Genomic DNA, 57,671 nt, shown 5'->3' with positions numbered 1-57,671 from the left:
TCATACTGTCGATGTGGCGTTACCACCGCAACAGTACCGGTTACCGCCGTTTTCTGGCCGAATCAGAAGGTCAGCCGGTCGATGACACTAAGTACTCACTGCTGGACGACGACCCTGTGCTTGAGCATCTGGTTAAAAATGGTTACACCGTCGCCAGCGTTTCGGTTCGCGGCAGCGGCGCCTCTTTTGGTCGTGATGTCGGGATCTTTTCTCGCAAAGAAACCGCTGACACAAACGAGGTCATCAATTGGTTGGCAAAACAACCCTGGAGTACTGGTAATGTAGGGATGTACGGTCTTTCTTACATGGGTATCACCCAGTATATGGCCGCCAGTCTGCATAACCCGGCTTTGAAGGCCATCGTCCCTGATGTTGCTCTGTACGATCTGTACGATATCTTCTACGATGGCGGAATTTACAAAAATGATTATGTTAATCAATGGGGTGAAGCGGTTCAGGCCCTGGATACTATCATTCCGTCCATCCCCGTCGACAGTGATACGGACGGCCAGCTACTGAAGCAGGCAATGGTTGAGCACGAGGCAAACTGGACACCACAGACACCATTTACTAACGGCCCTTTCCGCGACATTGAGCAACATGAATGGAACTGGAAAAACTACGGTCCAATCGATGTCATCGACAAGATCAATCAATCCGGTGTGCCGATTTACCACTACTCAGGTTGGTACGATGCTTTTGTCGCCCAGACCCCACGCATTTTTAACAACTATCCTGGACCAGACGCGCTGCTGATTGGCCCCTGGGGTCACGACAAGTGGAATGAAGCCATCGACCAGGAACGGATAGACGTCAACAGCGTCCAGCATTTACGTTGGTACGACCGCTGGTTGAAAGGCATAGAGAACGGTATCGAAAAAGACGACAAAGTAAATTACGCCGTTATCGATGTGCCGGGAGAGAAGTGGCACTGGGAAAGTTCACCAGCTTGGCCAATCGCGGGCATTCAGGAACAAGTGCTGTATCTAAGCGGTGACAAAGCCAATTCGGTCGAATCACTCAACGACGGTAGCCTGGCGTTCAATCCGATTCCGTCTGTCGGCAATAATGGCTTCAAAGTCGACATCACCACTACCACTGGTACTGCATCACGCTGGGATAACTGTACCGGTGTCGGCCCACTGCTCTACCCGGATATGACCGCGAACGATAAAAAGTCACTGACCTACACGACCTCGGCATTGTCAGAAGACATGACGGTGGTTGGCTATCCGATGATCAAACTGCAGGCCAGCAGCGACAAACCGGACGGCGATTTCCATGTGCTATTAGAAGAAGTGGAAGCTGATGGTACCACCCATCTGGTGACTGAGGGGCAATTACGCCTGTCAATGCGTAAAAAGGATGCAGAGCAAAAAGCCAGCTGGCACGACGGCCTCTGGCGCCGACAAAACCAGCAAGATGTGCTGCCGGTAGAGCCTGGTCAGTGGTATGACGTAGAAATTGAACTGATGCCGACCGCTTACCTGTTCAACCAAGGTAACCGGATTCGCATTACAGTAATGGGCGCGGATAAAGATAATGCTGTGTTACCCAAGTACCAAGATGCCAAACTGGCAGTACAATTCGGTGGTGAGCAGGGTTCACAGCTAGTATTGCCGGTAAAGCAGAGCTAACGTAACACCCTGATGAATGCGGCCAGCCTAGCTGGCCGCATGTTCTGTTACCTCAGCCAGAAATTCGAATTCCAGGTACGGTCCGTAAATATCCCTTTTCTCACTAACCAATTCAAATCCCAGCTTTTGCAAGATAGCGATCGACGCCACATGATGACGATTGGCGGTAGCAGTTACCCGGCTTAGCCCCAGTTCACGTACCGCTTTCGGGAAGAAGGCGCAGAGTGCTTCACTGCCATACCCCTGCCCCCAGAAAGTCTTATCGAAAATAAACCCCAGCTCCGGAGTACTGTCCAGATCTGCGATAAACACATGGCCCATGTATTCCCGGCTGTTGTTGTCCAGCACCGCCATGCAGTGTAGCTGTTCATCATGCAGTACTTTTGAAAACAGCTGCTTGGCCGACGCCACACTATGCGGACCATTCATCTCTGCACGGTTTTTGGCGCAGATATTCAGCAACATAAAATCGCTGAGCAGCGATTCGTCATAGGGCCTTAGCAGAGTCCGCCTGGTTACAATAGTCACTTGTCGTCCTTGAACTGGTCGTCTGCCAGACGATCAACTCGCCTCCAGACTAGAAAATAGTGTTTTAATTCGTTAATGAAATAGCAGCAACGCAGCGGCATTAACAGAGAGCAAATACACGAGAAAAGCCCCGACACCTGAGTATCGGGGCTATAGTCTCACTCGCAGCAGTCCGGCTACAAAATAATGCTCCCTGCATCATCCGTAATAGTGGCTGATTCCATCAGCTCAATCCTTTCTTCGCCTTCCTAGCGGTGTCCTGATCGTCCTGACAGCTAACTTTCCCGTTAGCACACATCACTTGATCCCTGAGCGGTGTCCTTCCATCGTCCTGATGGTGTCCTGGTCTCTGTCCTAGAGATGTCCGTTGTCGTCCGTGTCGCTGCTATCCTGTCAGCGTGTCGTATCCTTACAACGTCCTTTGGCTCCTTGCTAGATTCCCCATCCGGGTAACCTACTCTTCGTCCTGAAGATGACCAAATCCCTGGTGCTTTCCTGTTCCCTGTCGACCTCCTGCCGACAGAGATAACTATACGTTATTCCGGTTCTGACACAACGCAGCGGAAAAATATTTTTGCGCCCCAGTGACGAACAAAACCAACCGCGCTATTTGATTTCAATACGTTAGCTCACCATTGTTCCTATTTTCCGGTACAAATTTCTCTTTTTCGCACACGCCGTGTGAGAGATCTCTTACACGCGAAAGCCAATATTGATATTCGCCTTAAGTCTGTTTGCGCGTATCATGGAGTAAAACCGCAACAAGGACTGCCATGATGCTTACAAAAGACGTCACTGACGAGCTGCATGCCGTAATGGAGCAACTCGAACAGCAAGGTAAACAGCCTACTGTAGCCTTAGTCAAAGCCAGATTAACCACCCCAATCCCAATGCCCGCTCTGGTCACGGCGATCAAGAGCTGGAAAAGTGCCCACCGGGTTCCGAAAGTCGAGGTTGCCGCCCAGCCGGCTGAGCCAGAGACTATCGCCCAGCTACAGCAACAGGTGAATGAGCTGACCGAACGTGTCAACCAACTTGAAATTAAACTGAGCGAAAAGTTGGCAGATCAATGAAGATATGGGTTGATGGTGATGCCTGCCCTAAGGTGATTCGGGATACGCTGGTACGCGCGGCAGAAAGGACCGGGCTTACACTCACATTTGTGGCCAACCATGCCTTGCCGCTGCCAAGCCGCAGCAATATCCACATGCGCCAGGTGGAAAGTGGTTTTGATGTGGCCGACAATCAGATTGTCGCTTGGGCAGAAAAAGGCGATCTGGTGATCACATCCGATATTCCTCTGGCCGATGAGGTGATCACCAAAGGAGCGATGGCACTGAGCAGCCGCGGGGAACTGTTTACTCCGGATACGATCAAGGCCAAGCTCAACGTGCGCGATTTTATGGATACCATGCGTTCGAGCGGCATTCAGACCGGCGGTCCAGCGCCTTTATCCCAGACGGAGCGACGCGAGTTTGCCAACCACCTGGACCGAATCCTGGCCAGAGCAAAAAGATAACCCAAGTTTGAGTAAAACAATTAAGGCCTGCATCACTGCAGGCCTTATTTTTAAGCCAATCTCTGGCATCTTATTTAACTTACGCTGAAGTTATGGCGTGTAATAAGTCGCCGCACCCGGACCGACCGGCAGCCCCAGTACGAATACCCAAACGTAGAACAGCAAGCTCCAGCCTACGATAAACACCATTGAGTATGGCAACATAGTGGCGATCAGGGTACCGATACCCAGATTCTTCACATAGCGGGTCGCCACAGCCAGGATCAGACCAAAGTAGCTCATCATCGGCGTAATGATGTTGGTGGTCGAATCACCGATACGGTAAGCCGCCTGAATCGTTTCCGGCGCATAACCGACCAGCATCAGCATAGGAACAAAGATGGGGGCCGTTACCGCCCACTGCGCTGACGCCGAACCTATCATCAGGTTGATAAAGCCACACATCAGGATGAAAGCGAAGAACAGCATTGGGCCAGTCAGGCCGATGCTTTGCAGAAAATCTGCGCCGGCTACTGCAAATACCTGGCCAAAGTTAGTCCATTTGAAGAAAGCGACAAACTGGGCAGCGAAGAACACCAGCACGATGTACATGCCCATTGACGACATCGACTTCGACATGGCATCGATAACATCCCGATCGGTTTTCATCGTGCCGACTATGCGGCCGAAGACAAAACCCGGAATGGCAAAGAAGACAAAAATAAACGCGACGATACTCTTCAAAAATGGTGAACCTGCTACGGTACCAGTCGCCGAGCGCAGCACACCGTCTTCAGGCACAATGGTCCAGGCCAACAGCGCGCTGACAATCAGCACGGCGATACCGGCCATTTTCAGACCTTTCTTCTCAAGAGCAGTTAGAGCCCCCATCTGATCCTTGGACAGGTCTTCAGCCGCCTGTTCCACGTTGTATTTGCCCAGTTTCGGCTCAACGATTTTTTCCGTCACCAGTGCGCCCATACCCGCGATGAAGAAGGTAGAAACAAACATGAAGTACCAGTTCACCTCAGGACCAACGGTGTAATTCGGATCGATCATCTGAGCGGCAGTTTCGGTAATCCCGGACAACAACGGGTCAACGGTACCGATCAACAGGTTGGCCGAGTAACCACCCGAAACACCGGCAAATGCCGCTGCCAGACCAGCCAGCGGGTGACGTCCTAAAGAGTGGAACAGCATCGCTGCCAAAGGAATAAGAACGACATAACCCAGCTCAGAGGCGGTATTGGAGATAATACCGGCAAAGACGACCGTCACCGTTACCATACGCTTAGACGCGCCCATCACCAGGCCACGCATGGCGGCGGACAGCAGGCCGGAGTATTCGGCAATCGCCACCCCCAGCATCGCAACTAATACAGTGCCAAGCGGGGCAAAGCCAACGAAGTTACTGACCAATTTGGTCACGATCAGTTGCAAACCTTCTGCGTTTAGCAGGCTGACCACTCGGATCATGCCATCAGCCGCACGACCAGCAGCGCCTTCTGGGCGCGGGTCAGCAACAGCGACGTCAAAATAGCCGGCGATTCCGGATGCCACCAGAATGGCAAGACAGAAGAGAGCAAAAAGAGTGATTGGGTGAGGCAACAGGTTGCCCAAATATTCCACCGCATCTAAGAAACGGGTAAATAACGGTTTCTTGGCGGCAGGTTGTTTTATCGAAGCAGACGAACTCATCTGTTTCCCTCCATGTAGTGATTCCTGTTGACAGTCAGAGCACTGTCAAAAACGCCGCGCAGATTACTTTAGGAAATGGTGAAATAGAAATCCAAAATGTTACAAATCATTTCATTTATCAGGTTAATAATTTACAAAAAGGCAAAATAACTAGTTATATTAACCATATAATCAACCCAAACCAGAATTATCGTTTGTTTAAATATTAATCTGTCGCGCCGTGATGTTAAGACCAAAAAGCGGACAATGGCCCGGAGTCGTTTGAGGCCAGTCGACCTGGAATTGGCTCCGATTTGGCTGCGATTGTGGTATGTTAGCGGCAACTATTTTCGGGAGAGCACAGATGCACGCGATCGCGCCTATCGGCTTGATTCATAGCCCCTATAAAGAAAAATTCGCCGTTCCACGTCAACCCAGGCTGGTGCCCAGTGCGACGGCCAGAATCGCCTTAACCGGCGAGGCCAACTGTCTGGAAGCGGTGCGTGGTCTGGATGCGTTTAGCCATCTGTGGCTGCTGTTTCTGTTTGATCAGAACCTGGAAGCTGGCTGGAAACCTACGGTACGGCCGCCTCGGCTGGGCGGCAACCAGCGAGTGGGCGTGTTAGCGTCGCGTTCGACCTTCAGGCCCAATGGCATCGGCATGTCAGCGGTCGAGATGCGCGGTATTTGTCAGGATAAAGATCAAATCTACATTGATGTCGGCAGTGTCGACCTGGTGGATGGCACACCGATCGTTGACATCAAACCTTACATCCCCTACTCCGATGCCATCCCGGATGCTATTGGTGGCTACGCCGGAAGCGAACCAGAAACTTTGGATGTATGTTTCTCGGCCAGCTGTCTGGCCGAGCTCAATCGGCGCCGCGACGCCGCGCATGTCAAGGCGGTGATTTGCGAAGTATTGGCCCAGGATCCCCGCCCTGCTTATAAAAAACAGAGTCAGGACGACAAGATTTATTCGGTAAAACTGTTCGATCTCGACGTTAAGTTTCACGTCAGCGCGAAACAGGTCGAGGTAATCGCGGTTGAGTACTTTTGACAAACCCAAATGGCTGCTATTATAAGCGGCTTATTTCCGTTCCCTGCCAGGCAGGGAATCACCTTTCAACTCTATTAAACGGATACCATCAATGCGTACCAGTAACTATCTTCTTTCTACATTGAAGGAGACTCCAAACGACGCAGAAATCGTGAGCCACCAGCTCATGTTACGTGCCGGTATGATCCGTAAGCTGGCTTCAGGTCTTTATACCTGGCTGCCTACAGGTCTGCGCGTACTGCGTAAAGTCGAAAACATCGTTCGTCAGGAAATCGATAATGCCGGTGCAATCGAGACCTTGATGCCCGTTGTGCAGCCGTTTGAACTTTGGGAAGAGACAGGTCGTTCTGAGAAGATGGGCCCCGAGTTACTTCGCTTTACTGATCGCCATATGCGTCCGTTTGTACTAAGCCCGACCGCTGAAGAAGTGATCACTAGCCTGGTGCGCAACGAGGTAAGTTCATACAAACAGCTTCCGCTGAACCTTTACCAAATCCAGACTAAATTCCGTGACGAACGCCGCCCTCGCTTTGGTGTGATGCGCTCACGTGAATTCTCAATGATGGACGCCTACAGTTTCGACATCGATAAAGAAGGCCTGCAAAAATCGTACGATGCAATGCACGATGCATACTGTAAAGCCTTTGACCGCATGGGGCTGGATTACCGTCCGGTACTGGCTGACAGCGGTGCAATCGGTGGCAGCGGCTCACAGGAGTTCCACGTTCTGGCAGAAAGTGGCGAAGACCTGATCGCCTTCTCAACTGAGTCTGACTACGCAGCCAACCTCGAAAAAGCAGAAGCGCTGGCTCCGGCAGAGCAAGCCGACGCACCAACTCAGCAAATGGAGCTGGTTGATACGCCAAACGCCAAAACCATCGCTGAGCTGGTTGAGCAGTTCGGCCTGCCAATCGAAAAAACCGTGAAAACGCTGTTCGTCAAAGCCTCTGATGAAGTCGATGCTCCGCTGATCGCGCTGATTATCCGTGGTGACCACGAGCTGAACGAAGTGAAAGCCGAAAACCTGAAAGAAGTTGCCGCGCCACTGGAAATGGCAACTGAAGATGAAATCCGCGCCCTGATCGGTGCAGGTCCAGGTTCACTTGGCCCGGTAGGTCTTAACCTGCCATTTATCGTCGACCGCACTGTGGCAGTCATGAGTGATTTCGGCGCCGGCGCCAACATCGATGACAAACACTATTTCGGTATCAACTGGGGTCGTGACGTCGAGCTCGGCCAGGTAGAAGATCTGCGTAATGTCGTGGAAGGCGATCCTAGCCCATGTGGCCAGGGCACTATCCAGCTTAAACGTGGTATCGAAGTTGGTCACATCTTCCAACTGGGCAAAAACTACTCAGAGAAGATGAATTGTGGCGTACTGGGCCCTGACGGCAAGAACGTAATTCTTGAGATGGGTTGTTACGGTATCGGTGTCACCCGTGTTGTGGCGGCAGCGATTGAACAGAACCACGATAAGTACGGCATCATCTGGCCTGACGCCATCGCGCCTTTCCAGGTTGCGATTGTACCGATGAACATGCACAAGTCTGAACGCGTTCAACAGGCGGCAGAAAAACTGTATGCCGATTTGACGGCGGCGGGTATTGATGTGCTGTTTGACGACCGTAAAGAGCGCCCGGGCGTGATGTTCTCTGATATGGAACTGATCGGCGTTCCGCATACGATTGTGATCGGTGAGCGCAGCATGGATGAAGGTAACTTTGAGTATAAAAACCGTCGTAGCGGAGATAAAACTCCGGTTGCGATGGCCGATATACTGGCCCACCTGCAGCAGCAACTGGCGGGCTAAGGTCAAATTGAGTCACAAAAAAGGGTTGATATGTTTATCAACCCTTTTTTTATTTGCCTGTCGCTTGAAAGCACTATTCCAGTGGAGCCGTCGGGGCCTGACAACCCGGTTTGGCTTCAGCAAACGGCACGTCGCGCAGTTCATCGGCATTGCCGTCAATCAGCTCACCGAAGTGAAAAATACCAAACTCACCCGGCTTCATGCGGTGCCAGTTTTCATTGCCGGTCAAAGGCTGGGTAGCGATCACGGACACGATATCGTTCGGTGTGGTCTCTTCCTGGAAGTTAATTTCCACATCTTCATCCAGCAGTGCCGCTTTACCAAATGGGGCACGGCGGGTGATCCAGTACAGGTGGTTGGTACAGTAAGTCACCACATAGTCGCCGTCCGAGAGCAGCATGTTAAATACGCCCTTGGCCCGCAACTGCTGGCAGCACTCGGCCACGAAGCGAAACACCCCCACCATGTCCTGCGGTGGTTCCGGATAACGCTGCTCCATCTGCTTCAACAACCAGCAAAATGCCAGCTCGCTGTCGGTTTCACCAACCGGGCGATGACGACCCGTATCAAAGTCCTGGTATTCGCTTAGCTGACCATTGTGGGCAAAAGTCCAATAGCGCCCCCACAGCTCCCGGGTGAACGGATGCGTGTTTTCCAGGGTAACGCCGCCTCGGTTGGCCTGGCGGATATGACTGACCACCGCACAACTTTTGATCGGATAGTTCTGCACCAGTTCCGCTATCTTGGACTGGCAACTGGGGTTCGGATCCTTAAAAGTACGGAAGCCTTTACCCTCGTAAAAGGTAATCCCCCAGCCGTCCCGGTGCGGCCCGGTTTTACCGCCGCGCTGCATCAGTCCGGTAAAACTAAAACAGATATCGGTTGGCACATTGGCGCTCATCCCGAGCAACTCACACATGAATCTATCTACTCCTTATTCCGCAAACAGGCGCACAACCCGGTTTATTCCATCTCTTTTTCAATCAATTGAATGATGATATGGATGATCTTGATGTGCACTTCCTGAATACGATCAGCATAGCCGAAATGCGGTACCCGGATCTCAATATCCGCCGTTCCCGCCATTTTACCGCCATCTTTACCGGTCAGGGCGATGGTTTTCATCCCTTTGGCCTGGGCGGCTTCTATTGCTTTGAGGATATTGCCGGAGTTGCCGGAAGTCGACAGACCGAACAGCACATCGCCTTGCGCACCCACCGCTTCGACATAGCGTGAAAATACAAAGTCATAGCCAAAGTCGTTACTGACACAGGACAAATGGCTTGGATCAGAAATAGCAATCCCCGGGTAGCCAGGACGGTTCTCCCGGTAGCGGCCGGTCAGCTCTTCCGCAAAATGCATCGCATCACAGTGCGAGCCACCATTACCACAAGACAACACTTTGCCCCCTTGTTTAAACGACTCGGCAATCAGTTTTGCAGCAGCTTCAATTTGAGCAATGTTGTGCTCATCTGATAGGAATTTGTTGAGGACGTCAGCCGCTTCGGTCAGTTCACGTTTAATCAGTTCCTGGTACATAGGTCGTTCTCGCCTTTATTTTTTAACAACTATTCCTCTGAAAACAGAGGACTGAGGGTATTGGTTGAGTTTACCCAATCTCTCCACGCTGTCGATAGCACAGTGGTAACAATTCGAGGTTTCTGGCAAGGAATTAGCAAACCCAGCACCATAAAAAGCCTTTACGCCACTCATTTTTAGAATTTTTACTCTACAAAGATCACTATTTCTCCTATTTCGGGTTTTACATTTCGTTAATACTTTGATTACACTTTAACTGGTTAGACCACTTTTATAAATCGGACGTATAAAGCAATAACGAGTCTGAATAAGGAACGATTACATGGATATTTTGCTCTCTATCGTGGTATTTGCAGCGGTCCTGTCCGCCTGCCTTTACCACAGGTCATCTCTGCTACTGTCGCTCAGTGCGCTGACACTGACTCTGGTTCTGGTCACTCTGTTCGGACCCGCCGGCTCCATCAGCTGGTTGCTGTACCTGGCGGCGGTAGCAGTGCTGGCAGTACCTGCCATACGCCAGTCACTGATTAGTCACAAAGCGTTGAAACTGTTCAAATCAGTGTTACCCGCGATGTCTCAAACCGAAAAAGAAGCGCTGGACGCAGGTACGGTTTGGTGGGAAGCGGAACTGTTTAAAGGCAAGCCGGAATGGCAGCAACTGCACGCGATCAGCAAACCTCAGTTGTCTGACGAAGAAAAAGCCTTTCTTGACGGCCCGGTAAATGAAGTCTGTGCCATGGTGAATGATTACCAGGTGACCCATGAGCTGGCAGACCTGCCACCGGAAGTCTGGCAGTACCTGAAAGACAAAAAATTCTTTGCCATGATCATCAAGAAAAAATACGGTGGCCTGGAGTTTTCGGCCTACGCCCAGTCGCTGGTATTGCAAAAGCTGACCGGTGTATCCGGGGTACTCTCTTCCACCGTTGGGGTACCGAACTCGCTCGGTCCGGGTGAACTACTGCAGCACTACGGTACTGAAGAGCAGAAAGATTATTACCTGCCCCGTCTTGCCGAAGGTAAAGAGATCCCTTGTTTTGCCCTGACCAGTCCGGAAGCGGGCTCCGACGCCGGATCCATTCCAGACTACGGCGTAGTCTGTAAAGGCAAATGGAAAGGAAAACAAGTCCTGGGCATGCGCCTGACCTGGAACAAACGTTACATTACCCTGGCACCGGTGGCCACCGTGCTCGGTCTGGCTTTCAAACTGCGCGACCCGGACGGCCTGTTGGGTGACAAAGAAGATCTCGGTATTACCTGTGCTCTGATCCCGACCGACATAAAAGGTGTCGAAATCGGTAACCGTCACTTCCCGCTCAATGTGCCGTTCCAGAACGGTCCGACCCGAGGCAAAGACATTTTCGTACCGCTGGACTTTATTATCGGTGGTCAGGAAATGGCGGGCCAGGGTTGGCGTATGCTGGTTGAATGTCTGTCTGTTGGTCGCGGTATTACTCTACCGTCCAACTCTACCGGCGGTATCAAAACAGCCGCTCTGGCAACCGGTGCTTACGCCCGTATTCGTCGCCAGTTCAAACAGCCGATTGGCCAGATGGAAGGTATCGAAGAGCCGTTAGCCCGCTTAGGCGGTAATGCCTACATGATGGATGCGGCGAGCAACCTGACTGTTGCCGCCATTGACGCTGGCGAGAAACCGTCGGTGATCTCGGCCATCGTCAAATATCACTGTACCCATCGTGGACAGCAGAGCATCATCGATGCAATGGATATTGTCGGTGGTAAAGGCATCTGCCTTGGTCCGTCCAACTTCCTCGCTCGCGGCTATCAGGGCGCACCGATTGCCGTAACCGTGGAAGGCGCCAATATTCTCACTCGTTCGATGATCATCTATGGTCAGGGCGCAATTCGCTGTCATCCGTATGTGTTGGCCGAAATGGACGCCGCGTATTCAGAATCGGCAGACGCGGTTGAGAAATTTGACCAGGCACTGGCTGGCCATGTCAGCTTCACCATGAGCAACCTGGTTCGCAGTGTCTGGCTTGGCCTCACTGATGGTCTGGGTTCGGCAACACCGACCAAAGACGCTACCAAACGTTACTACCAGCAACTGAACCGGTACAGTGCCAACTTAGCGCTATTGTCGGATATTTCGATGGCGGTGTTGGGCGGCTCGCTGAAACGTAAAGAGCGCTTGTCTGCCCGTCTGGGGGATATTCTCAGCCAGCTCTATCTGAGTTCTGCGGCGCTGAAGCGGTTTGATAACGATGGTCGACCACAGGAAGATCTGCCACTGGTTCACTGGGGATTGCAGGACAGCCTGTACCAGTGTGAACGAGCCATTGATGACTTCCTGGCCAACTTCCCATCACCGCTGCTGGGTCGCGTGCTACGGGTGCTGATGCTGCCATATGGCAGGGTGCGTAAAGCGCCGAGTGACCGGATTGACAGCCAGGTGGCGCGCATCCTGCAGCAGCCAAGTGCGACCCGTTCACGTCTGGGCCGATTCCAGTACTTGGAACCTACCGCCTTTAACCCGGCAGGGAAACTGGAACTGGCACTGAATGTGATACTGCAGGCTGAACCTGTGTTCGACAAAATCTGCAAGGCGATGAACAAACGTCGGCCATTTACCCAGCTTGACCAGCTGGCGGCGGAAGCACTGGAGCAGAAGCTGATCGATAATGACGAAGCCCAGTTGCTGATTGAGGCTGAACATCATCGCTTATACACCATTAATGTGGATGATTTTGCCCCGGAGCATTTAGCGGCTCTGCACAATGATTCCAACATTGAACAAGTTGCCTAGTATCGGCAACATCGAAAAAGGGCTGCCACTGGCAGCCCTTTTTATTGTCTGGAACATTAACAGAGTCAGGGAGCAACAAAGTTGCTGCTCATCCTATTGCTTCGGCATTTCCAGCTGCATTTCCGGCATCGCCTGTTGCTGAGCCCTCCGTTTACGCAGCACAATCCAGACCGCCGCGCCCAGCAGCAGCGCCAACAGGTTACCAACTGCAATAATGATGATATTACGGGTCCGCTTCTCCTCGCGCATTTGCAGGATCTGCTGCTGCTGACGCACCTTGGCCAGTTGCTGTTCCCGCTCCTGCTGCAAACGGCGGGTTTCGGCGATATCGATGTCTTCCACCACGCTGTAGGTTTGCTGGGAAATAGGAAACGACAATGATCGGCCGGTCGCCACGTCATCGGCGTACATCACTCCCTGCCAGGAGTAATTGCCCAGCACGCCCGAATAAGGAATGCTCATAGTAACCTTGCCGGTGGCTGGATCACTGACGCCCTCAACCAGATTCTGACTGCCGTCCGGGTTATTGTGGGCGACATGGGCAACCACAGAGTCGGGTTTCACCATGCCCTGCTCACCGGATAACACCACCTGATGCGGTTCGCCCTGCTTGCGGGACTGAATAAAGGTATGCTGAATCGGCGTCGGGTAAACCAGTACCGTCTGTTCCTGTGCCCGTAAAAACACGCCATTGCCCGAGGTGATTCGCACCCGGTACTTATCCGGTTTGGCGCTGATCGGCAGCGCAACCGTAAACACCCCATCGCCAGCCTGCTCATCCAGGCCGCGACCATCATCAGCAAATTCACCCAGCACGTTAGCAACCGGACGCGCCTCTTTGATCAGAGCCTTCTCATTTTCAATGTATTTGGTGAAGGTGACTTTCAGTTTCACCCGGTCCAGAAAGTCTCTCAGCACCAGAGGCTTGCCATCCGAGGTTAAGCGCGCGGTGAATTTGAGTTCCTCTCCCTGGTACAGCCGGCTGGGTAAGCTGTCGGTCGATAACTCCAGATGGGAGATGAGCTTGATCTTGTTCTTGGGAGTGACTTTGCCGATTGCCTGCCACGGCCCCGGCATCGGTTTGTCGACCGAAATGATATCCATCGACGGCTCCTGATACCAGCGAACGTTGTCCGGACTGCGGTTGACATAATATTTTTTTCCGTCGGGACGTACCAGCACCACAGGCTGAGAGCGTTCAGCGCGGTAAATCAGGAAAGTGATTTGCGAAATGGATGGATCGACACGAAAGCGGTTGTCCAGCAGAGACAACGCCGACTCCTGACTGGCGAACGTTATCGTTGCCCAGCACAACCCGAGCCAAAGTGCCACGATCCTAGCCATGTTTACTCCTATTGTCGCCAAAGACAGCTGCCGCTTTTTTCCACCAGATCCAAACGCGCCTGATGCGCTTCTACTTCATCGGCGCTGGCCCGCAAAACCTTTAGCGCTTTTCGACCGCTGGCGACTCTTTTTATTGACTCACCTCCCAGTTCGCCGCTGCCGTTGCGGTCACCACTGAACTGCAGCGATGTCTGCCCGCCGGTCATCAGCAGATAAACATCCGCCAGGATTTCAGCATCGAGCAAGGCCCCGTGCAGTGTCCGGTGCGAGTTATCTATGCCGTAACGGTCACATAACACATCCAGGTTGTTACGCTTGCCCGGGAAGATTTTCTTCGCCATCGCCAGCGTATCGGTCACCTTGCACAGTTGCTCCGTAGTACCAAACGCCGGGTCAAGCAGACGAAATTCGAGGTCCATAAAGCCGACGTCGAACGGCGCGTTATGTGCTACCAGCTCAGCGCCGCGAATAAAATCGACGAACTCCTGGTGTACCTCGGCGTATTCAGGCTTGTCGACCAGAAACTCGTCCGTGATACCGTGGACTTCAATCGCATCCGGCTGGATTTGACGGTCGGGCTTGAGGTAGACGTGAAAATGGCGGCCAGTCAGCTTACGGTTGACGATTTCAACCGCACCGATTTCAATGATTCGGTGGCCCTGATAATGCGGCCCGCCTTCAGTGTTCATACCGGTCGTTTCCGTATCGAGAACGACGATTCTGTGGTTGCTGGAATTGTTGCTGGTATTCATAACAATAGGTATGTCAGACTATGCTTATAATTTGCTTGTCCCAATAGTACCAAATCATGACCAAACAGGTGGAAATTTTCACAGACGGATCTTGTTTAGGCAATCCAGGCCCTGGCGGCTACGGGATTGTGCTGCGCTACAAACAGGTGGAGAAGACTTTAGCTAAAGGCTACAAGCTGACTACCAACAACCGGATGGAGATGCTGGCGACCATTGTCGCATTGCAAACGCTGAAAGAGTCCTGCCATGTCATCCTGACCACCGACAGCCAATACGTTCGCCAAGGCATTACTCAGTGGATCCATAACTGGAAAAAACGCGGCTGGAAAACCGCCGATAAAAAGCCGGTCAAAAATGCCGACCTGTGGCAACTCCTGGACAAGGAAACTGCCCGCCACCAAGTAGAGTGGCACTGGGTAAAAGGCCATGCCGGACACCGGGAAAACGAAATGTGCGATGAACTAGCACGCGCCGCGGCAGAAAACCCTACCGAAGAAGACCAGGGTTACCTGGCCAGCCTGTAACCCCCTTACCTGCAAGCTTGTATAAACGCCTAATCCGGCAGGCTGCTACTCTGCCGGATACCGGTGCGATAGTTGACTCCGACCGGTGCCAGGCGCCGTTTGATTTTCCAGTGAGGCTTGATCAGCTTGAGTGGATAGGTCCGTTTTCTGGCGACGATAAAATAGAGACTGCCCATTGGCGCAGCCCAGTCGCCGATAGCGTTTTCCATCCAGGTCCACATGGTACGGTTGCGCTGCATCGGAAACAGCGCATAACGGTCACAGTGAATCACTTCATAATTGAGCACGCTTAACCAGTCTTTGATCCGGTTAGAGGTAAACATTCTGCCACTCCAGGGCAGGCTGTGTTTACGCCATGGCATCAGGCTGGAAATACCGATCAGACTGATGGGGTTAAACCCGGTAATGATCAGATAGCCGTCATCAATCATCACTCTGTCTACTTCGCGCAGTAACCGGTGCGGATCGTTGCAATAATCCAGCTGATGAGACAAGATCACTGTATCGAAACTTTTTTCCAGGAAAGGCAACGCAAAGCCATCGGCGATAACATGGTGCAGTGGGTTGTGGATATCCAGATTGACTTGATGGGGAATGTTACAAAGTGAACTGCCCAACTCGCAGCTTAGTCCGCCCAGTTTCAGCAGATGATAGCCAAACAGCTGCGGGCACCACTCATCAAGCCGGGTTTGGATCGACTCACTGACCCACAAACCGTGTGTCAACTGCGACCAGGAATTGGGCGTTTTTAGCTTTTTTTCGCTGCGCGCTGGCTTCATTGATAACCTGTTTCCCGAGAGCAACCGGAGGCTCGACAATGTTACATATCAAAAGCATACCTGCATTTCGCGATAATTACATCTGGCTGATCGAAAATAGCGATGGTCGTTGTGCCGTGGTGGATCCGGGCGATGCCAAACCGGTGATCGATTACCTGACAAAACACAAGCTAGAGCTGGCCGCAATCCTGATCACCCACCACCATGCTGACCATATCGGCGGCGTCGCTGAACTGAAACAGCTCGCACCGAGTATCGATATTATCGGCCCGGCAAAGGACGGTATTCGCGGCTTAACCCAAACCGTCGCGGAAGGCGATCAAATCGAACTGTTCGGTCAGGCTATGAGCGTGCTTGAGCTGCCGGGGCACACCTCAGGCCACATCGGCTATTATGGCGGCCAGACCCTGTTTTGTGGTGATGTGCTGTTTTCCGCCGGTTGTGGCCGGGTATTTGAAGGCACCATGGAACAGATGTACCGCTCACTGCAAAAGCTGGCGGCACTACCAACCGACACCAAGGTGTACTGTGCACACGAGTATACTTCGGCTAACCTGGCTTTTGCCCTGGCCGTTGAGCCGGATAATCCGCAGTTGCACGATTACCGGGATCAGGTAAACCGTCTACGAGCTCAAGAGCAGGCCACAATACCGACCCAGATTGGCCTGGAGCTTACCATTAACCCGTTTTTACGTTGCGATCAGCCCAGTGTCATTCAGTCGGTGGCGAATCGGATAAATCAACGTGATGAAGTCGCCATATTCAGTGCGTTACGTGAATGGAAAAATGATTTTTAACGATTAGATCCTTGTCAGTGTCCATAACGGGCAAGTATTATCTGCAGCCGAACAAAAAAAGGGCTGTAGCATGCGAGCAAAGTACAGCTGGGTCTTGGCGCTAATATTAGTTGGTTGTCAAACTGCCCAGCCACCAGAAAACACCACTGAAACCTCTTCTCCTGAACCGGAAACCACTCAGGCTGAATCCCAGGCGAATCAGCCGCAACCTGAGCCTGAACCTGAGGTTGAACAACCTGTAGTGCTGACGCCGCAACAGCAGCAAGATGTTTGGCAGCGAATCGCAATGCAGTTACAGCTGACGGTACCGGATAACGACAAAATCGACTATTACCGCCGTTGGTACCTTAAGCATCCCAGCCATTTAAAGACGGTTTCTGAACGCGCGGAACCGTTTCTGTACCTGATCACCGATAAAATCGAACAACGTGGCCTGCCGTTAGAACTGGCGCTGTTGCCGGTGGTCGAAAGTGCCTTTGACGCTTTTGCTTATTCACACGGCAGTGCCGCTGGTTTGTGGCAGTTTGTCTCGGCGACCGGCAAGATGTATGGTCTGGAGCAGAATTTCTGGTATGACGGCCGCCGTGATGTCGCCGCCGCCACCGACGCCGCGCTCGACTATCTTACTTATCTGAACGAACGTTTTGACGGCGACTGGTATCATGCCATTGCCGCCTACAACAGTGGCGGTGGCCGGGTATCAAGCGCAATTCGCAAGAATCAGCAGTCAGGCAAGCCAATTGACTTTTTCTCGCTCGATTTACCGAAAGAGACCAGCAGCTATGTGCCGAAATTATTGGCACTGGCCGATATCGTCGCCAACCAGGAAAGCTACGGTATTGAGTTAACCCCGATAGCCAACCAGGCGGTGGTTCAACTGGTCGACCCCAAAGAGCAGCTCGATCTGGCGATTGCAGCCGGTTATGCCGGTATCAGTGTCAAACAACTGCAGAGCCTTAACCCGGCCTATAACCAGTGGGCTACCGCCCCTAACGGACCACACCAGCTACTGCTGCCAGTGGACTCGGTAGCGCAATTTGAACAGAAAGCGGCCGAGAACCGCGGCAAAGGCGTGAAGCTGATCCGCTATCAAATTCAGTCCGGCGATACGTTGAGTGTGATTGCCAAAAAGCACAATACCACCACCAAGGTGATCCGTACCGCCAATAACCTGAATAACAACACCATTCGGGCCGGTCGCTACCTGATGATCCCGACCTCGACCAAAGATGATGCCAGTTACGCACTGAGCGCGGCCAACCGCCTGGCGAAGACCCAAGCCCGCTCTCGAGGTAAGTACCGCATGAGCCATGAGGTCGCCTCAGGTGACAGCCTATGGAGTATCGCCCGCAAATACAAGGTGTCACACCAGTCGCTGGCTAAATGGAACGGTATGGGACCAAGGGACACGCTACGCATCGGCCAGAAACTGGTGGTGTGGAAAAACAGCAGTGACGGCGCCATCATCCGGCCTGTCTACTACAAGGTACGCAGCGGCGATACTATCAGTGGCATCGCCAGCCGTTTCCGGGTAACCAGCCAGGATATCGTAAAGTGGAACGGTCTGAACAAAAACAACTACCTGCAACCGGGTCAACAGCTCAAGTTGTACGTGGACGTAACTAAGGTGAGTGTATGAGCCCGTCTAGTAACCCGTTAACCATGCTGCTGGACATTTTCCGCGCTCCGGCCCGCAGCTTTCTGGCCCTGTATCACCATGGCATGTGGGGCTGGCAGCCATATCTGTTCCTGATCATCAGCCCGTTTCTGTTCTGGGGTGGCTACTTTGATATCGTCAATTTTGACTGGTTAAAAGCCGGTCTGGAAAGCCAGCTCGCGGCAACCAACCCGGCTCAGCTGGAAATGCTGGATGCCAATACCCTGATGGCCAGTGAGATCATCAGCGATACCGCAGGACGAACCCTGACTCTGCTGATGCTGGCGTTCTGGTTCAACCTGGCGACTAAAGCCAGCCGCCATCAGCATGGTTTCTGGCGTTGGTTTGCCGCCAGTGCGGTGATTACCTTCCCGGCGGTTCTGGGCGATCTGGCCAGCTACGTCAGCCTGCTGCTTAACAATGGCCAGGTGATGACCTATGCCGCGGATCTGAACAGCCTCAATGGTTTGCTGAAACTGCCGCTGACCAGCGAGTGGTCCCAGTTTGCCAGTTCTTTCCCACTGTTGCTGCCCTGGTATATTGTGTTGGGGTATGCGGCCATTGGTGCCTGGACTGAATTTGACCGAGGCCAGGCGCTGGCGATCAGCGCCCTGCCGTGGGTCGGTTACTATCTGATTTGGGCCGCTTTCATTCTGATAAGCTAAAGCTTACCAGCAGCGGATTATGGTCTGAAGCATCGGTTTCCGGTGCTTCAGCCGTCACCAAGTTCAACCCGCGATAATAGATATGATCTAAAGGATTACCGTTCAACACCCGGCTGCGATGATCTGGCTTAAACAGCACCGGGGTTAACCCCAACTGCACCATCTGAAAGTTAAGTTCCGTCATCCTTGCCTCACTCCAACTGTTAAAATCCCCGGCCACCAGGATCGGTCCCCGGTAATACTGCAACTCAGCCAGCGAGTTTGCCAACTGCTCCCGGTACTCCTCCAGCCCCAGAGTAAAGTTAACCGCATGCAGATTCACCACGGCCAGTTGCTGACCGTCGGACAGCGGATAGTAGACCAGCAAAGCAGACTTCGGCAGTTGGAACCAGGGCTCCATTTGGGTTAATACCCGAATGTGGAACGGTAATGATCGGCTGAGATTCAATACTCCCGCCACCTGTTCCGCTACCGAAAAAGCATGAGCCTGAAAGCCGCGCCACTGGCGGGTATCAATCCAGTTGACCAGTGCATCGGATAAGCTGGCTTCCTGCAACAGCAACAGCTGACGACCATCGGCGTATTGATCCAGCTGGGCTTGCCAGTTGGTTCGATTCTGCTTGTAGATATTCCAGACCAGGACATTGATTCGACCAGACTGATCGAGCGGTTGATTCGCATTGGCTTGAAAGCAGGCAGACTGTTTAAGCTGACAGCCTGAGTCCAGGTTGATATAGCCGGCTGACTCAGGGACATAAAACAGCAGTTGATAAAGGCTAACTAAGCCAATGGAGATCACCACCAGTAGTGCCAGTAAACGTTTCGTCTTTCTCATCGGTGGTGATATAGCTCCTGAAAGTAAAAAGGAGCCGGGCGGCTCCTTAGCAGTTATATCGCGTCTTCGTCTTCTTCGCCGGTGCGAATTCGTACCACACGCTCAACATCGGTAATGAATATTTTACCATCGCCGATTTTTCCGGTCTGAGCGGTTTCGATAATGGTATCGACACACTGATCCGCCGATTCCTCAGCAACCACAATTTCCAGCTTCACTTTCGGCAGGAAATCCACCATATATTCAGCACCACGATACAATTCCGTGTGACCTTTCTGACGGCCAAAACCTTTCACTTCAGAGACCGTCATACCGGTAATACCCACTTCAGCCAGCGCTTCTCGCACATCATCCAATTTAAATGGCTTAATAATGGCTTCAATCTTTTTCATGTTCATCCCTTAAACTTCGACGTGTCTGGTTATTATCCGCCAGCAAGCGCTAACAATCAATGAAAAAGCCCGGACTGAATAGTCCGGGCTTCATGAATAGATTCAATTACTTCAGGCTGGAATAATACGCAGCTAGGTTAGCGATATCTTCGTCACTTAGCATGGCTGCCTGCGCTTCCATCACGGCAGACTGACCACCTTTACGCTGCTTGTTTTTATATGCAGTCAGCGCAGAAACCAGGTATTGCTCATTCTGACCACGCAGATTAGGATACATAGGGATAGCCGCTTTACCGTCAACACCATGACATGCTGCACAGATAGCCGCTTTTGCCTGTCCAGCAGCAACATCACCTGCGGCTAGGGCTTGACCACTCATCAGGGCCAGGCCCATTACCATTCCAGTTACAATTTTTTTCATTGCTTTTCCTCATTATAAATAATGGACTCATTTATCAGCTGGCTAACTCGTGAATCCAATGCATTTGCGTCCAGATTTTTACATAAAATTAGCACTTTTGTCCCAGATGAGTTCACAATCTTCACCTGCAAATTTTTTATCGACGAATAATCCCGCAACCGCAACCACCTGTCCTTCAGACAGCAGTATCGGTGTCCGCCGTCTGAGCCAGCTGGGTATGCCGTACTCCTGAAACAGTTTCTTCAGCTTCCTGCGATGACCGCGCCCCACCGGATGCGCTTCCAGTCCTTGGGGTTCAAAACTGACCTCAAGCTGCTGAATTTTACCTAATGCCAGTGACATTGGTCCTTGCGGTGCGGCTAATTGCAGGCTGCCCAGGCCGGCTGGCAGACAATAACGTCGATCGTTTAACTGCCACTGGCCTTGCCAGTGCGCCAGCGAGCTATCATCCGTTACCAAATATAAACGCTGCTGAAATCGCCGTACTTGACAATCGTCAAGTCGTAACCTGGGATTCGCGTCCGGCTGCGACAGCGCCACCTGCTGCCACAAGGTAGATAACTGCTGCTGACTCGGCATCCGTTGGCCTTGCCGGGCGAACCAGTGTCGCAGTAGCTGCGCCCTCAGCGGTTCACTGCTGGCCTGCAGCGTCGCGATGTCCAGGCTGAGATTGTCATCCAGACCAGCATTGAGTTTATCGGCCAGTAATTCATCCAGTAATAGCTCCTGCTGGCCACACAACTCCGCTGAGCGGGCCACTGAGCGGCAAATATGCGGCCAGCGCTCGACCAACACGGGAGCGATCTGATGGCGCAGGAAATTGCGATCAAAACGGGTATCCCGATTGCTTTCGTCTTCCAGCCAGGGTAACTGCTGCTCGTGCGCATAGGCCTCTATCTGCTTGCGAGTGGCGCCAAGCAGTGGCCGGATTAACACGCCTCGTGCTAAAGACTTGGCTTCAGCCATCGAAGCCAGCCCTTTCGGACCGCTGCCCCGTTTCAGAGCTAACAAAAAGGTTTCCAGCTGATCGTCAGCATGCTGCCCGGTCAGTAGCAAATCACCTTCTTCCAGGTGAGCAGACAACGCCTGATAACGCGCTTGCCTGGCCAATTGTTCCACGCTTTCCCCTGAGGCCAAGTCGAGACAAACCCGTTCAACGGCGATCGGCAGCCTAGCCTGCGAGGCCCAGTTCTGACAGCGTTCAGCCCACTGGTCGGCGTTAGCACTTAAGCCATGGTGAACATGGACCAGACTCACGAGGCACTGCTGTTTTAGCCGGTAACGCTGGGCGAGATGGCATAATACCTGCGAGTCGACCCCTCCGCTGTATGCCACTACCAGCTTGCTGTTTGGCTGTCGATATTGGCTAATGCACCGTTCAAATTGTTGGTAGAGATCGCTCATCACTGTCGTTACTCTGAAACGCGGTTACGCTAAAACTTGTGGGTTAGTGTAACGCCGAATGGTCAGATAGACCAAGCAGGCACAAAAAAGGCCGACCTGAAGGTCGACCTGTTCTACTTAGATGCTTGATCAGCAGTAGCCGTAGCTCAACAAACGCTGATAGCGACGCTCCAGCAGGTCCTCTGTTTTGAAGTTTTCCAGATCTTCTAGCTGTTTTAACAGGGTTTGTTTCATGTTCGCCGCAACCTGAACGTAGTTACGGTGTGCACCACCTAACGGCTCTTCGATGATTTCATCGATCAGCTCCAGCTCTTTCAGGCGAGGCGCCACCAGGCCCATCGCTTCTGCGGCTTGCGGTGCTTTGTCAGAATCACGCCACAGGATAGAAGCGCAGCCTTCTGGTGAAATTACCGAGTAAGTAGAGTACTGCAGCATATTGACGTAGTCGCCAACACCGATCGCCAGTGCGCCACCAGAGCCGCCTTCACCGACCACGTTACAGATGACCGGTACTTTCAGACCAGACATAACTTTGAGGTTTTTTGCAATCGCTTCAGACTGACCACGCTCTTCGGCACCGACACCTGGGTAGGCACCTGCAGTGTCGATAAAGGTGATGATTGGCATATTAAAACGCTCAGCCATCTCCATCAGACGCAGCGCTTTACGATAACCTTCCGGCTTTGGCATACCGAAGTTACGTTTCACTTTTTCTTTGGTTTCACGACCTTTCTGATGACCGATCACCATCACCGGACGACCTTCCAGACGTGCGATGCCGCCGACGATGGCTTTATCGTCCGCGTAAGCGCGGTCACCCGCCAGTTCGTCGAATTCGGTAAACACGTGCTCAATGTAGTCCAGAGTGTATGGACGGAGCGGATGGCGTGCCAATTGAGCTGTTTGCCAGGCATCCAGGTCACTGAAAATTTTCTTTTTCAGTTCCAGACTCTTGGATTCCAGCTGTTCGATCTCTTTCGCCAGATCAACCCCTGCGTCGCCGCCGTGACGTGATACGTCGCGAAGTGCTTCTATTTTGGCTTCCAGTTCGGCGATGGGTTTTTCAAATTCCAGAAAATTTAGGCTCATCTATCGATCCTTTTCTACTCGGCTCTTCTGTCGGCCGAATGTTCAGTTAAATTCTAGTTCTACCTGGTTACTACCAAGTAGCTGTTGTAAATCGTCGATTAAAGTATCGTTCGGTGTCACTCGCCATTCGATACCAAGTGACAGGCGCGCGCGGGCATCACGGCGCTGGTAGTATACATTGACAGGTACAGTGCCTGCTCGATGAGGCTCCAGTATTTGACTAAAGCGCTCAAAAAATTGGTCATCGATCTGTGATTCATCTATTGAAACAGAGAGACCCCGGGCATATTTTTCCCGTGCGCTACCCAGGTCCATAACCTCGCGCGCGGACATTTTAAGACCCCCGTTGAAATCATCAAAGCTGACCTGTCCGGAAACCACCAAAATTTTGTCTTTTTCGACCAGTTCGGCGTATCGGTCCAACGCATCAGAAAACAGCATCACTTCGATTCGGCCACTGCGATCATCCAACGTCATGATGCCAATCCGGGTGCCGCGCTTGGTGGTCATAACCCGGGCGGCGATGACTAACCCGGCTAAAGTCACCGACTGGTCACGCCTGGTTGGTGACGCATCTTTTAGTCGACAACGGGTATAGTGGTTCAGTTCCTTTAAATAAGCATTTATCGGGTGACCGGTCAAATAAAGGCCCAGGGTATCACGTTCCCCTTCCAGCCACACTTTTTCTGGCCAGGCCGGTACCTTGGTATATTGGTGCTCCACCTCTTCCGGGGCTGCCGTGAGCACACCAAACATATCCGTCTGACCGAATGCTTCCGCCTGGTGGTGCTGACTGGCCGCTTTCACTGCATCATCCAGTGAGGCCATCATCGCCGCACGGTGCGGCCCTAGCCGATCTAATGCGCCGGCGTAAATCAGCTTTTCGATGACTCTCTTATTAACTTTTTTCAGGTCGATACGGGCGCAGAAATCAAACAGGTCTTTGAAATGGCCCCCTTTGCTGCGCGCTTCTAGTATCGCTTCAATCGGCCCTTCACCAACCCCTTTAATCGCACCGATGCCATAGACAATCGCGCCGCTTTCGTCGACGTTGAACCGATACTGACCAGCGTTAATATCCGGCGGCAGCACCTTCAGTTGCATGCGTAGACATTCGTCAATTAGACCGACCACTTTCTCGGTGTTGTCCATATCGGCGGTCATCACCGCGGCCATAAACTCAGCCGGATAGTGGGTTTTCAGCCACAACGTCTGGTAAGAGACCAGCGCGTATGCCGCAGAGTGAGATTTGTTAAAGCCGTAGCCGGCGAACTTTTCCACCAGGTCGAAGATCTTCATCGCCAGTTCGCCGTCGACGCCGTTATTTTCAGCGCCGTCCTGGAATATCGCGCGCTGCTTGGCCATTTCTTCCGGCTTTTTCTTACCCATTGCCCGGCGCAGCATATCCGCGCCGCCCAGGGTATAACCGGCCAGCACCTGGGCGATCTGCATCACCTGCTCCTGATAGAGGATGATGCCGTAGGTGGGTTCAAGAATTTCTTTCAGCGACTCGTGCTGCCACTTTTCGTCCGGGTAAGAGATCGCTTCCCGGCCGTGCTTCCGGTCGATAAAGTTGTCCACCATGCCCGATTGCAGCGGGCCGGGACGAAACAGTGCCACCAGGGCGATGATGTCTTCGAAACAGTCCGGCTGCAGACGTTTGATCAGTTCTTTCATGCCACGGGATTCAAGCTGGAATACCGCAGTCGTTTCAGAGTTCTGCAGCAGCCGGAACGACTGGCTACAATCGAGCGGAATCGCCTCGATACGCAATGGCGTCTCGCCCTGTTTTTCCAGCCGTGGGTTGATAAGGCCCAATGCCCAGTCGATGATGGTTAGGGTCCGCAGACCCAAGAAGTCAAATTTGACCAGACCGGCGGTTTCGACGTCGTTCTTGTCAAACTGGGTAACCGGGAAATGCCCTTCTGCATCGGCATAAATCGGCGCAAAGTCGGTGATGGTGGTCGGTGAGATCACCACGCCGCCGGCGTGTTTACCGGCGTTACGGGTACAGCCTTCCAGGATGCGGCACATATCGATGAGTTCTTTTACTTCCTCATCGTTGTTATACAGTTCTGGCAGCGCCGGTTCGGCCTTGAAGGCTTTTTCCAGCGTCATACCCGGATCGCCCGGTACCAGTTTGGAGATCCGGTCGACAAAGCCAAACGGATGTCCCAGCACCCGGCCGACGTCGCGGATGACCGCTTTGGCCGCCATGGTACCGAAGGTGATGATCTGGGATACGGCATCCCGGCCGTACATCTCGGCCACGTGGTCGATAACCTGGTCGCGCTTATCCATACAGAAATCGACGTCAAAGTCGGGCATGGAGACCCGTTCCGGGTTCAAAAAACGTTCAAACAGCAGGTCATATTCGAGCGGATCCAGATCGGTGATCTTGAGTGCATACGCCACCAGTGAGCCGGCACCGGAGCCCCGCCCAGGTCCAACCGGAATGTCGTTGTCTTTCGACCACTGGATAAACTCCATCACGATCAGGAAGTAACCCGGGAAGCCCATCTGGTTGATGACCTGCAGCTCGATCTCCAGCCGCTCGTCGTATTCCGGGCGGCGGCGGGCGCGCTCCTCTTCATCAGGGAACAGGAACTCCAGCCGGTCTTCCAGCCCTTCCTGAGACTTTTTCACCAGGAAGTCTTCGATTTTCATTCCCTCAGTGGGGAAATTGGGCAGGAAGTATTCGCCCAGTCGCACGGTGACGTTACAGCGCTTGGCAATTTCCACGCTGTTTTCCAGCGCTTCTGGAATGTCGGCAAACAACTCGCACATTTCCTGCTCGCTGCGCAGGTATTGCTGAGGGCTGTAGAGCTTTGGCCGGCGCGGGTCTTCCAGGGTGTAACCGTCGTGAATTGCGACCCGTATCTCGTGGGCATCAAACAGATCTTCGCTGAGAAAGACCACTTCGTTGGTCGCAACAACCGGTAAATCAGCCTGCTCTGCCAGTTCGAGGGCAAAGTGGAGGTAACTCTCTTCATCCGGCCGACCGGTGCGGGTCAATTCCAGATAAAAGCGGTCGGCAAAATGGTGCTGATAAAACTGCACACACTGCTCAACCTGCTGCTGGTTACCCTTCAGCAGCGCCCTGCCGATTTCACCGGTTTTACCGCCGGACAGGACGATCAGCCCCTCGGCATGCTCCGCCAGCCACTGTTTGTCTATCACCGGTTGGTGCTGCACATGGCCACGCAAATACGCTCTGGAAATCAATAGAGTCAGGTTTTTATAACCGGCATTGTCTGCCGCCAGCAGGGTGATGCGGGTCAGATCGTCGCCAAACTCCGGCGACTGCATAGCAAAATCGGCGCCAATGATGGGTTTGATACCGCAGCCATGGGCGGTGCCATAAAATTTCACCAGTCCGCACAGGTTGGTAAAATCCGTCAACGCCATCGCCGGCATACCCATCTCCGCAACTTTTTTGACCAGCGGCGGCACCTTGGACAAGCCGTCGATCATGGAAAAATCACTATGGACTCGCAGATGGATAAACTTAGGGTCAGACATGTTTGGATCCAGTTGAGGCTATTCCGTATTAAGTGTCCACATTCTACGTGAATCACCGTGATAATAAAGGCTTGAAACTAGTCCAGGCCGAGTACTTTTTTAACGGGTTTGAAACTTTTGCGATGCTGCTCGATCACCCCATATTGCTCAATAGCGGCAAAATGCGCCTTGGTTGGATAACCTTTATGCTGGCCAAATCCATACTGGGGATGCAGTGCATCCAACTGGTTCATTTCCTGGTCACGCACCACCTTGGCGATGATGGAGGCGGCGCTGATTTCCGCCACCCGCAAATCCCCTTTGACTACGGCATGGGCATCCATGGCCAGTTGCGGGGTCCGGTTGCCGTCGATCAGCGCCAGATCGGGCTGAACGGACAAGCCTGCGATCGCACGCTGCATGGCGACCATAGTGGCCTGCAGTATATTCAGTTCATCGATCTCGGCAGGGCTGCAGCGGCCCACCGACCAGGCCAGCGCTTTGGCCTGTATTTCAGGAAACAGTGCCAGACGTTTTTTTTCCGACAGCTTTTTAGAATCAGTTAAACCTTCAATCGGCTGATTAGGATCCAGGATCACTGCGGCAGTCACCACATCACCGACTAGCGGCCCCCGGCCGACTTCATCCACACCGGCGATCAGCTGATAGCCTACCGGATAGTCAAAAGGAGCCAGTTCTGCTTTGTTATTATTCATGCGGTTTTCTCTTCTGCGACCAGATTTAACACGGCATCGGCCGCTTGCTGGTCGGCGTTTTTACGAATCCAGTGATGCATTTCGGTAAACTTGTCGATCATCGCGCTCATATCATCCTCGAGCAGATGACACACTTCCTGATACAGGTTGTCTACCGTGCAGTCATCCTGCAGAAACTCTTTGACCAGTGGCTCATCGGCCAGAATATTGGGCAGCGAAACATACTTGGTTTTCAGCATCCGCTTGGCCAGAAACGCGGTGATGGCGTTGACTTTGTAGCCCACTACCATCGGCCGTTTGAGCAGCATGCACTCCAGCGCCACCGTGCCCGAGGCGAGCATCACCACGCTCGAAGCGCTGATCACGTCGCGGGCGGTATCGTCCACCAGCACAAAGTTAAGCTCCGGAGCCGTCGCCTGCCACACTTGTTCAAACTGCTGCCGCCGTTTCTGATTGACCAGAGCCACCACAAAACCTAAATCCGGGTAGGTCTGCTGCAATTTCTGGCAGGTTCGGATAAAAGGTTCCGCCAGCAGTTTCATTTCTCCCCCCCGGCTACCGGGCAGCACGGCCAGCCAGCGCTTGTTGCCATCCAGCCCTAAGCGGGCTTGCGCTTCAGCCTGGTCAGACTGGAGCGGGATAGCATCGGCCAGGGTATGGCCGACGAATTCGCACGGCACGTTAAACCGGTCATAAAAGGCCTTTTCAAACGGCAGGAAGGCCAGCACCAGGTTAGTAGCGGCGGCAATTTTAAAAATTCGTTTTTGTCGCCAGGCCCAGACTGACGGGCTGACATAATGAACGGTTTTAATCCCCGCCTGTTTAAGGTCGAGCTCCAGGCGCAAATTGAAATCCGGCGCATCAATGCCGATAAACACATCCGGCGGCTGACGGGTAAAGTGGGCCACCAGCTCCGCTTTGACTTTCAACAGCCGCGGCAGCCGACCCAATACTTCGACTAACCCCATCACCGCCAGCTCTTCCATATCGAACAGCGACTGACAGCCCAGCGCCTGCATTTTCGGCCCGCCGATGCCGACGAATTCCGCATCGGGGTAACGCTGACGGATAGCTTTAATCAGCCCTTCCCCGAGTGTATCACCGGACAGCTCTCCGACGACAATGCCAATTCGTAGTGGTTTCTGCATAGCTAGTTCTCTGTGTTGATTGAGCAGTCTGATGATGCTCTCAGGCCGGTGATAAAACAGAAAAAGATCGCCCCGAAAGGAAGCGATCTTTTACACACTCGTTACCGCCAAAAATTAACGGATAATGCCACGCTCGGAGTTCTCCAGCATGTCGACAAAGCGACCAACAGACGGCCACTCTTGCGCCATCTGTTTCAATACCGGCAGCACTTCGGCCATGGTATTCCCGGAGCGGTAGATCTCTTTATAGGCTTTACGCAGCGCGCGTAATTCCGGTTTCTCAAATCCGTTGCGCTGCAGGCCAACCAGGTTGAGACCAAATGGTGTGGCATGGTTACCTTGCGCCAACACGTAAGGCGGTACATCCTGCACAACGGCAGAGCAGCCGCCGATGTAAGCGAACGCGCCTACGGTACAGAATGGATGAATGGCCGACAACGCCATCACACCCGCGTGATCTTCCACCGTCACATGACCGCCCAGAATCGAGTTATTACCGATGTGGGTGTGGTTGCCGACAATAACATCGTGGGCAATATGAGCGTTAACACACAGCAGGTTGTCATCACCAATTACGGTTTGAGCTTTGTCCTGCACGGTGCCGCGATGGATCTGCACGCTCTCGCGAATGACGTTACGATCGCCGATGATCACCTTGGTATCTTCGCCGCCGTATTTCTTGTCCTGGTTCTCTTCACCGACAATGGCAAACGGGAAGATGCGGTTATCGCAGCCGATCACCGTATGTCCTTTGATCACCACGTGCGACATCACTTCCGTTCCGGCACCGATCTCTACGTTGCCGGTAATGTAGCTGAACGGGCCGACGGTGACATTAGCACCAATAACCGCCCCTTCTTCCACCACCGCACTCGGGTGGATTTGAGCCGTTTCATGAATCATATTAAAACTCTCGACGAGCACATTTCAGTTCGGCGGAGCACACCACTTCGCCATCAACTTTTGCAACGCCGTTGAATGCGGCGATACCACGACGCTCTTTGATAAATTCTACTTCAATGATCAGTTGATCGCCTGGTGTCACTGGCTTACGGAATTTCGCGCCGTCTACACTAGCGAAATAGTATAGTTCGTTTTCCGTCGGGGCACCGAAAGACTTAAATGCCAGCAGGCCGGTCGCCTGAGCCATCGCTTCCAGAATCAGCACCCCCGGAAAAACCGGTAGTTGCGGGAAATGACCGGTGAACTGAGGCTCATTGACAGATACGTTTTTGATCGCTTTCAGGTATTTTTCTTCCTGAAAATCAGTCACACGATCGATCAACAGGAACGGGTAGCGATGCGGCAGCAGTTCCTGAATTTCAGTGATATCCATCGTTTTCTTGTCAGTAGTCAAAGTCATATTCCTATCGTCTTTCAAAATTAATATTGCGCGCATTATAGAAGAAAAAGACTCGCACGGCGCGAGTCTTGGCAACAAATCTGGAATTAAGATTCCAGCTTCTTCTCGACCGCTTTCAGGCGTTTGTTCATCTCGTCAATGCGATGAACACGGGTGGCGGTTTTTCGCCACTCTTTGTTGGTCTGGAGTGGGATCCCCGAAGAGTAGACGCCTTTTTCTTCGATGCTGCGCATCACCATTCCCATTCCGGTTATGGTGACACCGTCGGCGATTTCGATGTGACCATTAATTACGGTCGCTCCGCCAATTATGCAGTACTTACCGATCCGGGTACTGCCGGCGATGATTGTACCTCCAGCGAGCGCGCTACCATATCCGATGTGCACGTTATGGGCGATTTGCAACTGGTTGTCGATGATTACATTGTCTTCGATCACCGTATCGTCGAGAGCGCCGCGATCGATAGTGGTACAAGCGCCGATTTCAACCCGGTTACCGATCCGGACGCTGCCGATCTGGGGAATTTTAATCCACTCGCCCTGCTCATTGGCGTAACCGAAACCGTCCGAACCGATCACAGCGTTGGCCTGCACTAAACAGTCGCTGCCAATTTGTACCTGATGATAGACACTGACGTTCGCCCACAGTTTAGTGTTGGCACCAATAGTGGCCTGTTTACCGATAAAACAGCCAGCACCGACGACCACGTTGTCCCCCAGGGTTACCCCTGACTCGATCACCGCATTGGCGCCGATGGCGACGTTTTCCCCCAGCACCGCGTCAGCCGCGATCACCGCCGAAGGGGCGATCTGCTGCGCCGGGCTTGGTGTGGTGTCCAGCGCCTGTGCAACCTTGGCAAAAGCCACATAAGGGTCTTTTACCACCAGGACATTGCCCTGACAAAATTCACGCTGGTCAGCCTTGATCATCACCACGCTGGCGCGGCACTGGTCAAGATGCTTGACGTATTTTGGGTTGGACAAAAAGGTAACATCACCTGTTTGAGCTTTATCCATAGGTGCGACTTGGTTTACGGTCGCTTCAGGATCGCCAAACAGCTCTCCGCCGGTAATGGTAGCCAGTTCGGCTAAGGTCAGTACTGCCATGGTCAATTATTTTAATTCTTTGATTACTAGTTCAGAGATATTGTCTTCTGGTTTGCCGTATTGCATCGCCTGAGTGTCTACGATCATGTCATAGCCTTCGCGCTCAGCAACTTTTTTCACAGCGTCCTGGATAAGCGCAAACAGCTTCTGCTGCTCTTCCGCTTCACGACGAGCACGCGCTTTTTCAAATGCTTGTGCTTTCACTTTGTACTTGCTGTCCAGTTCACCGATTTCAATACGCAGTTTTTCAACTTCTTCAGGGCCCAGTAGCTCGCCGTCACGCTGCAGCTTTTCAATTTTTTGCTGAGCGTTGGCCTGAATTTTCTGAATTTCCGCTGCCTTGTCTTTAAAGTCTTCCTGCATTTTCTGCAGCACGACTTCACGCTGAGGTAAGGTCTGGAATACCTGAGCAGTGTTGATATAGCCGACATTCTGCGCTGCATTGGCCGCAGTCGCCATCATAGAAGAGCTCAGTACAGCCAGGCTAAGACCGGCAGCTTTAAGAAATTTATTCACAAGTTTGTTCCTCATACTAGAAAGTTTGGCCGATGGTGAATGTGAAGAATTCTTCTTCGTCACCTTCAAATTTCTTGATCGGTCTCGACAGTGAGAACACCAAAGGTCCCATCGGTGACATCCACTGCAACGCCACACCGGCCGATGCCCGGAAATTAGTCGGATCCGAGTAATCGTAATAATATTGCTGGCCATAAGCCGCACCAGATTCGCGATAATCAAATTCGGTATCGAACACGCTGGCGGCGTCAACGAACAGACTGGTGCGGATCTGACGACGGAATTCTTCCGCTGCAAATGGCGTTGGAATGATCAGCTCCATGCTGGTCAGCCAGATCGCATTACCACCAACCGAATCTTTGGTCGCAGTATCGACGCCATTGTTTGAACCTGAGTAATCACGATACACCGCTTTAGGACCCGCCGTGTTGGAGCGGAAGCCTCGCAGCGTGGTGAAACCACCGGCATAAAAGTTTTCATAAAACGGCAACAGGTTGTCATTGCCGTCAGTTTTGCCATAGCCGTTACCGTAGCCCAGACGGCCACGTAGCAGCAAGGCAAAGTCATGGCTTTCCGTTACCGGGAAGTACTGACGCACGTCGTACTGCATTTTGAAGTACTGTACATCAGATCCGGGTACCGTCATTTTGTAGTACGCAGACTGGTAATTACCAGCGGTTGGGAAAATACCACGGTTCAGATTGTTACGTGTCCAGGACAGGTTAATATCGAACTCATTGGTTATGACATCACTGGCCCCACAGCGGTTCACACTACAGAGGAATTTTTCAATCTGCTGATACGGTTTCAGGTTACCGATATCGTTGTGTGTATAACCTACGCCGAAATCGAACCGGTTAAGTTCATCGAACGGGAAACCCCAGGTCAGACTGGTACCGTAACTCTCATTGGTATAGTCAACGATACCGGCTTCCTTCGCTTCAAATTCGTTGTAGAACACTTTACCACCCAGACTGACACCATCGATGGTCCAGTAAGGATCACGATAATCCAGACTGATGTTCTTCTGGTATTTGTTGGTCATGGCGCTGATACCGACCCGATTACCAGAACCGACAAAGTTATCCTGCTGCAATCCCACCTGGAAACTCAGACCCGATTCGGTACCATAACCGACACCGAAGTTAACGCTACCTGAGTTGGCTTCTTTAACGTTATAGACCAGATCCACCTGGTCTTCGCTGCCTGGTACTCGCACTGTCTGTACATCAACCGTCTCGAAGAAACCAAGCCTGTCCAGTCGCTCTTTACCGGTATCGATGGATTTGGAGTTCAACCAGCTCCCTTCCATCTGACGCAGTTCACGACGCAGTACTTCATCCCGAGTGCTGTTGTTTCCGGTGAAACGAATATCCCGTACATAGATTCGGTTGCCCGGCTCAACACTCACCACCAGCGAAACCTGTTGGTTTTCATCGTCAAAGTCCGGGAAGGTACGAACTTCTGGGTAGGCGTAGCCCGCTTCTCCCAGGATGCGCTTGATATCTTCTTCCAACTGGGTCACTGACGAACCGTTGTAAGTATCACCGGCTTTAAACGGCACCAGTTCGTTAAATTGCTGCTGCTGACCAATCAAATCACCGCGGAACTTAACGTCCTTGACGGTATAGGGTTCGCCTTCATCTACCCCGAGGGTGATGTAGACGCCTTTCTTATCCGGTGAGATAGATACTTGGGTCGATTGCACCTGAAACTTCAGATAGCCTCGATCCAGATAAAATGATTTCAGCGCTTCAATGTCGCCAGCCAGCACCTGTTTCTGGTACTTGTCATCAGACAGGAAGTTCCACCAGGCAACATCGACATTCAGCTGAAAACGATCCAGCAGCTGCTCGTCGCTGAACACTTCGTTACCGATAAAATTGATCTGCTGGATCTTAGCCGAAACGCCTTCGGTAAAGACAAACTTCAAATCTGAACGGTTACGCGGTAAGGGAGTCACGACAGCTTGCACGGTCGCGTTGTATTTACCGACGCTGTAGTAAAAGTCTTCCAGGCCTTTTTCAATGCCCGACAAACTGGTTCGGTCGAGCGCTTCACCAACCCGAATGCCAGAAGCGTCCAGGTTCTGCTGTAGCTGCTCTTCTTTGATTGCCTTGTTACCTGAAAAAGAGATACTGGCGATGGTTGGGCGCTCTTGCACCTGAACCACCAGTACGTCGCCATCTCGCAACACTTCAATATTTTCAAAGTTACCCGACCCGTACAAGGCGCGAATGATTTCCGCCACGTCCTGGCTGTCGACTGTGTCACCAATGCGAACTGGCATTTTCAGCAAAGCAGCCCCCAGCGCTACTCGCTGCAAGCCTTCGATCTTTATGTCCTGAACGACAAAATTTTCAGCACTATTGGCACTAAAGCTCGAAGCTAGTAGCGTGGCGAGCAGAATTTTTTTCATTGCCATATTTGTTTGAATTATTCCTTACTTCTACCTTGAGCCTTATTATTTAAAGGCGGGCGAAATCGTTAAACAGTGCGACCAACATCAGAGAAAAAATTATCGCGCCACCAATGCGATAGCCTATCTCCTGGATTTTATCAGGCACCGGACGCCTGATGACGGCTTCTATCGCGTAAAACATCAGGTGACCGCCATCTAACATCGGCAGAGGTACCAGGTTGATGATACCCAGATTAACACTGATCAATGCCAGGAAGCCGAGGAAATAGACCAGGCCGTAATCGGCGGTCGTTCCGGCTCCTTTGGCAATCGAAATCGGGCCACTGAGATTATCTAAACCGACATCACCAACAATCAGTTTTTTCAGCATTGTGATGGTCAAACCAATCACCTGGCCGGTCTTATCTATCGCTTTTCCGATTGATTCAAATACACCAAATTGCAGTTCGAATCGATAACTTTGCGGCCATTCTGCGACTTCAGGAGCGATTCCGGCAAATCCTATCACCTTGCCATCCGGCCCATTACGTAAGCCAGGGACCAGGGTCAAGGTTAACACTTCACCATCGCGCTCAACCTGCATGGGTATCGACTGTTCCGGGTGGGTCTGAATTAATTCCACCACCTGCTTCCAGCTGGTAATCTCATCATCGAACGCGCCAATCAACCGGTCTCCGACCTGTAACCCAGCCGCTTCACCGGCAGAGCCATCAGCCACACTGATTAATCGTGTCGAGATTTCCGGTGCAAACGGAGTAAAGCCCAGCGAAGTAAACGCTGACTCTTTTTCCGGGTCGAAACGCCATTGTGACAAGTTCATCACTTTGGTTTGCTCAATCCCGAATTCGTCTACCGGCGCTACCGTGACGCGCATCTGCGGGTCACCTATATGGGCGATTACCCCCATATTGACCGATTCCCAGTCCGGTGTTTTGACGCCGTCGATCGACTTTAGTTCCATCCCGGGCTGTAATCCGGCTTCGGCAGCAATAGAGGCAGGCGCCACTTCGCCAATAACCGGCTTGACTGCCGGCACACCGATCAGAAAAACCAGCCAGTACGCGACGATCGCAAACAGAAAATTAAATACCGGCCCCGCCGCCACTATGGCGGTGCGTTTCCAGAGCGGCTTTTTATCGAACGCAAATTGCTGTTCTTGCGGGGAGACCTCGCCTTCCCGGCCATCAAGCATCTTAACGTAGCCACCAAGCGGGATCACCGACAAACTGTATTCAGTACCGTCTTTACCGGTACGATTCCAGATCGACTTACCAAAGCCGATGGAAAACTTCTCTACTTTGACGCCGCAGCGACGTGCGACCCAGAAATGGCCGAATTCATGTACGGCCACCAACAGGCCTAATGCAATCAAGAATGCGGCGAAATTCCACAAGAAACCGGTCATAGTGAACACTCACTTATCAATGCTTGGGCAATATTCCTAGCCATTTTATCCACCTCAAGCAGGCTTTCCAAGTCATAGACCTGACGTTGACTATGCTCGGCACAAACGCTATTAACAACTTTCTCATTAAGTTTAGCAATCTCTGTAAAACCCAGCTGTCGGTTGAGAAATGCCGCAACGGCGACTTCATTCGCCGCATTGAGGGACGTCGTGGCGTGCTGGCCTTCATAACAGGCATCCATAGCCAGTCTGAGGCAAGGGTAACGGGCAAAGTCCACATCGAGGAAAGTCAGCTGAGCCAGTTTGGTAAAGTCCAACGCTGCCACACCGGACTGAATACGTTCAGGATAAGACATGGTCAGCGCGATCGGCGTCGCCATATCCGGTTCCCCCAACTGGGCAATCACAGAACCGTCCTGGTACTGGACCATGGAGTGGATCACTGACTGGGGGTGGATCAACACCTTGAGCTGGGTTTTGCTGGTATTAAACAACCAGCGGGCTTCGATGTATTCCAGCCCTTTGTTCATCATGGTGGCCGAGTCGACGGATATCTTGGGCCCCATCGACCAGTTAGGATGGGCGATCGCCTGCTCGGGGGTGACACTGTCGAGCTGGGCGATATCGCTGTAACGAAATGGACCGCCGGAACCGGTCAGTAGAATATGTTCTATACCATGGCCGGCTAAATCACAGTGACCCAGGCGGGTCTGAATGGTTTCCGGCAGACACTGGAAGATCGCATTGTGTTCACTGTCGACCGGCATCAGCTCTGCGCCATGCTGCTGCACTGCGTCCATAAACAGCTGACCGGACATCACCAGTGCTTCCTTATTTGCCAGCAGCACTCGCTTACCGGCTTTCACCGCCGCCATGGTTGGCAACAAGCCTGCAGCACCAACCACTGCTGCCATTACTGTGTCAACTTCATTGAATTCAGCCACGTGGCACATCGCGTCCACGCCAGCCAACACTTTGACAGATTGCGCTAGTGCACCCAGTCGCTGCTGTAGATCCTGCGCAGCATCCTTATCGGCCATCACCGCATATTGAGGCTGCCACTGCAGGCACAACTGGTACATTTTATCGACATTACTGCCGGCAGCTAATGCAACTACCTGAAACTTATCCGGGTTCTGTTCGACCACTCGTAGAGTGCTGGCTCCTATCGAGCCGGTCGCACCGAGAATTGTTAACTTACGCATAGCAAAGGACCATGACAATTTGGGCAAGCCTAGGCTTGCCCAACATTTTTAAAATACCAAATACAGCAAGGTGAAGACGGGGAAGGCCGCGGTCAGGCTATCGATTCTGTCTAAGACGCCACCATGACCCGGAATAATATTACTGCTGTCTTTTATACCGGATTCCCGTTTAAACATACTCTCCACCAAATCTCCCATCACCGACACCACTACAGTGATCAGTGTACTGATGATCATCACCAGCGAACTGGAGAAATGAATATTAAACCAATCTGCAAACAGCAGCGCGACCAAAATAGCCGCAATGACACCGCCAATAAGCCCTTCAATCGTTTTGTTGGGGCTGACCTGCGGAGCCATCTTGCGTTTACCCAGCGTCTTACCGGCGAAGTACGCTCCGCTGTCGGCGGCCCAGACGATCAGGCAGACAAACAGTACCAGTTTTGCGCCGTGATACGGATCGCTGTCGAAACCTTCGGCACGCAGCAGTAAAACACTCCAGAAAAACGGCAATAGCGTAAGCAGGCCAAATAACTGCTTCAGTAACTTAGAATGCTGCCAGTACTGGCTGGACTTAGGGTATGAAATCGCCAGTAAACTGGATATCGCCCACCAGGCTGCACCAATCAGTAATACTATCCAGTGACCAGGCTGCACCAGCGTCTCTGCGGCAGTATCCAAAGACATTAATGCGACGCTTAACGCTCCAACCAGCACCGCGGGCAACAATGCCAGCAGCCGGGACTGGCTATCGACAAATTGGGTCCACTCCCAGAAACCCAATAAGGTAACCATCGCCAGAGTGGCACTAAACCAAGCCATTGGCAGTTCAAAGATAGCGAGAATGACAAGCGGTGCCAGAATCAACGCGGTGATAATTCTTTGCTTCAAACTAGAGAATCCTTTTTTATTCTTCCATCAGGGTTTTTATCTGTTCTCCGGTACAACCGAACCGACGCTCCCGGTTGACATACCAAGTCACGGCTTCAATCAGGGCTTCCTGATTAAAATCGGGCCACAGGGTTGGGGTAAAGTACATCTCAGCATAGGCTAATTGCCACAACATGAAATTGCTGATGCGACTTTCGCCACTGGTCCGGATCAGCAGATCGACCTCCGGAAGATCTGCCATGGTCAGGTGCTGAGTAATAAGCGCCTCATCGATAGCGCCGGGTTCAATCTCACCAGACTTCACTTTGGCCGCTATTTGTTGTGTGGCCTGAGTAATATCCCATTTACCACCGTAGTTGGCGGCGATGTTCACCACCATGCCGGTATTAGTGGCGGTTTTTTGCTCTGCCTGAGCAATTTTGTTACGTAATCGCTGACTAAAACGAGCAGTGTCGCCTATCACTCTCAAACGCAGATTATTTTTATCCAGTCGTTTCACTTCGCTGGATAGTACTGTAATAAACAGCTCCATCAGCATACCGACTTCTTCTTCAGGACGACGCCAGTTTTCACTGCTGAACGCAAACAGTGTGACCGCTTGAATGCCTAACTTGGCGGCGCTGGAAATGGTTTTTCGTACCGCAGCCACGCCATGTTTATGACCAAAGACCCGCGGTTTACCCTGCGCTTTAGCCCAACGGCCATTGCCATCCATGATAATCGCGATATGTTTTGGCAACACTTGTGGAGACAGTAGAGAATTTTGCATAAGAGGTATGGGAGATTACAAACAGGGGACAAAGAGTAGCATAAAAAAACGCTGTGCTGTCAGCACAGCGCTTAGATTAAGCAGAGATTAAAAGGAATTAGACTTCCATCAACTCTTTTTCTTTCGCAGCCAATGCTTCGTCAACTTTCTTGACTGCAGCATCGGTGATCTTTTGAATTTCGTCTTGAGCTTTACGGTCTTCGTCTTCTGAAATTTCTTTATCTTTCAACAAGGCTTTCAGATCGCTGTTGGCGTCACGACGGATATTACGGATCGCCACACGACCGCTTTCGGCTTCACCACGGACGATTTTAACCAGGTCCTTACGACGTTCTTCTGTCAGCGGAGGCAGTGGCACACGAATGACGGTACCAGCAGACATAGGGTTCAGACCCAGGTCAGACTGCATAATGGCTTTTTCAACTTTAGGTGCCAGCTCTTTATCAAACACAGTAATTGCCAGGGTACGAGCGTCTTCTGCCACTACGTTAGCAACCTGGTTCAACGGAGTAGCTGCACCGTAGTATTCCACGTTAATACCTGACAGCAGGCTTGGGTGAGCACGACCGGTACGCACTTTAGACAGGGTATTTTTCAGCGCTTCAACACTTTTGTCCATGCGCTCTTGCGCGCTCTGTTTGATTTCGTTAATCACATTATCACCTTAATAAGCAATTCTTTTTAAAATGGTGTCTTAGCCAAACGTTCGGCTAACCCTGCGATGCGGTATCACAGGGTCGTAAACTTATTCGCCGTTGTTGATCAAGGTGCCTTCTGCTTCACCCATCACCACGCGACGTAACGAGCCAGGCTTATTCATATTGAAAACACGGATTGGCATTTTATGATCACGAGCCAGGGTAAAGGCCGCCAAATCCATAACTTTCAACTCCTTGTCCAGCACTTCGTTGTAAGTGAGCTTATCATACAGCTCTGCGTCTGGGTTGGCTACTGGATCTGCGGAGAACACACCGTCAACTTTCGTCGCTTTGAGTACCACATCCGCTTCAATTTCGATGCCACGCAGACACGCAGCAGAATCGGTAGTAAAGAATGGGTTACCTGTGCCCGCAGAGAAAATCACCACGCGGCCCTGGCGCAATTCGCGAATCGCATCCGCCCAATTGTAGTCGTCACACACGCCTTTAAGCGGAATTGCCGACATCACGCGGGCATTGACATAAGCACGGTGCAGCGCATCACGCATCGCCAGCCCGTTCATTACAGTGGCCAGCATCCCCATGTGGTCACCGACGACACGGTTCATACCGGCTTCAGCCAGGCCTGCCCCACGGAACAGGTTGCCGCCACCAATGACCACGCCCACCTGAACGCCCAGTTCAACCAGTTCTTTTACTTCTTGCGCCATGCGATCCAGAATCGCCGGGTCAATACCAAAACCTTCATTGCCTTGCAGCGCTTCACCACTCAGTTTCAATAGAATACGTTGATAAGCTGGTTTAGGGTTCGTAGTCATGGAGTTTACCTTCCAAACAGAGTTAATGATTAACAGTCATGAATAAAGGCTGAGACATAACCAGTCTTTATGCATCACGGCTAATTTGCTCAGCCAGTCATAAAAAGACCGCAGCCAAGGCCACGGTCTAATATGTAAACAACTTTGCGAAAGATTAACCTTTCTGCGCCGCTGCAACTTCGTCAGCGAAGCTCATTTGCTCGCCTTTGTCGATGCCTTCACCAACTTCCAGACGAACAAAGTTTGAAACTGATGCGCCACGCTCTTTCAGGATCTCGCCTACAGATTTCTTAGGTTCCATAACGAACGCTTGACCAGTCAGAGAGATTTCGCCGGTGAATTTCTTCATGCGGCCAACAACCATCTTCTTAGCGATTTCTTCAGGCTTACCTTCGTTCATTGCGATTTCAACCTGAACCGCTTCTTCTTTAGCAACTACGTCAGCTGGTACGTCTTCTGGGTTAACGTACTCAGGACGAGAAGCTGCAACGTGCATTGCAACGTGCTTCAGAGTTTCTGCGTCGCCTTCACCGGCAACAACAACACCGATTTTCTCACCGTGACGGTAAGAAGCCAGAGCAGCGCCTTCTACGTACTCAACGCGACGGATGTTGATGTTTTCACCGATTTTCGCAACCAGAGCGATACGCTCTTCTTCGAATTTAGCTTGAAGCTCTTCAACAGTCGCTTTAGAAGCAGCCGCTTCTTCAGCTACTTTTTCTGCGAATGCAGTGAAGTTAGCGTCTTTAGCTACGAAGTCAGTTTGGCAGTTAACTTCAACCAGAGCAGCTACACCATCAGCATCTTTGATGATGATTGCGCCTTCAGCAGCAACGTTACCCGCTTTTTTAGCCGCTTTAGCAGCGCCGCTTTTACGCATGTTTTCAATTGCCAGCTCGATGTCGCCGTTAGTTTCAACCAGCGCCTTCTTACATTCCATCATACCTGCGCCAGTACGGTCGCGCAGTTCTTTAACCAGAGCAGCAGTAACAGCCATTCTCTTTTCCTCAGTTAATTCTGAATTTGGTAAAAAACAGGGGCCTACATTATCGGCCCCTGTTACTAACTATAACTCAGTTCGTATGACATTTAGGCTTCAACACGAACCAAGTGTGACACAGAGCCGCTATTATTCAGCTTCTACGAAACCGTCTTTTTCAGCCGCTGCCGCTGCTGCTACATCTTTGTTACGACCTTCGCTAACGGCAGATGCAGCTGCGTTCAGGTACAGTTGAACTGCACGGATTGCATCGTCGTTACCAGGGATGATGTAGTCAACGCCGTCTGGGTTAGAGTTAGTATCTACCACAGCGTATACTGGGATACCCAGGTTGTTTGCTTCTTTAACCGCGATGTGCTCGTGATCAGCGTCGATAACAAACAGTGCGTCAGGCAGGCCGCCCATGTCTTTGATACCACCAAGAGACTTCTCTAGCTTCTCCATTTCACGAGTACGCATCAGAGCTTCTTTCTTGGTCAGTTTGTCGAAAGTACCGTCTTGAGACTGAGCTTCAAGATCTTTCAGACGTTTGATTGACTGGCGAACAGTTTTGTAGTTAGTCAGCATACCGCCTAACCAGCGGTTGTTAACGTAGAATTGGTTGCTTGCAATAGCAGCTTCTTTAACAGCTTCAGATGCAGCGCGTTTAGTACCTACGAAAAGAACTTTACCTTTTTTCTCGCCAACTTTTTGCAGCTCAGCCAGAGCTTCGTTGAACATAGGAACAGTTTTTTCCAGGTTGATGATGTGAACGCGGTTACGAGCACCAAAGATGAATGGCTTCATTTTTGGGTTCCAGTAACGAGTTTGGTGACCGAAGTGAACACCAGCTTTCAGCATATCGCGCATTGATACAGTTGCCATTTTAAAATCCTCTATGGGGTTAGGCCTCCACATTTCCCATGAATCCGACCCTAGTTATCACTGGGCACCCCGGAACACGTGTCGAAATGTGTGTGATTTAAAGATATAAGTTAATGGACCGAACCCTGTTTCGCCATCAGATGAAGAAAACAGACCTCGTATCCGGCGCGCTTTATACCATATTTGACCGGTAAATTACCAGAAAAAATTGGTCAGGCAGGCCTGCAACCTGCCATGCTTAACTCAATGACGATCAGCTACTGGCGTGTCCGCGCAGGTAACACTCGTACACTTTAGTCGTTGTTCCTGCTAGAATGCGCGCAATGCCAGTGAGGTACGCAATAAAATTTTAGTAGAGAAAGTTCATGACCATCAAAATTAAGACAGCTGAAGAAATCGAACGTATGCGCATAGCCGGCCGTTTGGCCGCCGAGGTTCTGGAAATGATTGAGCCGCATGTGAAAGAAGGTGTCACCACCGACGAACTGAACCAGCTCTGCCACGACTATGCGTTAGAAAGAGGTGCGTACTCGGCACCACTCGACTACCACGGTTTTCCGAAATCGATCTGTACCTCGATCAACCACATCGTCTGCCACGGCATTCCGGCAGCAGCGGATGAAATCGGCTCAAACGGTCAGCTAAAACCTGCGGTACTGAAAAATGGCGATATCGTCAATATCAATGTCACGGTCATCGTACCAAATGATGACAATGCCGATCTGTCCACTCGCCCGGATGGCTATCACGGCGATACCTCAAAAATGTTCCTGGTTGGCGATGTCAACCCGGCCGACAAACGTCTGTGTATGGTGGCTCAGGAAGCGCTGTATGTCGGGATGCGCAAAGTCAAACCGGGCGCGACAGTGGGCGATATCGGCAGCGCGATAGAGAAGTACATCAAGGAAAACAATAAGAAAAACCCACGCAATAAGTTTTCCATCGTGCGCGATTTTTGCGGCCATGGTATCGGTGACGAATTCCACGAAGAGCCGCAAGTGGTGCACTACAAAAACCACGATCGCCGCGTGTTGAAAGAAGGCATGTGTTTCACCATCGAACCTATGATCAATGCCGGCAAATTCGGTTGTAGCGTCGACGCCGCCGATAACTGGACTGTCTATACCGGCGACGGCAAAAACTCAGCCCAGTGGGAACACACTATAGTGGTCACCAAAAACGGCTGTGAAGTGCTGACCCTGCGCGGCGAAGAATCCATTCCCCGCCAGATGAACAACGCTTAACTCTTGCAGATATCCCCGCCCTTCGGCGGGGATATTTTTTTATCCTGACAACTTTGATACATTGATGACGCCAATACTGGATTTTTGCTTGCACGGATCGCACTGAATGCCTTATCTATCTCCTCTTGAACTCTCCCCGGAACAAATTTCCGTTACTGAGCTGAAACAGCAGCTTGACCAGTTTGCTGAAAGCCAAAAAGAACAGTTTCTCAATCATCAACCAGTCACCGACCTGGTACTGGGACGGGCCGATTATATCGATCTGTTACTGAACCGGCTGTGGCACCATTTTGGGTTCGCCGATAAGCCGCACATCAGCCTGGTGGCGGTGGGTGGCTATGGACGCGGTGAGCTGCACCCGCTTTCGGATATCGACATCCTGGTGTTGACCCAGAAGCGGATGCCGGAGGCGCTCAGTGCCAAAGTCAGCGAGTTTATTACCCTACTGTGGGATTTACGCCTGGAAGTCGGCCATGCCGTGCGCACCGTCGACGAGTGTGGTGACATCGGCCGTCAGGATCTGACCGTCGCCACTAACTTGCAGGAAGCCCGGCTGTTATGCGGCTGCGAAGATACTTTCCGTAAGCTAAAACAGATCGTCTGGTCGGATTCGTTCTGGCCCAGCGAAACTTTCTACCGGGCCAAAATTCAGGAGCAGCGTGAACGTCATGCTCGCTACCATGACACCACCTATAACCTGGAGCCGGACATAAAATCCACCCCGGGCGGCCTTCGTGATATTCACACCCTAAGCTGGGTGGCCCGGCGCCACTTTGGTGCCACATCGCTGCTGGAGATGAGCCGGTTCGGCTTTCTGACCGATGCCGAATACCGTGAACTGGTTGAGTGTCAGGATTTCCTCTGGCGGGTGCGTTTTGCCCTGCATCTGGAACTGAAGCGTTATGACAACCGACTCACCTTTGCCCATCAGGCCCAGGTAGCGGAGCACCTCGGTTTTCACGGTGAAGGCAACCGTGGTGTCGAGATGATGATGAAAGAGTTCTACCGCACGCTACGGCGGGTGGCTGAGCTGAATAAAATGTTGCTGAAGTTGTTCGATCAGGCCATTTTGAACAATGGGGTTCAAAGCGAAGCTGAGATCATCAGTGAAGACTTTATCCGCCGGGGAAATCTGATTGAGGCACGCAAGCCGGCGCTGTTTCAGGCCCGGCCCGAGACGATACTGGACATGTTCCTGCATATCGCCAGCGATTCCACCATCGACGGCGTTGCCCCGCCGACGCTGCGTCAGTTGCGCACGGCCAGGCGCAGGCTGAACAAGTTCCTGCACACCATTCCCGCCGCGCGGGAGAAATTTATCGAGCTGTGCCGCCACCCCAACGCTCTGGCCCGGGCATTTAGCCTGATGCACAAACTAGGCGTACTGGCCGCCTACCTGCCGCAGTGGAGCCAGATCGTCGGACAGATGCAGTTCGACTTGTTCCACGTTTATACCGTCGACGAACACAGTGTGCGCCTGCTCAAACATATCCACACGTTCAGCGACCCGGCCAATCACTCCAAACACCCGATCTGCTGTGAAGTTTATCCGCGTCTGCAGAAGAAAGAACTGCTAATCCTGGCCGCGATTTTCCATGACATCGGTAAAGGGCGTGGCGGCGATCATTCCGAGATCGGCGCGGAAGAAGCGTACCAGTTCTGCATTGAACACGGTCTGTCAAAGCCCGAGGCCAAGCTGGTTTCCTGGCTGGTGCGCCACCACCTGTTGATGTCAGTTACCGCTCAGCGACGCGATATCTACGATCCGGAAGTGATCACTGAATTTGCCAAACAGGTCCGTGATGAAGAGTACCTGGAATATCTGGTCTGTTTGACCGTGGCCGACATTTGCGCCACCAATCCGGAGCTGTGGAACAGCTGGAAGCGCACCCTGCTGGCGGAACTGTTCTATTCTACTCAGCGAGCTCTGAGACGTGGGCTGGAAAATCCGGTCGATGTGCGAGACCGTATCCGCCACAATCAACAACTGGCGTCCGCGCTGCTGCGCAAAGAAGGCTTTACCGCCCGGGAAATTGAAGTGCTGTGGCAACGTTTTAAAGCCGATTACTTCCTGCGCCACACCCACAAACAGATCGCCTGGCACTGCGCCAACCTACTGCGTCATCAGGATCCAGACCTACCGCTGGTGCTGATCAGCAAAAAAGCCACCCGGGGCGGCACAGAGGTGTTTGTCTACAGTAGGGACCAGAGCGGCCTGTTTGCCTCTGTGGTGGCCGAGCTCGACCGGCGCAATTTTAACGTCCACGATGCCCAGGTTATGACCAGCAAAGACGGCTATGTGCTGGATACTTTCATGGTGCTGGATCAAAACGGCGAAGCGATTGATGAAAACCGTCATAAAGCGGTGATCAAACACCTGGAACACGTGCTAAAAGATGGCCGGCCGACCAAGATTAAAACCCGTCGCACGCCGCGCAATCTGCAACATTTCACCGTGAAAACTCAGGTCGACTTTCTGCCGACCAAGAGCAAAAAGCGTACGCTGCTGGAGCTGGTCGCACTGGATACCCCGGGCCTGCTGGCCACGGTCGGCGCCACCTTTGCTGAGCTGGAAATCAACCTGCACGGGGCCAAAATCACCACCATAGGTGAACGGGCGGAAGATTTGTTTATTCTCACCAGTCACAACGGTGGCCGGTTAAGTGATGAGCAGGAGCAGATGTTAAGGGAGCGACTTATTCGTAATGTCGCTGAGTTGGCGCCAAATTAAGCGCGATCTTGCCCACAAGTTAGTGAGTTGTTCTAAAAATCAACTACCTACCACGCAAATAGACTGCTACATTAAAGAGGATATTCACAACACGAATCAACATGAAAGAGGTAGCCTATGTTTCCAAACCTCACCAGTCTAGGAATTCAGGACCCTAGACAGATTGAGCGCTATACACTACGCCAGGAAGCGCACAAGGACGTGTTAAAAATCTATTTTCTCAAACAGAAAGGTGAACTGTTTGCGAAAAGTGTCAAATTCAAATACCCACGTCAGGTGAAGAATGTATTGGTCGACAGTGGCAGCCATCAATACAAAGAAGTGACCGAAATTAACCGTAACCTTACTTTGGTCATTGATGAGCTAAACAAAATCACCAAACCGGAACGCATAGCTGAAGTTGACGTAAAACAGAAAATTCTCAATGACTTGCGTCACCTCGAAAAAGTGGTCGCCAGTAAAATCGCTGAAATTGAGTCTGACTTAAATAAGCTTTCCTAACGTTAAGACCAGACATTAAAAAGGCTCCTCCAGGAGCCTTTTTTGTCACCAACCAGTGCTATTTTGAAGCCATTACCAGCCCAGCCAGTGACCCACCAGCCACAAACTGATCCCGGCCATCACGCCGGCAACGATGTCGTCGAGCATAATACCCAAACCGCCGTGAACCTGGCGATCCAACCAGCCGATTGGCCAAGGCTTGACCATATCGTAAAAGCGGAACAGCACAAAACCGGCCAGCAGCCAGTGCCAGTCAAACGGGTCCAGCCCCAGTAACGGCACCACCAGCATGGTCAGCCAGAAGCCGGCAAATTCGTCCCAGACGATGCTACCGTGGTCGTGCACCCCCATATCATCCGAGGTTATCTGGCAAATGCGGACACCAACAATACAGCTGACCAGCACTACCAGGCCATACAGCGGCAGCGGCAGTTGCACCAGCAGCAGATAGAAGGGTACCGAAGCCAGCGTGCCCATGGTGCCAGGCACCACCGGCGACAGCCCGCTGCCAAACCCGGTTGCGAGCAGGTGCCAGGGGTTTTTCAGTGAAATACGTGAAACAGGATTCGTCATATAGCTGGCCCTAAGGTCTGAAATGGTCAAAACCGTGCAACTGCCAGTCGACCGGTTCACCGTGGTTAAGCAGTTCAAACTGCCCAGCTGGCCGCACCTGGCCGATACAGCTGATGGCGCAGCCACAATGGGCCAGCGCGCTGTCTATCGCGCCCTGATGCTCTTTCGGTACGGTAAAGCAAAGCTCATACTCTTCACCACTGGTTAACGCATATTGCTTAGCCAGGGTGGAGTTACCGACGAACTGCAACAGCTCATTGGACATCGGCAGCGCCTCTAGCTGAATACTGGCCCCTACCTCAGACTGTTTGAGAATATGCTGCAGATCGGCGATCAGACCGTCTGAGATATCAATGGCAGACGAGGCAATGCTACCCAATGCCTGGCCAGCCAGGACGCGTGGCGACGACAAATAGTGGCGCTGCTCGAGCAGATCGGCAAATGGACGCTGACGCAGGCTTGAATCCAGTATCACTTCCAGCCCGGCTTTACTGTCGCCAAGCTGGCCGGTCACATAGATCAGATCGCCAGCCTTGGCACCGCTGCGGGTCAGGGTTTTCTCTCTGGAGACAAAACCATGCACGGTAATGGTAATACTGAGCGGCCCTTTGGTGGTATCGCCGCCGATCAGCTGAATGCCGTAATAGTCGGCCAATTTGAAAAAAGCGTCGCTAAAAGCGGCTAACCAGCCCTGATCGACCGACGGCAGCGTCAATGCCAGCGAGGCCCAGGCCGGCGTGGCCCCCATCGCGGCTAAGTCACTGATATTGGCTGCCAGCGCTTTATGGGCGACCAAAGCGGGATCCGCTTGCGCTAAAAAATGGGTTCCTGCGACCAGGGTATCGGTACTGATGGCGATCGAGACGTTATCCGGACTCTGTACGATAGCGCAGTCATCTCCGGCAGCCAGCTGCACATCTTTACGCTGGGACTGTCGACCGACAAAATATTGGTTAATTAAGTCAAATTCCCCTGACATCCTACTACCTGTTTCTTGATGGAACTGATTCAAGTATAAAAAAGGCCAGCATGTGCTGACCTTTTCCAACTGATGTAAGCTTATTTTTTGCGTACATGCGGGGCGGCTTTATCCAGAACCCCGTTAATGAACTTGTGGCTGTCTTCGGCAGCGAAAACTTTGGCCAGTTCGATCGCTTCATTGATAACGACTTTGTACGGAACGTCCTGACGTTTAGTCATTTCGTACATAGCAAGACGCAATAGCGCCAATTCCATCATGTCGAGATCCTGCATCGGACGTGACACGAACGGGCGCAATTTACTGTCGAGTTCAGTGTGACTAAGAACGACTCCAGTGAGCAAATCACGGAAGTAATCGACGTCGGTATCGGGCGCACTCAGAGCAGGCTCGCTGGCATGATGTTCTTCTTCATCATATTTGCCGCCAGACAAGAACTGTTCTTCAATAGTGGCAACATTCTCTTTAGTAATTTGCCATGAATAAATTGCTTGCAGAGCAAACTGACGTGCGTTACGACGTGCGGCTGGTTTCACACTGGCCCCCATTAGGAATCGATTTCGGAAAGAACGTTAATCATCTCAAGCGCACTCAGTGCAGCCTCTGCACCTTTATTACCAGCCTTGGTTCCGGCGCGCTCGATAGCTTGATCAATAGTGTCAACGGTCAGCACACCAAATGCCACTGGAAGACTGTACTCCAGTGAAACCTGTGCAAGACCTTTATTACATTCACTGCAAACATAGTCAAAGTGTGGTGTACCACCACGGATCACGGTACCCAGAGAGACAATAGCGTCAAATTTGCCGGTTTTGGCCACGCGTTGCGCGACTAATGGTAGTTCAACTGCACCCGGGCAACGTACCACGGTAATATTGTCTTCACTAACTTGTCCGTGACGCTTTAAAGTATCGATGGCACCAGATAGCAGGCTTTCGTTAATAAAACTGTTAAAACGTGAAATAACGATAGCAATTTTTGCATTCGGCGCTGGGAAGCCACCCTCGATCACTTTCATAAGCTTTCCTTTAACTTTGTTCATCAAGTGAGAATCGCCGGATTCTAGCACAGATTTGTGAGCAATATCTAATGATATTTGGCGCCCGACAAGGCCCACCCAGGCCCGGCATAAATTGGAAAAACCCAGCGAAAGCGGTTGCTAGCGCTGAGTATAATTTACCGTTACGGGTCGGTGTTATTCGCAGACGTATTCGACAACGTTGAGACCAAAACCACCCAGAGCATGGTATTTCTTGTTGCTGGACGACAGCAGGCGCATATCGTGTACCCCCAGATCAGCCAAGATCTGCGAGCCTACTCCGACGCGACGAGAGGTACCTTGCTTTTTCGCCAGTGTCGGCGCTTGACCGTTGTCCTGCGCTTCAAACATTTTCACCCTGTGGATCAGCAACTCGCTGGACTCTTCCTTACCAAGAATAACCAGCACGCCGCCTTCCTGACCAATGCGCTGCATCGCTTTTTCCAGCGTCCAGCTGCGCTCGGCATTGCGGTCGCTTCGCAGCAGATCGGTAAAGGTGTCCTGCAGGTGTACCCGCACCAATGGCGCGCTTTCGCTTAAATCGCCTTTCAGCAGTGCGTAGTGGATTTGGTTGTCGATGGTATCGCGGAAGGTCACCAGATCGAATTCTCCGAATTCGGTCGGCAGCTTACACTGAGCCACACGTTCAATCGTGGTTTCCGTGTTGTTGCGGTATTCGATCAGGTCGGCGATGGTACCCAGTTTGATGCCGTGTTTTTCCGCAAACACCTCCAGATCCGGACGACGCGCCATGGTGCCGTCATCGTTAAGGATCTCGACGATAACAGCCGCGGGTTCCAGACCGGCCAGACGAGCCAAGTCACAGCCGGCTTCGGTATGACCAGCGCGGGTCAGCACGCCGCCTTCCTGAGCCGCCAATGGGAAGATATGCCCGGGCTGAACCAGATCTGCCGCTTTGGCATCGGCAGCGACCGCTGCCTGAACGGTACGGGCACGGTCGGCAGCAGAAATACCGGTGGTCACACCTTCTGCGGCTTCAATAGAAACGGTAAAGTTTGTGGTGTACTGGGCATTATTGTCTTGCACCATAGGTGGCAAGCCCAATCGTTCACAACGCTGTTTGGTCATGGTCAGGCAGATCAGGCCGCGGCCGTGAGTAGCCATAAAGTTAATCGCTTCTGGCGTGATATGCTCCGCCGCCATGATCAGGTCGCCTTCGTTCTCGCGGTCTTCGTCATCCATCAGGATAACCATTTTGCCGAGGCGGATATCTGCAATGATTTCTTCCGAGCTACTAATTGCCATTTCACTGTTCCTATTATTGGCTGCTTTCTGCAAGCAATCTTCTATGAGGCTTCGCGCTGTTGAGGTTAGTTACGCAAAGCCGTTTTGTTGTAAGAATTCCAGGGTAATCGCCGACTCTGGTTGTGGGTCTGACGCCTGGCCTTGCAACAGGCGCTCCATATAGCGGGCCAGCACATCCACTTCCAGGTTAACTTTACGTCCGACCTGAAAACCATCAATGGTAGTTTCCGATCCAGTATGAGGCACTATGGTCAGCTTAAAGGCATCTTTACGCAAGTCATTCACCGTCAGACTGATACCATCGACGGTAATTGAGCCTTTTTGTGCGACATATTTGGCCAGTTCATCGGGCAATGCAACCCAGAACTCTATCGCCCGACCAACCTGATGGCGTTCAACGATTTCCCCCACCCCGTCAACATGACCGGAGACAATATGGCCGCCAAAACGGGTGGTCGGCAGCATGGCTTTTTCCAGATTAACCCTATCGCCGGCCTGATAGTGAGCAAAGCCGGTTTTTGACAGTGTCTCTAAAGAGAGGTCGGCGGTGTAACTGTCGGCGGTCATCGCCACAACCGTCAGACACACGCCGTTGGTTGCGATGCTGTCACCCAGTTTCACATCCGCCATATCCAGTTTACCGGCTTGAACGGTAACACTGATGTCCTCTCCACGCGGGGTAATGGAAGTTAAGGTTCCGACCGCTTCTATGATTCCAGTAAACATGCGCTTGCTTCTTGCTATTCAGTTAAATTAATTTTTCGCAACCGGTATCGCCACAACGCGAATATCCGCTCCGACTTGTCTGACATCCTGGATGTCCAGATCGATAACCTGACTCATCTCTGCCAGGTTGAGTGCACCAAACAGGCCACGACCATCGCTGCCCATCAGCTTCGGTGCCAGATACAGCACCAACTCATCGACCAGATTCGCTTTGATCAGACTACCGGCTAACGTTGCCCCGGCTTCCACCCAGAGGTGGTGGATGTTATGGCTCTGGGCCAGTTGCTGAAATAACGCCGCCAGTTCGATTTGGCCTTCGCTGGTAAGCTGCGGGTGGATGTCGCCCTCTGCGCCTACCCTAATGATATCACCGGGCTGCTGCAGCAGTTTCAAGCCACCCATCAGTTGATTCTGCCGATCGAGAATCACTCTGGGCGGCTGACGAAGGTTGTGCTGCGGATAGTGACTGCGCACGGCCTCCGGCAACTGCGACCAACGCACGTTCAACGAAGCGTCGTCGTCGATCACTGTGCGACTGGTAGAGAGTATCGCGCCTGCCATGGCTCGGTAAGCCTGGACATCACTGCGAGCCTGGGGAGAGGTAATCCACTGGCTCTGACCATTAGCCAGTGCGGTCTGGCCGTCCAGGCTGGCGGCCATCTTCAGCTGCACAAACGGCATGCCGGTCTGCATGCGCTTGATAAAACCGGAGTTCAGTGCTTTGGCGTCCTGATTGAGCAGGCCGACTTCAACGTCAATACCGGCATCTTGCAACATTTGAATGCCGCGTCCCGCCACTTGGGGGTTGGGATCCTGCATGGCACAAAAGACTTTGGCGACTCCGGCTTCAATTAGTCCCTTGGCACAGGGAGGGGTGCGGCCGTAATGGGAACAGGGCTCCAAGGTGACATAAGCGGTCGCACCTTTGGCTCGTTCACCGGCCATACGCAGGGCATGGACTTCTGCATGCGGCTCGCCCGCCCGCAGATGAAAACCTTCCCCGACTATCTGGCCATTTTGCACGATCACGCAGCCGACATTGGGGTTAGGTGCAGTGGTATAACGCCCCTGTTTGGCCAGCCCAATCGCCCTAGCCATCATTTGATGATGAAAATTCAATTCGCTCATGGTCGGATCAATTTTCCAGTCTGGCGATCTCTTCACCAAACTCGCGAATATCTTCAAAACTGCGATAAACCGATGCAAAGCGGATATAAGCAACCTTATCCAGCTCTTTGAGCTGATCCATCACCAGGTTACCGATCATCTCGCTGGGCACTTCCCGCTCACCGGTGGCCCGAAGCTGCGATTTGATATTACTGATGGCCAGTTCAACCGCATCAGCGCTAACCGGACGTTTCTCTAACGCTCGCTGCATGCCACCGACCATTTTATCTTCGTTGAATGGTTCCCGGTTGCCGTTCGATTTGATCACTTTTGGCATCACCAACTCGGCAGTTTCAAACGTAGTAAAGCGTTCATTGCAGGCAAGGCACTGGCGGCGTCGACGTACCTGATGACCGTCGGCAACCAGACGTGAATCAATCACTTTTGTGTCGTTCATTGAACAAAAAGGACAATGCATATCACCTCCGAATAGTTGCAGCTAGTTTAGCGGAATTAGCCAGTCGAAGAAAATGAAAAGGGGCCCGATGGCCCCTTTTCGTTAAGCTAGCTGGCATTTTGTTAACTGCGAGCCAGATAATCAGCCCGGCCGACCCATTTGTAGCTGGTCAGCTCTTCTAGCCCCATCGGACCACGGGCGTGCAGTTTCTGGGTTGAGACCGCCACTTCAGCACCGAGACCAAACTGTGCGCCGTCGGTAAAACGGGTCGAAGCGTTAACGTACACCGCCGCTGAACCGGCAGAATTTATAAACCGCTCAGCGTTGGTCAGATTGTTGGTCATGATGGCATCGGAATGGCTGGCATTGTGCACCCGCATGTGTTCAATCGCCTGGTCGATATCCTCCACCACTCGTACCCCTAAGGTGTAGCTGAGCCATTCAGTATCAAAATCGCCCTCTTGCGCGTCGCGAACACTTTCTGCCGACAACAGAGCTTTGGCTTTGGCGTCGGCAACCAGTGCCACCTGGCCGTTAAGCCGCCCGGCCAACATCGGCAGAAATTCTGCCGCGACTGCCTGATGCACCAATAGGGTATCCAGTGCGTTACACGCCGACGGACGCTGCACTTTTGCGTTTTCAACCACATCGACAGACTTGGCCAGATCAGCGCTGTCATCGACAAAGATATGGCTGATACCAAAACCGCCGATAATCACAGGGATGGTACTGTTTTCCTTACACATTTTGTGTAGCCCTGCGCCACCACGCGGGATGATCATGTCGACGTATTCGTCCAGCTTCAGCAGCTGTGACACCAGCTCGCGATCCGGCTTTTCAATGTACTGAACCGAGGCTGCAGGCAGCTGAGCTTTTTCCAGCGCCGACTGAATCACTTTCACCAGCGCCATGTTGGAGTGGAAGGTTTCGCGGCCACCGCGCAAAATACTGGCGTTGCCGGTTTTCAGACACAGGGCAGCAATGTCGATGGTGACATTCGGCCGGGCCTCATAAATTACGCCCACCACGCCCAAAGGCACCCGACGCTTGGCCAGTGACATACCGTTTTCCAGTACTTTGCTGTCCAGTTCGCTGCCGACCGGATCCGCCAGACTGACCACATTTCGGACATCATCGGCGATCGCTTTCAGCCGCTGCGGATTTAACAGCAAGCGATCCAGCAGCGCATCCGACAAGCCAGACTCGCGGCCCAGTGCAATATCTTGTTCGTTGGCCGCCAGTATCTCGGCCGCATTGGCTTGCAGTTCATCTGCCATAATGGTCAGCGCTCGATTTTTTTGCGCCGTCGAAGCCGTTGCCAGAGCATAGGAAGCCTGTTTGGCTGCCTTGCCTAAATTAATCAAATCCACCCTAAAATCCTCTTTCATTGAGCGTTAAATAACGACCAGATCATCCCGGTGTATGACTTCCGCACCGTAGTCATAGCCCAGGATGTGAATAATATCTTTACTGTGTTTGCCAATAATCTTTGCCATATCACGGCTAGAGTAACTGGAAATGCCTCTGGCGATCAATTTGCCATCACGGTTGGTAATGCGCACCACTTCACCGCGAGAAAATTCACCGTGTACGCGTGTAACCCCTTTGGCCAGTAAGCTGCTGCCTTTGGTTACCACCGCGCCGACTGCACCATCGTCAATGACGATATCACCGCTGGCACTTGGTCCGGCCAGAATCCAGCGCTTGCGGTTTTCCAGCGCTTCATCACAAGGCAGGAAGCGGGTACCATGCGGCTGGCTGGTTAGCGCGTCGGTAATCACATTGGGTGCACTACCGGCGGCGATAATCACTTCAATTCCCGCCCGGCGGGCAATATCTGCCGCTTGCAGTTTAGTCGCCATGCCACCCGTACCGAGCGTGGTGCCGCTACCGCCGGCAATTTTACGCAGGGTATCGTCGATAGTTTTTACTTCTTTGATCAGTTCAGCGTCGGGATCTTTGCGCGGATCGGCGGTAAACAGGCCTTTCTGGTCGGTCAGCAACAGCAGCTTGTCGGCACCACACAGGATACCAACCAGGGCAGACAGGTTATCGTTGTCACCCACTTTAATTTCACTGGTCGCCACGGCATCGTTTTCATTCACAATCGGTATGATGTCGTTATCGACCAGCGCATGAATGGTATCCCTGGCGTTCAAAAAACGCTCTCTGTCTTCCAGATCAGCCCGGGTTAACAGCATTTGGCCGATTTTCAGCCCGTAAATCGCAAACAGTGATTCCCAGCTTTGAATCAATTGGCTTTGCCCCACCGCGGCAAGCAGCTGCTTGCTGGCCATCGAGTTGGGCAATGCGGGGTAACCGAGATGCTCACGTCCGGCGGCAATAGCTCCGGAAGAGACCATCACTACTGAGTGTCCTTGTTTTTTCAGTTCGGCACATTGGCGGACCAGTTCCACCATGTGGGCACGATCGAGTGCCAGGGTTCCACCAGTCAATACACTGGTGCCCAGCTTGACCACTACTGTCTGCCCGCGGGATTGATTCAATTTCATGATTTTGTCGATTCGATTCACTTTCAGTCTGAGAACAAGATGTTGTAACAATCAAATCGGGATTAGACAAGAGCAAAAAGGCACCTACCGGTGCCTTTTTTACTCTATTCATACAATTTTAAGCCTTTCGCTGCGCGGCTCAGACAAATTCAACCGATTCCTTGTGCAGCTCGACTGCCAGGTTGAAGCGCGAATCCAGCAATTCGACCAGTTTCTGGTGGAAGTCTTCTTGGGTGCGGGTGACTTCCGCCGTCGCTTTGGCAGGCAGCCTCTCTTCTTGCCAGTCACCGGAGCTGTCATAACGTCCGATCCGATAACGAGCGGCGAACTGTTGATCTTGCAGCTCAAGCTCCATCCACCAGCCCCAGAACTCCCGGTCTTCCGGTGATTTTTTGTCATTGACACACACTGACAAACAGTCAAACAGGTAGAAATTCTCCCTTGACTGGCATTCTCTGAGGTAGGGACCGATCGCTTTTAAGGCGGTCAGCAAGCGAAAGTGCGCGGGGGTTTTCGTCACTTCTGACATATTGACTCTCCATTTCAATTATTAGAATGACAATTATTATTATTTATTAGTGGTTTAATACTTTCCCTATATATAACTGTTACCTAATAAAACACATTTGTCACCTAAATAATTCATCCTCCAGCCACTTTATCGACATATTCAACGCTTGCTCATAACCAGCAGATATCTTATTAGACTTGATTTGCTGCGCTTTTCCGTAGTCGCTGAACAGTGCGACTAAGCGGTTATCCGACAATGGTGAGACCGGATCCCCTTCTAAACTGAGCGCCAGGATCGGCACCCTGGTTTTACGGCTGGAGAGGAATCCCTGCACTTTCAGCGACCAGGCCATCAGTTGCCCGGCCAGACTGTCGATATCGACCGCACCTTTATTTAGCCGCGATGCCAGTACGTCCAGATACATCTTGGGCATATTCTTCACTTTGGCCGGAGAGGACAAGATATCGTGGATAGGTGCACCCAGGCTGACGCAGGCTTTGATTTTTTCCTGCTCTATAAACGACAGCCGTACCATGGCATTGCCACCAAAGCGGAAACCGACCAGTCCGACTTTGTAATGATCCACCCAGGGTATATCGGGCAACGCGTTCAATACCGCCTGGTGCAAACAGGATGAATCTTCCGTTAGCGGCCAGTGTTGGCTATGTCCGAGGGACGGCATGTCGACGGTCAGCATTGCTATACCGCTCGGTGCCAGATGATCCCTGAACAGACGCCACATATCCGTCTGCAGGCTATCCAGGCCGGCACTGACGATCACCACCGGCTGCGGCTTGTCTGTGCTGGTCAAGTGCAGGTTAGCGATAATTTTCCGCTTCTGATACGGGATTTCTATCTGTTTAATGGTGTACTTGCTGAGCTTGGCGGCATTTTGATAAGCGGTATTGGCCAATACCTGAGCCTGCGCTGAAAGGTTATCATTTTTCAGATGCGGATAACCGGCAATACTGAAACAGAGTGACGCCGAAAACAGCTCTTCGGCAGCCTGGTCACCGGATAAGGTTTCAGACTTTTTCTGATGCTGCATACCAAGCCGGGTCCACTCAAACGCCCAGTTTCCGCTGCGGTAGCCCATCACGGTATCCAGCCAGTTGTCGTCACTGCGTGAATGCTTGGAGGAGGCGATATTGGCTAACACCGCCTCCTGCTCTATCGGATTGACCCCTTGCCAAACCCACTGCAAGCGACGCACATTACGGTACCAGGCGTAACCATCCTGACGTTTTTTTTGCTCGAGAAGTGTCTGACTGCTGGGCATATACTGAGTCAGAGTCGAGGTTTCTTTAGCTTGTTTATGTTTCTTAAACAGGTTTTCAGACAGGTTTTTGCTGGGTTGCTCAGACATAACGGCTCTGCGGCAGATAAGAAGAATGATTCTAATAGTAATAAAAAAAATACCCCTAAGTCGGGGTATTTCTCAATTATTTACCGGTTCACTCATTTTTGCTTACGGTTAATCGGCTCAACGTACTGGATTGTCATGTCCCATGGCTGCTCAATCCAGGTTTCCTGCGGAATATCGACAATGTACTCGTCGACCAGATCCACCCCGGCAGGCTTAGCACAAACCGTTACCAATTTCGCTTTCGGATACATTTCACGAATTTTACGCGCGGTATCGCCGCTGTCGACCAGATCATCGACAATCAGGAAGCCTTCACCATCGTGTTCAGGTGCTTTTAACACACTCATATCGCGCTGGTGATCATGATCATAGCTGGAGATACACACGGTATCGACATAACGGATACCCAGTTCACGGGCCAGAATGGCCGCCGGAACCAAGCCACCGCGGCTGACGCCCAGGATGCCTTTCCACTGCTCTGCCGGCATCTGCTTTTCTGCCAACTGACGGCAGTAAGTCTGCATATTATCCCAAGTGATAACGAATTTGTTGCTCATGGTAAAAACCCAATTGTAAAAACGACACAGGCCTGCTACTGACAGCGATGTCAATCAGCAGGCCTTAGCTAGCTATTATTAATCCCGATTCTATTGTTAGCTCAGGATGTATTTCAGGATGAAAATTGCCGCCATCACCCATACGCTGAGTGATACCTCGCGGCCTTTACCACTGAACAGTTTAATAGCAGCATAAGCAATAAAGCCCAGTGAGATACCTTCTGCAATAGAGAATGTGAAAGGCATCATCAGGCACGTAACCACGACAGGTGCCGCTTCAGTCAAATCGCGCCAGTCGATGCTGACCAGGCCTGACATCATCAGGATCGCGACATAGAACAGGGCACCTGCTGTTGCATAGGCCGGGATCATACCAGCTAATGGCGAGAATAACAGTGCTAACAGGAACAAAACACCGACAACTACAGCGGTCAGTCCGGTACGGCCACCTTCAGCCACACCTGACGCACTTTCAATATAAGAAGTGGTGTTAGAAGTCCCCAACAGTGCGCCAATAGAAGTCGCTGATGAATCCGCCAGCAG

General features: G+C 52.0%; 55 protein-coding genes (1 of these 55 running past the window's edge). 13 read left to right on the top strand and 42 right to left on the bottom strand.

Going from position 1 to position 57,671, the window contains the following annotated elements; translation table 11 throughout:
• Positions 1 to 1,637, top strand: the 3' portion of a protein-coding gene (locus ACQY6F_RS03345) for a CocE/NonD family hydrolase (RefSeq protein WP_428772168.1). 292 nt of this gene lie to the left of the window's left edge; the window shows 1,637 of its 1,929 coding nt (coding positions 293-1,929); the start codon falls outside the window, past its left edge; its stop codon occupies positions 1,635 to 1,637.
• A gap of 27 nt (positions 1,638 to 1,664) precedes the next feature.
• Here the strand turns inward: ACQY6F_RS03345 and ACQY6F_RS03340 are convergent, their stop codons facing one another.
• The gene (locus tag ACQY6F_RS03340) at positions 1,665 to 2,165 is read right to left on the bottom strand and encodes a GNAT family N-acetyltransferase (protein ID WP_428772166.1); all 501 of its coding nucleotides are present in this window, start codon (positions 2,163 to 2,165) and stop codon (positions 1,665 to 1,667) included.
• A 776-nt stretch (positions 2,166 to 2,941) separates the two neighbouring features.
• On the opposite strand from ACQY6F_RS03340, the gene ACQY6F_RS03335 reads away from it, so the two are divergent.
• Together ACQY6F_RS03335 and ACQY6F_RS03330 are read left to right on the top strand one after the other, a co-directional pair.
• Entirely contained in the window at positions 2,942 to 3,238 is a 297-nt protein-coding gene (locus ACQY6F_RS03335; RefSeq protein ID WP_428772216.1) for a hypothetical protein, read from the top strand.
• Complete coding sequence (locus tag ACQY6F_RS03330; protein WP_428772165.1) at positions 3,235 to 3,684, top strand: YaiI/YqxD family protein; 450 nt, start codon at positions 3,235 to 3,237, stop codon at positions 3,682 to 3,684. Before ACQY6F_RS03335 ends, ACQY6F_RS03330 begins: the two co-directional genes overlap by 4 nt.
• A 90-nt stretch (positions 3,685 to 3,774) precedes the next feature.
• Here the strand turns inward: ACQY6F_RS03330 and ACQY6F_RS03325 are convergent, their stop codons facing one another.
• Positions 3,775 to 5,361: an AbgT family transporter gene (locus tag ACQY6F_RS03325; RefSeq protein ID WP_428772163.1), complete on the bottom strand. Its 1,587-nt coding sequence runs from the start codon at positions 5,359 to 5,361 to the stop codon at positions 3,775 to 3,777.
• Positions 5,362 to 5,704: 343 nt separating this feature from the next.
• Between ACQY6F_RS03325 and tsaA the strand changes: the two genes are divergently transcribed.
• Together tsaA and ACQY6F_RS03315 are read left to right on the top strand one after the other, a co-directional pair.
• A complete protein-coding gene (tsaA, locus tag ACQY6F_RS03320) occupies positions 5,705 to 6,400 on the top strand; it encodes a tRNA (N6-threonylcarbamoyladenosine(37)-N6)-methyltransferase TrmO (RefSeq protein WP_428772161.1) in 696 nt (231 codons plus the stop codon).
• Positions 6,401 to 6,491: 91 nt separating this feature from the next.
• Positions 6,492 to 8,210: a proline--tRNA ligase gene (locus tag ACQY6F_RS03315; RefSeq protein WP_428772159.1), complete on the top strand. Its 1,719-nt coding sequence runs from the start codon at positions 6,492 to 6,494 to the stop codon at positions 8,208 to 8,210.
• A gap of 73 nt (positions 8,211 to 8,283) precedes the next feature.
• Here the strand turns inward: ACQY6F_RS03315 and ACQY6F_RS03310 are convergent, their stop codons facing one another.
• Entirely contained in the window at positions 8,284 to 9,129 is an 846-nt protein-coding gene (locus ACQY6F_RS03310; protein WP_428772157.1) for a class II glutamine amidotransferase, read from the bottom strand.
• A gap of 44 nt (positions 9,130 to 9,173) precedes the next feature.
• Positions 9,174 to 9,749, bottom strand: coding sequence for a D-sedoheptulose 7-phosphate isomerase (gene lpcA, locus ACQY6F_RS03305; RefSeq protein ID WP_428772156.1), 576 nt, complete (start codon positions 9,747 to 9,749; stop codon positions 9,174 to 9,176).
• 322 nt (positions 9,750 to 10,071) lie between these two features.
• On the opposite strand from lpcA, the gene fadE reads away from it, so the two are divergent.
• Complete coding sequence (gene fadE, locus ACQY6F_RS03300; protein WP_428772155.1) at positions 10,072 to 12,516, top strand: acyl-CoA dehydrogenase FadE; 2,445 nt, start codon at positions 10,072 to 10,074, stop codon at positions 12,514 to 12,516.
• A gap of 93 nt (positions 12,517 to 12,609) precedes the next feature.
• Here fadE and ACQY6F_RS03295 read toward each other — a convergent pair whose 3' ends face one another.
• Together ACQY6F_RS03295 and dnaQ are read right to left on the bottom strand one after the other, a co-directional pair.
• The gene (locus ACQY6F_RS03295; protein ID WP_428772154.1) at positions 12,610 to 13,860 is read right to left on the bottom strand and encodes a TIGR03503 family protein; all 1,251 of its coding nucleotides are present in this window, start codon (positions 13,858 to 13,860) and stop codon (positions 12,610 to 12,612) included.
• Positions 13,861 to 13,868: 8 nt separating this feature from the next.
• Positions 13,869 to 14,612 carry a DNA polymerase III subunit epsilon gene (gene dnaQ, locus ACQY6F_RS03290; RefSeq protein ID WP_428772153.1) on the bottom strand — a complete coding sequence of 248 codons (744 nt, stop codon included), beginning with the start codon at positions 14,610 to 14,612 and terminating at the stop codon, positions 13,869 to 13,871.
• A 56-nt stretch (positions 14,613 to 14,668) separates the two neighbouring features.
• Between dnaQ and rnhA the strand changes: the two genes are divergently transcribed.
• Positions 14,669 to 15,136, top strand: a complete 468-nt coding sequence (gene rnhA, locus ACQY6F_RS03285) for a ribonuclease HI (RefSeq protein WP_428772152.1) — start codon at positions 14,669 to 14,671, stop codon at positions 15,134 to 15,136.
• Positions 15,137 to 15,165: 29 nt separating this feature from the next.
• Here the strand turns inward: rnhA and ACQY6F_RS03280 are convergent, their stop codons facing one another.
• Complete coding sequence (locus ACQY6F_RS03280; protein ID WP_428772151.1) at positions 15,166 to 15,915, bottom strand: class I SAM-dependent methyltransferase; 750 nt, start codon at positions 15,913 to 15,915, stop codon at positions 15,166 to 15,168.
• A gap of 38 nt (positions 15,916 to 15,953) precedes the next feature.
• On the opposite strand from ACQY6F_RS03280, the gene gloB reads away from it, so the two are divergent.
• The 3 genes from gloB (at position 15,954) to ACQY6F_RS03265 (ending at position 19,034) form a co-directional block, all read left to right on the top strand.
• Positions 15,954 to 16,712, top strand: a complete 759-nt coding sequence (gene gloB, locus ACQY6F_RS03275; RefSeq protein WP_428772150.1) for a hydroxyacylglutathione hydrolase — start codon at positions 15,954 to 15,956, stop codon at positions 16,710 to 16,712.
• A 70-nt stretch (positions 16,713 to 16,782) separates the two neighbouring features.
• Positions 16,783 to 18,351: a LysM peptidoglycan-binding domain-containing protein gene (locus ACQY6F_RS03270; RefSeq protein WP_428772149.1), complete on the top strand. Its 1,569-nt coding sequence runs from the start codon at positions 16,783 to 16,785 to the stop codon at positions 18,349 to 18,351.
• Entirely contained in the window at positions 18,348 to 19,034 is a 687-nt protein-coding gene (locus ACQY6F_RS03265; protein ID WP_428772148.1) for a YIP1 family protein, read from the top strand. Before ACQY6F_RS03270 ends, ACQY6F_RS03265 begins: the two co-directional genes overlap by 4 nt.
• On the opposite strand, the gene ACQY6F_RS03260 is transcribed toward ACQY6F_RS03265, so the two are convergent.
• From ACQY6F_RS03260 to rpsB, 21 genes are all read right to left on the bottom strand, one after another.
• Positions 19,018 to 19,869, bottom strand: a complete 852-nt coding sequence (locus tag ACQY6F_RS03260; RefSeq protein ID WP_428772147.1) for an endonuclease/exonuclease/phosphatase family protein — start codon at positions 19,867 to 19,869, stop codon at positions 19,018 to 19,020. The genes ACQY6F_RS03265 and ACQY6F_RS03260 overlap by 17 nt on opposite strands.
• 53 nt (positions 19,870 to 19,922) lie before the next feature.
• Positions 19,923 to 20,261 (bottom strand): nitrogen regulatory protein P-II, encoded by a 339-nt coding sequence (glnB, locus tag ACQY6F_RS03255; RefSeq protein ID WP_428772146.1) that lies wholly within the window; start codon positions 20,259 to 20,261, stop codon positions 19,923 to 19,925.
• Positions 20,262 to 20,367: 106 nt separating this feature from the next.
• Complete coding sequence (locus ACQY6F_RS03250) at positions 20,368 to 20,682, bottom strand: c-type cytochrome (protein WP_428772145.1); 315 nt, start codon at positions 20,680 to 20,682, stop codon at positions 20,368 to 20,370.
• A gap of 78 nt (positions 20,683 to 20,760) precedes the next feature.
• Positions 20,761 to 22,086 (bottom strand): tRNA lysidine(34) synthetase TilS, encoded by a 1,326-nt coding sequence (gene tilS, locus ACQY6F_RS03245; RefSeq protein ID WP_428772144.1) that lies wholly within the window; start codon positions 22,084 to 22,086, stop codon positions 20,761 to 20,763.
• 129 nt (positions 22,087 to 22,215) lie between these two features.
• A complete protein-coding gene (accA, locus tag ACQY6F_RS03240; protein WP_428772143.1) occupies positions 22,216 to 23,175 on the bottom strand; it encodes an acetyl-CoA carboxylase carboxyl transferase subunit alpha in 960 nt (319 codons plus the stop codon).
• A 42-nt stretch (positions 23,176 to 23,217) separates the two neighbouring features.
• Positions 23,218 to 26,697 carry a DNA polymerase III subunit alpha gene (dnaE, locus tag ACQY6F_RS03235; protein WP_428772142.1) on the bottom strand — a complete coding sequence of 1,160 codons (3,480 nt, stop codon included), beginning with the start codon at positions 26,695 to 26,697 and terminating at the stop codon, positions 23,218 to 23,220.
• Positions 26,698 to 26,774: 77 nt separating this feature from the next.
• Positions 26,775 to 27,392 (bottom strand): ribonuclease HII, encoded by a 618-nt coding sequence (gene rnhB, locus ACQY6F_RS03230; protein WP_428772141.1) that lies wholly within the window; start codon positions 27,390 to 27,392, stop codon positions 26,775 to 26,777.
• Positions 27,389 to 28,540: a lipid-A-disaccharide synthase gene (gene lpxB / locus ACQY6F_RS03225; RefSeq protein ID WP_428772140.1), complete on the bottom strand. Its 1,152-nt coding sequence runs from the start codon at positions 28,538 to 28,540 to the stop codon at positions 27,389 to 27,391. The genes rnhB and lpxB overlap by 4 nt, the downstream gene beginning before the upstream one ends.
• Positions 28,541 to 28,654: 114 nt before the next feature.
• Positions 28,655 to 29,443, bottom strand: a complete 789-nt coding sequence (lpxA, locus tag ACQY6F_RS03220) for an acyl-ACP--UDP-N-acetylglucosamine O-acyltransferase (RefSeq protein WP_428772139.1) — start codon at positions 29,441 to 29,443, stop codon at positions 28,655 to 28,657.
• A 1-nt stretch (position 29,444) separates the two neighbouring features.
• A complete protein-coding gene (gene fabZ / locus ACQY6F_RS03215) occupies positions 29,445 to 29,897 on the bottom strand; it encodes a 3-hydroxyacyl-ACP dehydratase FabZ (protein ID WP_428772214.1) in 453 nt (150 codons plus the stop codon).
• A 92-nt stretch (positions 29,898 to 29,989) separates the two neighbouring features.
• On the bottom strand, positions 29,990 to 31,009 hold the full coding sequence (lpxD, locus tag ACQY6F_RS03210) for a UDP-3-O-(3-hydroxymyristoyl)glucosamine N-acyltransferase (protein ID WP_428772138.1): 1,020 nt from the start codon (positions 31,007 to 31,009) through the stop codon (positions 29,990 to 29,992).
• 6 nt (positions 31,010 to 31,015) lie between these two features.
• Positions 31,016 to 31,540, bottom strand: a complete 525-nt coding sequence (locus ACQY6F_RS03205; RefSeq protein ID WP_428772137.1) for an OmpH family outer membrane protein — start codon at positions 31,538 to 31,540, stop codon at positions 31,016 to 31,018.
• 1 nt (position 31,541) lies between these two features.
• Positions 31,542 to 33,950 carry an outer membrane protein assembly factor BamA gene (bamA, locus tag ACQY6F_RS03200; protein ID WP_428772136.1) on the bottom strand — a complete coding sequence of 803 codons (2,409 nt, stop codon included), beginning with the start codon at positions 33,948 to 33,950 and terminating at the stop codon, positions 31,542 to 31,544.
• Positions 33,951 to 33,993: 43 nt separating this feature from the next.
• Complete coding sequence (gene rseP, locus ACQY6F_RS03195) at positions 33,994 to 35,352, bottom strand: sigma E protease regulator RseP (protein WP_428772135.1); 1,359 nt, start codon at positions 35,350 to 35,352, stop codon at positions 33,994 to 33,996.
• Positions 35,349 to 36,557, bottom strand: a complete 1,209-nt coding sequence (gene ispC / locus ACQY6F_RS03190) for a 1-deoxy-D-xylulose-5-phosphate reductoisomerase (protein WP_428772134.1) — start codon at positions 36,555 to 36,557, stop codon at positions 35,349 to 35,351. Before ispC ends, rseP begins: the two co-directional genes overlap by 4 nt.
• A 48-nt stretch (positions 36,558 to 36,605) precedes the next feature.
• Positions 36,606 to 37,448 carry a phosphatidate cytidylyltransferase gene (locus tag ACQY6F_RS03185; RefSeq protein ID WP_428772133.1) on the bottom strand — a complete coding sequence of 281 codons (843 nt, stop codon included), beginning with the start codon at positions 37,446 to 37,448 and terminating at the stop codon, positions 36,606 to 36,608.
• A gap of 16 nt (positions 37,449 to 37,464) precedes the next feature.
• On the bottom strand, positions 37,465 to 38,217 hold the full coding sequence (locus ACQY6F_RS03180; protein ID WP_428772132.1) for an isoprenyl transferase: 753 nt from the start codon (positions 38,215 to 38,217) through the stop codon (positions 37,465 to 37,467).
• A 97-nt stretch (positions 38,218 to 38,314) separates the two neighbouring features.
• Positions 38,315 to 38,872 carry a ribosome recycling factor gene (gene frr / locus ACQY6F_RS03175; RefSeq protein ID WP_428772131.1) on the bottom strand — a complete coding sequence of 186 codons (558 nt, stop codon included), beginning with the start codon at positions 38,870 to 38,872 and terminating at the stop codon, positions 38,315 to 38,317.
• Positions 38,873 to 38,962: 90 nt separating this feature from the next.
• Positions 38,963 to 39,694: a UMP kinase gene (gene pyrH / locus ACQY6F_RS03170; protein ID WP_428772130.1), complete on the bottom strand. Its 732-nt coding sequence runs from the start codon at positions 39,692 to 39,694 to the stop codon at positions 38,963 to 38,965.
• Between the two features lie 154 nt (positions 39,695 to 39,848).
• Positions 39,849 to 40,691, bottom strand: a complete 843-nt coding sequence (gene tsf, locus ACQY6F_RS03165) for a translation elongation factor Ts (RefSeq protein ID WP_428772129.1) — start codon at positions 40,689 to 40,691, stop codon at positions 39,849 to 39,851.
• A 132-nt stretch (positions 40,692 to 40,823) separates the two neighbouring features.
• Positions 40,824 to 41,558, bottom strand: a complete 735-nt coding sequence (gene rpsB, locus ACQY6F_RS03160) for a 30S ribosomal protein S2 (protein ID WP_428772128.1) — start codon at positions 41,556 to 41,558, stop codon at positions 40,824 to 40,826.
• A gap of 365 nt (positions 41,559 to 41,923) precedes the next feature.
• Here rpsB and map point away from each other — a divergent pair, with 365 nt between their 5' ends.
• The 3 genes from map to ACQY6F_RS03145 all read left to right on the top strand — a co-directional run bounded on the left by map (position 41,924) and on the right by ACQY6F_RS03145 (position 46,034).
• Complete coding sequence (map, locus tag ACQY6F_RS03155) at positions 41,924 to 42,802, top strand: type I methionyl aminopeptidase (protein WP_428772127.1); 879 nt, start codon at positions 41,924 to 41,926, stop codon at positions 42,800 to 42,802.
• 106 nt (positions 42,803 to 42,908) lie between these two features.
• Positions 42,909 to 45,533, top strand: a complete 2,625-nt coding sequence (gene glnD, locus ACQY6F_RS03150) for a bifunctional uridylyltransferase/uridylyl-removing protein GlnD (protein ID WP_428772126.1) — start codon at positions 42,909 to 42,911, stop codon at positions 45,531 to 45,533.
• 117 nt (positions 45,534 to 45,650) lie between these two features.
• Positions 45,651 to 46,034, top strand: a complete 384-nt coding sequence (locus tag ACQY6F_RS03145) for a DUF3461 family protein (RefSeq protein ID WP_428772125.1) — start codon at positions 45,651 to 45,653, stop codon at positions 46,032 to 46,034.
• Between the two features lie 72 nt (positions 46,035 to 46,106).
• Here ACQY6F_RS03145 and pgpA read toward each other — a convergent pair whose 3' ends face one another.
• From pgpA to ACQY6F_RS03075, 14 genes are all read right to left on the bottom strand, one after another.
• Positions 46,107 to 46,607, bottom strand: a complete 501-nt coding sequence (gene pgpA / locus ACQY6F_RS03140) for a phosphatidylglycerophosphatase A (RefSeq protein ID WP_428772124.1) — start codon at positions 46,605 to 46,607, stop codon at positions 46,107 to 46,109.
• 10 nt (positions 46,608 to 46,617) lie between these two features.
• Positions 46,618 to 47,586, bottom strand: a complete 969-nt coding sequence (gene thiL / locus ACQY6F_RS03135; protein WP_428772123.1) for a thiamine-phosphate kinase — start codon at positions 47,584 to 47,586, stop codon at positions 46,618 to 46,620.
• An 80-nt stretch (positions 47,587 to 47,666) separates the two neighbouring features.
• Complete coding sequence (nusB, locus tag ACQY6F_RS03130; protein ID WP_428772122.1) at positions 47,667 to 48,134, bottom strand: transcription antitermination factor NusB; 468 nt, start codon at positions 48,132 to 48,134, stop codon at positions 47,667 to 47,669.
• Positions 48,134 to 48,604 carry a 6,7-dimethyl-8-ribityllumazine synthase gene (gene ribH / locus ACQY6F_RS03125; RefSeq protein ID WP_004415274.1) on the bottom strand — a complete coding sequence of 157 codons (471 nt, stop codon included), beginning with the start codon at positions 48,602 to 48,604 and terminating at the stop codon, positions 48,134 to 48,136. Before ribH ends, nusB begins: the two co-directional genes overlap by 1 nt.
• Positions 48,605 to 48,781: 177 nt before the next feature.
• On the bottom strand, positions 48,782 to 49,891 hold the full coding sequence (gene ribBA / locus ACQY6F_RS03120) for a bifunctional 3,4-dihydroxy-2-butanone-4-phosphate synthase/GTP cyclohydrolase II (RefSeq protein WP_428772121.1): 1,110 nt from the start codon (positions 49,889 to 49,891) through the stop codon (positions 48,782 to 48,784).
• A 69-nt stretch (positions 49,892 to 49,960) separates the two neighbouring features.
• Positions 49,961 to 50,617, bottom strand: coding sequence for a riboflavin synthase (locus ACQY6F_RS03115; protein WP_428772120.1), 657 nt, complete (start codon positions 50,615 to 50,617; stop codon positions 49,961 to 49,963).
• Between the two features lie 27 nt (positions 50,618 to 50,644).
• Positions 50,645 to 51,718, bottom strand: a complete 1,074-nt coding sequence (ribD, locus tag ACQY6F_RS03110) for a bifunctional diaminohydroxyphosphoribosylaminopyrimidine deaminase/5-amino-6-(5-phosphoribosylamino)uracil reductase RibD (RefSeq protein ID WP_428772212.1) — start codon at positions 51,716 to 51,718, stop codon at positions 50,645 to 50,647.
• Positions 51,719 to 51,752: 34 nt separating this feature from the next.
• Positions 51,753 to 52,202: a transcriptional regulator NrdR gene (nrdR, locus tag ACQY6F_RS03105; protein ID WP_428772119.1), complete on the bottom strand. Its 450-nt coding sequence runs from the start codon at positions 52,200 to 52,202 to the stop codon at positions 51,753 to 51,755.
• Between the two features lie 101 nt (positions 52,203 to 52,303).
• Positions 52,304 to 53,551, bottom strand: a complete 1,248-nt coding sequence (locus tag ACQY6F_RS03100) for a glutamate-5-semialdehyde dehydrogenase (RefSeq protein ID WP_428772118.1) — start codon at positions 53,549 to 53,551, stop codon at positions 52,304 to 52,306.
• 24 nt (positions 53,552 to 53,575) lie between these two features.
• Complete coding sequence (gene proB / locus ACQY6F_RS03095; protein WP_428772117.1) at positions 53,576 to 54,694, bottom strand: glutamate 5-kinase; 1,119 nt, start codon at positions 54,692 to 54,694, stop codon at positions 53,576 to 53,578.
• Between the two features lie 139 nt (positions 54,695 to 54,833).
• Positions 54,834 to 55,223, bottom strand: coding sequence for a sigma factor-binding protein Crl (crl, locus tag ACQY6F_RS03090; RefSeq protein WP_428772116.1), 390 nt, complete (start codon positions 55,221 to 55,223; stop codon positions 54,834 to 54,836).
• Positions 55,224 to 55,323: 100 nt separating this feature from the next.
• Positions 55,324 to 56,571 carry an esterase FrsA gene (gene frsA, locus ACQY6F_RS03085; RefSeq protein WP_428772115.1) on the bottom strand — a complete coding sequence of 416 codons (1,248 nt, stop codon included), beginning with the start codon at positions 56,569 to 56,571 and terminating at the stop codon, positions 55,324 to 55,326.
• 92 nt (positions 56,572 to 56,663) lie between these two features.
• Complete coding sequence (gene gpt, locus ACQY6F_RS03080; RefSeq protein WP_428772114.1) at positions 56,664 to 57,128, bottom strand: xanthine phosphoribosyltransferase; 465 nt, start codon at positions 57,126 to 57,128, stop codon at positions 56,664 to 56,666.
• A gap of 96 nt (positions 57,129 to 57,224) precedes the next feature.
• Positions 57,225 to 57,671 (bottom strand): solute carrier family 23 protein (locus tag ACQY6F_RS03075; protein WP_428772113.1); only part of this gene is annotated, 447 nt, incomplete at its 5' end.

It is taken from the genome of Vibrio sp. (assembly GCF_050299255.1).
GTDB lineage: Bacteria > Pseudomonadota > Gammaproteobacteria > Enterobacterales > Vibrionaceae > Vibrio.
This window is presented reverse-complemented; position numbering and strand designations above follow the sequence as displayed.

Coding starts and splice junctions, on each gene's coding strand:
- ACQY6F_RS03315 (WP_428772159.1), top strand. CDS start 6,492: ATGCGTACCAGTAACTATCTTCTTTCTACATTGAAGGAGACTCCAAAC.
- ACQY6F_RS03335 (WP_428772216.1), top strand. CDS start 2,942: ATGCTTACAAAAGACGTCACTGACGAGCTGCATGCCGTAATGGAGCAA.
- ACQY6F_RS03310 (WP_428772157.1), bottom strand. CDS start 9,129: ATGTGTGAGTTGCTCGGGATGAGCGCCAATGTGCCAACCGATATCTGT.
- dnaE (WP_428772142.1), bottom strand. CDS start 26,697: ATGTCTGACCCTAAGTTTATCCATCTGCGAGTCCATAGTGATTTTTCC.
- crl (WP_428772116.1), bottom strand. CDS start 55,223: ATGTCAGAAGTGACGAAAACCCCCGCGCACTTTCGCTTGCTGACCGCC.
- lpcA (WP_428772156.1), bottom strand. CDS start 9,749: ATGTACCAGGAACTGATTAAACGTGAACTGACCGAAGCGGCTGACGTC.
- proB (WP_428772117.1), bottom strand. CDS start 54,694: ATGAAATTGAATCAATCCCGCGGGCAGACAGTAGTGGTCAAGCTGGGC.
- lpxD (WP_428772138.1), bottom strand. CDS start 31,009: ATGGCAGTACTGACCTTAGCCGAACTGGCTACCATTACCGGCGGAGAG.
- gpt (WP_428772114.1), bottom strand. CDS start 57,128: ATGAGCAACAAATTCGTTATCACTTGGGATAATATGCAGACTTACTGC.
- ACQY6F_RS03265 (WP_428772148.1), top strand. CDS start 18,348: ATGAGCCCGTCTAGTAACCCGTTAACCATGCTGCTGGACATTTTCCGC.
- lpxB (WP_428772140.1), bottom strand. CDS start 28,540: ATGCAGAAACCACTACGAATTGGCATTGTCGTCGGAGAGCTGTCCGGT.
- ACQY6F_RS03295 (WP_428772154.1), bottom strand. CDS start 13,860: ATGGCTAGGATCGTGGCACTTTGGCTCGGGTTGTGCTGGGCAACGATA.
- ribD (WP_428772212.1), bottom strand. CDS start 51,718: ATGATGGCTAGGGCGATTGGGCTGGCCAAACAGGGGCGTTATACCACT.
- tilS (WP_428772144.1), bottom strand. CDS start 22,086: ATGAGCGATCTCTACCAACAATTTGAACGGTGCATTAGCCAATATCGA.
- fadE (WP_428772155.1), top strand. CDS start 10,072: ATGGATATTTTGCTCTCTATCGTGGTATTTGCAGCGGTCCTGTCCGCC.
- pgpA (WP_428772124.1), bottom strand. CDS start 46,607: ATGACGAATCCTGTTTCACGTATTTCACTGAAAAACCCCTGGCACCTG.
- ACQY6F_RS03260 (WP_428772147.1), bottom strand. CDS start 19,869: ATGAGAAAGACGAAACGTTTACTGGCACTACTGGTGGTGATCTCCATT.
- nrdR (WP_428772119.1), bottom strand. CDS start 52,202: ATGCATTGTCCTTTTTGTTCAATGAACGACACAAAAGTGATTGATTCA.
- ispC (WP_428772134.1), bottom strand. CDS start 36,557: ATGCGTAAGTTAACAATTCTCGGTGCGACCGGCTCGATAGGAGCCAGC.
- ACQY6F_RS03180 (WP_428772132.1), bottom strand. CDS start 38,217: ATGCAAAATTCTCTACTGTCTCCACAAGTGTTGCCAAAACATATCGCG.
- pyrH (WP_428772130.1), bottom strand. CDS start 39,694: ATGACTACGAACCCTAAACCAGCTTATCAACGTATTCTATTGAAACTG.
- nusB (WP_428772122.1), bottom strand. CDS start 48,134: ATGGGGGCCAGTGTGAAACCAGCCGCACGTCGTAACGCACGTCAGTTT.
- frsA (WP_428772115.1), bottom strand. CDS start 56,571: ATGTCTGAGCAACCCAGCAAAAACCTGTCTGAAAACCTGTTTAAGAAA.
- ACQY6F_RS03115 (WP_428772120.1), bottom strand. CDS start 50,617: ATGTTTACTGGAATCATAGAAGCGGTCGGAACCTTAACTTCCATTACC.
- ACQY6F_RS03330 (WP_428772165.1), top strand. CDS start 3,235: ATGAAGATATGGGTTGATGGTGATGCCTGCCCTAAGGTGATTCGGGAT.
- rseP (WP_428772135.1), bottom strand. CDS start 35,352: ATGACCGGTTTCTTGTGGAATTTCGCCGCATTCTTGATTGCATTAGGC.
- accA (WP_428772143.1), bottom strand. CDS start 23,175: ATGAGCCTAAATTTTCTGGAATTTGAAAAACCCATCGCCGAACTGGAA.
- tsf (WP_428772129.1), bottom strand. CDS start 40,691: ATGGCTGTTACTGCTGCTCTGGTTAAAGAACTGCGCGACCGTACTGGC.
- glnB (WP_428772146.1), bottom strand. CDS start 20,261: ATGAAAAAGATTGAAGCCATTATTAAGCCATTTAAATTGGATGATGTG.
- tsaA (WP_428772161.1), top strand. CDS start 5,705: ATGCACGCGATCGCGCCTATCGGCTTGATTCATAGCCCCTATAAAGAA.
- rnhA (WP_428772152.1), top strand. CDS start 14,669: ATGACCAAACAGGTGGAAATTTTCACAGACGGATCTTGTTTAGGCAAT.
- ACQY6F_RS03250 (WP_428772145.1), bottom strand. CDS start 20,682: ATGAAAAAAATTGTAACTGGAATGGTAATGGGCCTGGCCCTGATGAGT.
- dnaQ (WP_428772153.1), bottom strand. CDS start 14,612: ATGAATACCAGCAACAATTCCAGCAACCACAGAATCGTCGTTCTCGAT.
- ACQY6F_RS03325 (WP_428772163.1), bottom strand. CDS start 5,361: ATGAGTTCGTCTGCTTCGATAAAACAACCTGCCGCCAAGAAACCGTTA.
- ACQY6F_RS03280 (WP_428772151.1), bottom strand. CDS start 15,915: ATGAAGCCAGCGCGCAGCGAAAAAAAGCTAAAAACGCCCAATTCCTGG.
- ribBA (WP_428772121.1), bottom strand. CDS start 49,891: ATGGCAATTAGTAGCTCGGAAGAAATCATTGCAGATATCCGCCTCGGC.
- ribH (WP_004415274.1), bottom strand. CDS start 48,604: ATGAAAGTGATCGAGGGTGGCTTCCCAGCGCCGAATGCAAAAATTGCT.
- rnhB (WP_428772141.1), bottom strand. CDS start 27,392: ATGAATAATAACAAAGCAGAACTGGCTCCTTTTGACTATCCGGTAGGC.
- ACQY6F_RS03270 (WP_428772149.1), top strand. CDS start 16,783: ATGCGAGCAAAGTACAGCTGGGTCTTGGCGCTAATATTAGTTGGTTGT.
- thiL (WP_428772123.1), bottom strand. CDS start 47,586: ATGTCAGGGGAATTTGACTTAATTAACCAATATTTTGTCGGTCGACAG.
- gloB (WP_428772150.1), top strand. CDS start 15,954: ATGTTACATATCAAAAGCATACCTGCATTTCGCGATAATTACATCTGG.
- lpxA (WP_428772139.1), bottom strand. CDS start 29,443: ATGATTCATGAAACGGCTCAAATCCACCCGAGTGCGGTGGTGGAAGAA.
- ACQY6F_RS03145 (WP_428772125.1), top strand. CDS start 45,651: ATGTTTCCAAACCTCACCAGTCTAGGAATTCAGGACCCTAGACAGATT.
- map (WP_428772127.1), top strand. CDS start 41,924: ATGACCATCAAAATTAAGACAGCTGAAGAAATCGAACGTATGCGCATA.
- rpsB (WP_428772128.1), bottom strand. CDS start 41,558: ATGGCAACTGTATCAATGCGCGATATGCTGAAAGCTGGTGTTCACTTC.
- glnD (WP_428772126.1), top strand. CDS start 42,909: ATGCCTTATCTATCTCCTCTTGAACTCTCCCCGGAACAAATTTCCGTT.
- bamA (WP_428772136.1), bottom strand. CDS start 33,950: ATGGCAATGAAAAAAATTCTGCTCGCCACGCTACTAGCTTCGAGCTTT.
- ACQY6F_RS03205 (WP_428772137.1), bottom strand. CDS start 31,540: ATGAGGAACAAACTTGTGAATAAATTTCTTAAAGCTGCCGGTCTTAGC.